Genomic DNA, 40,618 nt, shown 5'->3' with positions numbered 1-40,618 from the left:
AAATGGACGATGCCAATCAAAAACTGGGGGATAATACTCAATCAGTTTTTGACTATCTTTGAAGAAAGGGTCAGGCTAAACGCCTAACCCTCTAAATTTCATTTACACACTTTGTGAGATAGTGTCTCACAAGCCAATTCAATCTATTAAACTTGCACTCATAATGGCTTAGTCTCTGTAACTTTGGAATTTAGAATTTGGGCTTTGGAATTTGACTTTTGGACTTTTGGACTTTGGACTTTGGACTTTGGAATTTGGACCTTGGACTTTTCGACCTTGGACCTTAGACCTTGGACCTTGGACTTTTAGACTCTCTAATTTCTACTTTTCCCCCTTCTATTGTTCCAATACCTGATGTAATGATCCTGAGTGATTAACCCAATTGAACCCGTATAAATACCACCGCCATGCATCGTATCTAACACTTTCACAAGCAATACGTTCTTCTCATTTGCTTTTAGCAGATCTTGAGGTAAATAATATCCTCTTATTTGTTGGTAGGAATTTGATCGTATACTAACAGTTTTAGGTTTAAACTCACCCGATTGCCCAATCAGTACACCGTTTAAATATACCTGATCGATATCATCAATTTTACCCAATGCCAAAACCATTCTCTCATTCAAAAAGGCATCATCCAGTTCAAACTCTAAAGCATAACAAGCATATCCGTCGTAATTTTTATAACCCTGATCTTCCCAAAAGCCAGGTACCATAATATCGTCCCAACTGTCCATTTGAGCTATACTCTTGTGAGCATATTTACCAGTCTTAAACTTCCAGCTTCCACTCAAATCAACATCTAAAGGGATCGCATCCAAATCTATCATTAAGCCAATGTCACCATTAATAATTCCACCTTCTCCACCATCATCGTATACACGAACAGCAATGGTATTGATCTCTTCGATTAAATCGGAAGGCACTTTGTAAGTCTTAAAAACATTATAGGCTGTTGAATATTGCGGTGGAAATTTTCCCGTCATCCCTATTCTTGTTCCATTCACAAAAACCTCATGCACATCATCGATATATCCTACCTGCAAATACAAGGCATGCGTATCTGGCAATTGGTTTATACTAAAAGTCGTTCGATACCATGCGAAACCATCGTATCCATAAAACCCTTTATTTTCCCATGCCGATGGAACGTCAATCCATTCCCAATTGGAATCATCAAAATTCGGATCTGCCCACTCCTGCTTATCTCCAATAGAAAACTTCCATTTCTTTTTCAGATCGCCAACTTTCTTATAATTCTGAGCACTCAAATTCGCAGATATACCAATGAATACAAGAATCATTAAAATCCAACTTCCATAAAATCTCCCTATGCAACCATCTCTATTCATATGCTGATTAATCAAACCAATAATCTATAAACTTCTCAAACGGACTTTTGGTATCCTTGTATCCTTTTTTAATGATTGGCATTGCCACATCACCATCCACAATACCAATTGTTCCTTTGTAGATACCTCCCGGACCAGAATGATCTTCCACAATCACTTCAATTCGGTTAATTCCTCTTCTATCAATTAAATTTTCGGGTATTTCGTAGGCTCTTAAAAGCATATGGTTTCCGCCATATCTGTACCTACTACTCCATTTTCTCAATTCCCGAACCACATCTAATTTTTCTCCATTAAGATATACTTCATCCTCATCATCAATCACACCCAATAGTAACACCTGATTCTTGTCGCTTACATCAGACGGATATCTAAATTCTTTAGAGTAAATTGCTTTTCCATCCATATTGTTGTAACCTCTGGCTTCCCAAAATCCGGGTACAAAAATCTTCCCTGGCTTGTAAGTAATTACCGATTGATTTCTAACATCTACATTCTTGGAACACTCAAAATCCCAGTAACCACTTAAATCAACGCTCATCTTCAACTGATCAAGATCGTACACAATTTCGATATCTCCTCTCACGATTCCACCCTCATGGTAATCATCAAAAACACGAACCGCAATTACATTATCACCTTCGCGATTCAAAATATCGGTGGGAACCGGATACATTCTTGGAATGTTAAAAGCTGTTTCAACCAATGGAGGAAACTTACCCGATGCACCAACCAGCTTTCCATTCACATAAACTTCATCGACATCATCAATATAGCCCATGTTTAAATACACAAAATCGATCCGATTCGGCACGGATATCTTAAAATGCTTTCTATACCAGGCATATCCATTGTAATCCTGGAAACCATTACTTTCCCAGGTTTGTGGTACAAAAACTCTTTCCCACTCCGCATCATTATGAGAAGGGATGCTCCACGACAGATCATCCCCTATGGAAAATTTCCAGTATCCTTTCAGGTTTACAAGTCCTCTTAAATTCTCTGCAGATACCATACCTGTCTGAAAACTAAAGGCAATTGCCAGTATTGCAAGCTTTAAACCTGTTGATATATTGATATTCAATTTCATTAACTCTCTGCTCTTACAATGATTACTACTTCTCGTACTTGGTAAAATTCAAACGCAATGCCAATTCTTGTCCAGTTAATGCAGCACTTGTCTTAATGTGCTTTTTACTCATGGTTTTACGAACGGCTTTTTTCAATTCTTCATCAAATCCAATTACATTACTTACAACCACCTCATTGTTTTCATTTACAGTGCATCTAAGTACGATTAACTCCGATTCTCCAGCTTTTAAAAAATCTGTAAAATTCGTATGACTAGCTACTCTTCTAATTTTATTCAAAACAGCAGTCTTTTCTTTCTCAATCTTTTTCGATTCAGGCGTAATTGCCATTCCTAAATTAACAGTTAATAAACATGCTAAAACGATAATTGTGATTCTTATACTTTTCATGACCCTAATTTTTATAGTTTACATTTTGCTTAGAAACTTTTTTAGGAGAATGGAATCGCGCGCCTTCCCTTCCTTCTAATCTTAAATTTCTAATGTAAAATTAGGGCTACTAAACATCATTTATGTCACAGCCAAATCAGCAATTGTCATAAGTTGTCACAAGGTGAATTAATATAGCTTATTCCTTGATATTTGTTACTTGAAACTTGTCACCTGACCCTTGCCATTTGTAACTTTGTACTTTGTACTTTGTACTTTGTACTTGTTACTTTATACTTATTACTTTGTACTTGTTACTTTATACTTTGTACTTGTTACTTGTTACTTGATACTTGTAGCTTTAGTACACCAATCTATATCCCACACCATGCACCGTTAAAATAATTTTAGCGTGATTCGGATCATCTTCAATCTTCTGTCTTAGTTTCAATACAAAATTATCTATGGTTCTCGATGTTGGTTGATATTCTGTTCCCCATACCTTATCCAACAAATCGTCTCTACTAACGGTTTGGTTCTTCTTATCCCATAAAACATTCAGAATTTCCACTTCTTTACTCGACATCTTTACTTCTGCACCATCCACAAATCCTTCAAAGGATGAAAAGTCTATTTTCAACCTGCCTATTTGGGCATTGGTATTGGCTTCCTTACTATCTACCGACTGAGTTCTTCTCAGAACCGCTCTAATTCTAGCCAACAATTCTCTCAAGCCAAATGGTTTGGTGATGTAATCATCAGCACCCAGCTCCAATCCTAATACCTTATCAATCTCCTCTCCTCTTGCCGTTAGCAATATAATTGGGGTTTGTACTCCAACAGCTCTTGCCTTCTTACAAATGTCGAAACCTGAAATCTTTGGAAGCATTACATCCAATAAAACCAAACTATATTTATTCTCAGTTATTTTCTTCAAACCAAGCTCTCCTTCATCGGCAACATCCACCTGATAGCCTTCGAATTCAAGATTGTCTTTTAAACCCATCAGCATTCCGGGCTCATCTTCTACAATTAATATTGGGTACATAACTTATGTATTTAGCTTCTGTTTATAGGGAAATACAAGGTAAAACAACTCCCCTTTCCTATGGTACTCTCCAAATCTATTTTTCCTTGGTGGGCATCAACAATATGCTTCACGATACTCAAACCAATACCCGATCCTTTTGCTTTATGTGCCAGATCACCTGTGGTCACTCGAAAAAACTTATCAAATACCAGTTCCTGATCCTTCCGATCGATACCAACGCCAAAATCCTTCACTTTAACGCCAAGCATATTGCCCTCTATCACAGTCCCTATTTCTATCTTCTTCACATCAGCACTGTATTTTACTGCATTGTCGATCAAGTTGATTATGGCTTCCGAAACTGCTTCACGATCAACACTCACCTCAGGTAAGCTTTCTACTTTAGTAAAATTGATCTCAAAGCCATTTTTATCAAGATGTTGCTTGTAATTAAAAATCAAACTTTCAATTTCTTCATTTAAATCACATTTCACAAAGTGATAATTTCTCCTACCGCTTTCAATCTTATTAAAATTCAGGATATTATTCACCATTCTCGACAAACGGTTGGCTTCTGTATTGATTACCTTATAGTATTCCTTCTTTTTTTCTTCTGTAGGGATTCTGTCCATTTCCAGGGTTTCCGAATACATATTAATCAAAGCCAATGGTGTTCTAATTTCATGAGATACATTGGAAATAAATTCCGATTTCAATTGAGTCAACCTCATCTGATTGCGAATGTTTCTGTAAACAAACCATGCCCCAAACAACAAAACAAAATCGATAACAATCAGTAATATGATATTCGTTCTAGTACGTTTTTGCACCAAGTCTTCAATCGTATTTCCTTTCATTTGTATGCCCAAATCATACTCAGGCAACAGCCATATTTCCTTTTTCTGACGAATATTCTTATCATCGGCTGCCTGCAATACATTAGAATATACTTCAAACTCACTATTCTCTTTAAATACCGATATATAAAATCGATCCTGAGCAACATTCTGAATCTTTGGTCCCAAATTCTCCCTGATAAATCGTTCTGTATCTATCAAAAAGAAAACAGTACTTACCTTACTTGAATCGTTCAAATGAGCAAAGGCAAAAAGACTTTTATTGGTAAAGTTTGCAGGTAGATTTTCTATTTTTCGGTAACCACTTTTCACATATCGCTGCAAAGCTTCTATTTTGTTCCCATTTGTATCAAATGCACTTTGCAGCTTCATCTTCAACAGTGCAATACTGTCTTCAGGTATTTTCTCTTTGGTATGTATAAGGAAATCCGATGTATCGATAAGAGAGATCGCTTCGAAAGAATAGTTTTTACTCAATATCTGATCGATATCTCCATATTCTTTTTCAAGCTGATTCGCCCATCCACTCAATACATCATCGGAATATTGATTGATGGAAAACATTATGGATTCCAACTGACCGGAGTAAATGGAGTCGATTACCGCCTCATTCTGACTCAAATTCCCAATCTCGTAAGCCGAAAAAAACAGAGAAGGCAAGACCAATACGAAGGTAAGTACAATACCGATTTTTAATCCGGGTTTTATCATTGATTTTATTTTTGTTTATCCAAATATAAGGATTATCACCGATGATGAACTTGATTCAATTGATAAATTGTTGCACAAAAAAACCGTGATTCGAATGAACCACGGTTTAGGAATTTACAAACAAGTGTCAATAATACACTTGACAATATTTTATTTTACATCATTCGCACACTTTACAACATCTACCTTTCCCTTAAAATACTTGTCTTTAAATCGTAAGGCAACATTAACGAGTGCAATTAAAACCGGTACCTCAACCAATGGACCAATAACTGCTGCAAAAGCAACTCCCGAATTGATTCCAAATACCGCAATGGCAACTGCAATAGCCAACTCGAAATTGTTACTCGCTGCTGTAAACGACAAGCTTGTTGTTTTTGCATATCCTGCTTTAAATTTATTCCCCATAAAAAAGGAAATCAAAAACATGATTACAAAGTAAATGACCAATGGAATTGCTATGCGAACCACATCGAATGGCAATTGCACAATGTATTCTCCTTTTAAAGAGAACATCACAAAAATAGTAAACAACAAAGCAAACAAGGTAAGCGGACTAATTTTTGGAATGAATTTCTTTTGATACCACTTTTTGCCTTTGGCTTTAATACCAAAGTAACGAGTAATCATGCCTGCAAAAAATGGAATTCCCAAATAGATCAATACACTTTCGGCGATTTCGCCCATGGTAATATCAACTACCGATCCTTGCAAACCAAAATATTCTGGTAATACGGTTATAAATACATAAGCATAAACAGAAAAGAACAATACCTGAAAAATACTATTGAAAGCAACCAATCCAGCTGCGTACTCCGGATCTCCTTTCGCCAAATCGTTCCAAACAATTACCATAGCAATACATCTTGCCAAACCTATCAAAATCAATCCTGTCATGTATTCAGGATAGTCCTGTAAGAAGAGAATTGCCAATGCAAACATCAAAGTTGGACCCAATATCCAGTTCTGTACCAAAGAAAGAAGCAGAATTTTACGATTCTTAAATACATCTTTCAATTCTTCATACTTTACCTTAGCCAAAGGTGGATACATCATAATCACCAGACCAATTGCAATAGGTACATTGGTCGTTCCTACCGATAGTTTATTCCAAAAGCCTGCCATCGACGGAAAGAAATAACCTGCTCCTACACCAATAGCCATCGCAGCAAATATCCATAAAGTAAGATATCTGTCCAGAAATGATAATTTCTTGTTTAATGCGCCCATTTTCTTATTTGTTTAGGATATACTCCTCGTTAAATTTTGCGAAATCTCTTCGAATTTCTTCTCTCACTCTTCTAAACACCTCAAATATCTCTTCTTCTGTTCCTTCAGCATAAGCTGGATCGTCAAAACCAATGTGCAAACGCTTTCCAACAGGTCCTAAAAAGGCAGGACAAGCATCTTTTGCTCCACCACATACAGAGATCAAATAATCAACGCCATCTTCCAAAAACTCATCCACCATCTTTGGACGTTGAGAGCTGATATCAACACCAATTTCAGCCATAGCTTTCACAGCCAATGGATGTACTTGATCTGCAATTTTTGTTCCTGCCGAAACTACTTCCAATTCTGGATTAATCTCTCTTAAAATTGCTTCACCCATTTGACTTCTACATGAGTTTCCAGTACACAAAACCAATACTTTCATTCTTCTATTTTCTTTTAGATTTAAGAATGAACAAGACAATTCATCTATCAAGTCTTATTCTGTTCTCCTTTAAATTTCACTAACACACATTATTTTCTGTAGGAGTTATTTCTCTTAAAAAATCTCCAAATAAACTCTTCAATTTACTAATTCCCTCCTCATTCAAACAGTACTTAATCTTCAATCCTTCCACATCTCCCTTTATCAATCCTATTGATTTTAATTCCTTTAAATGCTGAGAAACGGTTGTTCTACTTAAAGGAAGAAAATCAGATATATCTCCAGAAATACAAGTAGATGTCGCCGCCAGGAATTGCAATATTGCAACTCGTGCCGGATGAGATAAAGCCTTTGCCATTGCAGCTATTTCCTGTTGTTCTGTTTCGAAAAGTTCTAGTTTCTTCATATGATATTATCTCTTATTACTAATGACGCAAACATACGACATAGTTTTGAGTTTGCAAACCAAATTTTCACATTTTACAATTTCTTAACACTAAAAAAGGTCATACCATTAAATGGCATGACCTCTTCTTGATTATTTATAAGTAATTAAAAACCAATCTTAATCCCAAAGCTTCCGGTAAGATAGGTATGCTTGTCAATATCTCCACTCTCGAAAATAGTATTATAGCTAAAATCGGTAAAGAACCATGCTTTTTTGTCCAATCGTACCATAAAACCGGCTTGAGGAGCAAAGCCAAAAGCCCAACCATCATCTTCAAATGCAATAGACCCAATCTCTAATCTCTCCTTTATATAGTAAGCTCCGGTACTTACTCCAACATAAGGAACTATTTTAGCATCTTGCTTATCTAGACCTAAATAATATTTCCCACTTACCAATATTGGTGTTGCATCTAAATATTTAAAACCCGATCCGGTATATGTTGTATTGCCTGTTTCGTAGCTAATTTTCCCTGATTCCTCATAAAAATGAGAATAACTTAAATCCATACCTAAACTCAAATTCTTGGCTACAAATCTTTCAAATCCAAATTGTCCTCCTTCTAAACTAAACTCATCTGCATAATTTTTAGAATCATTTAGTGTTAATCCTGTTTTCCATGCTATCGAAACAAAACCTCTTTTTTGTGCCAAAGTGTCTAATGATGTTCCAATGGTAATAAGTGCAATAATTAATATGCTAATCTTTTTCATACTCCGCTAATTTTATTGTTGTGATAAATAAGGTGATTGCTCAAACATTTGGTCGATACCTTCCAGCATTCTCTCATCAAGCCCGTAAGAAGCAATTCCATTGAATAAGCCATTCCAAATTACAGGAACATGATTCTCTTCATCAATCTGAACTGGCTGAATCATATCCACAACTAAGGTTCCCGTTGAGTAAGAATACACTCCCCAGTATGGAGGGTAATAAGGCGAATATCCAGGTCCAATCCATGGAAAACCCCAATATCCCCAATCATACCAATCCCAGTAATCATACCAATCTCCTGGGTACGGATAAACGGCATAAATATCTCTCTCCATTAAACTGATCGTTACAATTACATCAGGATCTTCAGATCCATCCGCATTTTCTTCCAATCGAATATATCCCATCTTCTCGAAATTTTCAGCAACCTGCTTTAATACCGCTTCATCAAATTCTTCTCTTGATTCTGATTTTATACTTACCTCAGGTACATAAACAACTGTATCTGGCATCACATAAGTTTGAACACCTTCAAAGTCAAAACTCTCGTCATATCTTGTTACGATTGTATCCAATTCATCAACATATTCAGCTCCCTCATCATCACATGACGCCAAAAGTGCCATACTCATCATAGTTATTCCTAACAAATAAATACTACGATATCTCTTCTTAATTGAATTTCTCATTTTCTAAATTTTAATCATTCTACAATTACTATTTCATCCGGATTCACCTGACAGAATGCAAATTACAGACCAAAAAAATCAGATATTTAAAGTTGTCGACCAACTCAAATGGAACGTCGTTCAACACAATAAGATCGAAGGCAAACAAAAAAAGTCCCTCTCGATATGAGAAGGACTTTTCATTCCATTTGTTATAATTTCTTATAAACGAGCTTCTAAAATTTCGGCAACATCCGTTACTGCAACATCTGGAAGCATACCAACATATCCTCTTTCTTTGAATCGATTCGAAATGATATCAATGCTATCCTGTCCAACATTGTGATCACTCAAACGAGTAGCGATACCAACACTTTGGAAGAATTCTTCTGTTTTCTGAATTGCCAATGTTTTTCTCTCCTCATCAGAACCTTCAGTAATATTCCAAACTCTTTCGGCATACTGCAATAGTTTCTCCCCTCTTTGTTCTTTCAGTTGAGTCAACAATCCAGGAAGAACAATTGCCAAAGTTACGGCATGATCAATACCATGGAAAGCGGTTAGTTCGTGACCAATCATATGAGTAGCCCAATCACTCTTAACACCCATTCCAATCAAACCATTTAATGCCATGGTAGCTGCCCACATCAAGTTGGCTCTGTTCTCATAATCTGGAGTCTCGGTAGCTACTGCCTTAGGACCTTCTTCAATTAGGGTCAATAACAAACCTTCGGCAAAACGATCCTGAACTGGTGAATTAACTGGGTAAGTCAAATACTGCTCCATTACATGAACGTAAGCATCTACAATACCATTTGTAATTTGTCTCATTGGCAAAGAGTAAGTTGTTTCCGGATCTAAGACTGAAAATTTAGGAAACAACAACGGATTACCAAAAGCCATCTTTTCTTTTGTAGCTGCTTTGGTAATTACCCCGCCACTATTCATTTCCGAACCAGTTGCTGCAAGAGTAAGTACTGCTCCTATTTCGACAGCAGAATCAATATTTGCTCTTTTAGCCAAAATATCCCACTCATCTTCACCTTTATAGTTAGCTGCTGCTGCAATAAACTTAGTTCCGTCCAATACGGAACCTCCACCAACTGCCAAAAGAAAGTCAATCTTTTCATCACGTACGATATCAACTGCCTTCATTAAGGTCTCAAAATGAGGATTAGGCTCAATACCACCAAATTCAGTTACATTAAAATCTTTTAATGCTTCCATAACCTGATCGTAAACACCATTTTTTTTAATGCTTCCGCCACCATAAGTCATTAATATTTTAGCATCCTTAGAAATGTGCTTATCTAATTCAGCAATTTTTCCTTTTCCAAATAATACCGTTACCGGATTGTAAAAATCAAAATTTTCCATCTTTATCTATTTATTTTATAATTATTATTTCTTCTTTAAAGCTTTTACCAATTCCTTAGCCATCAACAGATCTGATGCTGGATTTTGTCCTGTAATTAGTCGTTCATCAACTACAACATATTCCTGCCAATTGGCAGCACATGAGTAATTGGCACCTTTCTCTTTTAAGGCATCTTCTAACAAAAAAGGAACCTTTGTATCAGTTCCAATAGCAATTTCTTCGCAATTGCTAAAGCCAGTTACATTTTTCCCATCAACAAGAAATTTGCCCTTAGATGTTTTCACATTTAACAACCCAGCTCCTCCGTGACAAACTGCGCATACAAACCCTCCATTTTCGTATATATTCCCAGCAATTCCCGCTATTTCTCTATTATGTGGTAAATCAAAAACGACTCCATGACCTCCTGGAAAATAAATGGCATCATAATCCTTAGGATTTACCTCACTAGGTAATTTTGATGCAAAAAATTTCTCACCTGCCTCTTTATCCTTTAAGAAACTTTGAACTTTAGGATCATCCAAATCCAATTTTTTAACTGGAACTGTACCTCCTTTAGGAGATATAAAATCTATATCTATTCCATTTTTAATTAAATGAAAATAGGGTACTGCTACCTCTAACACATAGCATCCAGATTCCCATCCATTCTCATCTTTAAAATGACTTGTTAAAGCAAACAATACTTTTGGCATAACTTTCCTGAAATATTTTAACACAAATTTAAGACCTTCTCATGTATAAATAAAGTTATTCTTTTTATACTTTTATATAAATTTATTTATTCGACATGGTGAATCTTGAATGGTACAGAACATTTAAAGCAATATATGAACGAGGCACATTAACTGGTGCAGCTGAAACTTTACTACTTACACAACCTGGAGTTAGTCAACAGCTTACTGCACTCGAAACTTATATGGGTGTAAAATTGTTTGAGCGTAAACCTCGAAAAATGTTACCAACACCTCATGGAATTCAGTTGTACAATCAAATTGAAGATGCCATAATCAGATTGGAAAAAACCGAAGAGAATTTTAAGCGAAGAACCTTAAAAAATAGACCTACTGCCAGAGTTGGAATGCCCATGGAAATGTTTAGTTATGCATTTGCATCCATATTGGATCAACTAGACATGAATGTTGAGTTCACTTTTGGAGAAACCGAAAACCTGCAGGATAAATTATTCAAAAAGCAACTGGATTTAATTATTACCACACTACAACACAATTATCAAAACATTGAATACAGACATTTGTGCAGAGAAGCAGTGATTTTAATATGTAGTAAAGATTTGGATACAGTTCCTTTTAATCGCTTTATTTATGAGAAAAAAGTAGATGAAGCTGAAAAATGGCTTAGCGAACAAAATTGGTACTCCTATTCTCATAAAATGGAAACCATTAAATCATTTTGGATGGACAATTTCAAAAAACGTCCTTATTTTAAACCCAGGTATGTCATTCCAAATCTTACTGCAATTTTGAGTGCAATTCAACAAAACGAAGGTTTGTGTTTGTTACCTTTAAGTGTTTGCAATGAATTGTTAGAAACTGGAACAATTAAGGAATTGTGGCAAGGAGTGCAAACCACGTACTACGATAAATATTTCGCGATCCAGACTCAAAGTAAAAACCTAAAACAAGTAGAAGAAATTATAGATAAAATAATAAGTAATAGTAAATAAAAGAAAATGAAAAAAATATATCACCTTGGAAATTGCACAACTTGTCAACGCATTATTAAGGAATTGAATTTAGATTCTGAAATTGTACAACAAGACATTAAATTGGATAAAATAACATCTGAACAATTGGAAGAGATGGCTAAACTATCCGGTTCTTATGAGAGTTTATTTAGCCGCCGCGCTATGAAATACAAAGAACTTGGGCTTAAAGATCAAAATTTAACCGAAGATGATTATAAGAATTACATTCTATCTGAATACACATTTTTGAAACGACCAGTCCTTTTAATCAATGATAAAATATTTATTGGCAACTCGAAAAAGACCGTTGAAAATGCTAAAACGGAACTAGAATCCAATTAAAGAAGAACTTCCTTAATTTTGTAAATAGATGATTAAATAATAACTTATGCCTTGTTATTCAAAGAAATTACTTCGAATAACACCTATTTAAAGATCTTTTTACAATTGATTCTTAACCTTAAAACTTTTACATATGCCCTATTTAAAAGTTCAAACTAACAAAAGTTTTTCAAGCAGAAAACAACAAGATTTTCTGAAAGAATGCTCCACATTAATTTCTTTCGAACTGGGAAAACCAGAGAAATATGTAATGACAGCATTTGAGCCTAAAATTGAGATGACCTTAGGAGGAATGGATGATCCAGCCATTTTTCTTCAACTAAAAAGTATCGGATTACCAGATACTAAAACAAAAGATTTATCGAATAAGTTTGCGTGTTTGGCTGAAGAGAAGCTAAAAATTCCAAAAGACAGAGTGTATGTTGAATTTATGGATGTGCCAAGAGGCTTTTGGGGCTGGAATGGAATTCTATTTTAATTTAAAACGTTTGAAAAATAATTTTCAGTTAATTTTTTAACAATTTGAAAGTATTTTATTGTTTTTATTCGGATTTTATACATCTTTACATCAGAAATTAAAAAAAAGAGATGACGATATTAGTTTACAAACACAAGAAACAGATTAAACGCAATAAACAGTTGTGATAAAACTTGTATGTAGAATAATGTAACGCTCATAAAATATAGAAGCCTGCAGAAATTCTGCAGGCTTTTTTTGAACTTATAATTCTAAAAAACATAGTAAAGCAAATACAATAACAAACACTCCAATTGAATTGGATTACAAAAAACTATTAACCAATGAGAGTTTTAAAATTTGGCGGAACATCAGTAGGTTCGCCTGAAAGAATTAAAAATTTGGCTCAACTTGTCCAGACGGATGAGTCCAGAATTATCGTTTTATCAGCAATGGCAGGAACCACAAATGCCCTGGTTGAAATTACGGAACTATTGTATCAGGAACAGAATGATTTAGCTAACGAAAAGATCACTGAATTAGAACAGCAATATAGAGATAGAATAGATGATTTATATGCAAGCGAAGAATATAAATCAAAAGGAAATGAGCTAATTACATCTCATTTTAATTACATCCGAAATTTTGTTTTCCGAAGCTTTACCACACTTCAGGAAAAGGCGATATTGGCTCAGGGAGAATTGATTTCAACTGCAATGTTTCACTACTATTTGTCAGAATCTGGAGTTAATTCAGTATTCCTACCTGCCCTAAACTTTATGAGAATAGATAAGGATGGTGAACCAGATTATTTCTATATCAAAGAAAATTTAGACAGAATTCTTAGCGAAGAAACAGAACACAATCTATACATTACTCAGGGTTTTATTTGTAGAAATGTTTATGGCGAGATCGACAATTTAAAGAGAGGTGGAAGTGACTACACAGCCTCATTGATAGGATCTGTTTTGCAATCAGAAGAGGTTCAAATTTGGACTGATATAGATGGGTTTCACAACAACGATCCAAGATATGTTGAAAATACCAAAGCACTTGAACAATTATCCTTCGACGAAGCTGCTGAGTTAGCCTATTTTGGTGCTAAAATTATGCACCCTTCGAGTATCATGCCTTGTAAATCACAAAGTGTACCTGTACGCTTAAAAAACACTCTAAGTCCAACAGATGCAGGAACCTTAATCTCCAATGATCTGGTTGGAAAAGGGATTAAAGCTATTGCTGCTAAAGATGGAATTACAGCAATCAAAATTAAATCGGGTCGTATGCTTTTAGCTTACGGATTCTTGCGCAAAGTTTTTGAAGTATTCGAAATTTACAAGACTCCGATAGACATGATTACCACATCGGAAGTTGCCGTTTCTTTAACTATTGACGATAATTCGAATTTGAAGGAAATAGAAAGCGAATTGGCTAAATACGGAAGCGTTGAAATAGATCAAAATCAATCAATTATTTGTATTGTTGGTGATTTTATTTCGGAATCAGCAGGAAGTGCTAAGAAAGTTCTTGGTGCCCTAGAAAACATCCCTTTGCGTATGATTTCATATGGCGGAAGCAAACACAATATCTCGGTATTAGTAAATCAGGAAGACAAGATTGCTGCTCTTCAGGCATTAAGTAGTCAATTGTTCTAATGTTACACTTTCAACCAATTTTTGATCATGTTCAACAGTAAGAGAATAGAAAAATTCAATAATATAGATACTCCATTCTATTTCTATGATATGAATATTTTGGAGCAAACTCTTAATACAATTCAAAACGAATCCTCTAAGTATGGATATCATGTTCACTATGCCGTAAAGGCAAATGCAAATCACGATATCATGAAAAAAATTCAATCCTATGGATTTGGTGCCGATTGTGTGAGTGGTAATGAAATCAACCGATCTTTAGAATGTGGATTTACATCGGATAAGATCGTTTATGCAGGTGTAGGTAAATCAGATAAAGAAATACGAACTGCTCTTGATTCTGATATATTTTGCTTCAATTGTGAATCGATACCAGAAATGGAATTGATTAACGAATTAGCAGAAGAAGCGGGTAAGACAGCAAGAATTGCCATTCGTATCAACCCGAATGTAAATGCCAATACACACCATTACATTACAACTGGAATTGAAGAGAATAAATTTGGAATTAACCGATGGGAATTCGAAAGTGTTTTAGAAAATCTGCAAGTACTAAAAAACCTTAAACTAATTGGTTTACACTTTCATATTGGATCTCAAATAACCGACTTAAGTGTTTTTAAAGGTCTTTGTTTAAGAATTAATGAAATTCAGGAATGGTTTACCAATCGACAAGTATTCGTAGACCATATTAATGTAGGAGGAGGATTTGGAGTTGATTATGAAAATCCAGATGAAAATCCAATTCCTGATTTTCCAACATTCTTTGGAATCTTTGATGAATTTTTGAATTTAAAACAAAAACAAGAACTTCACTTTGAACTAGGACGTTCGGTTGTAGCCCAGTGTGGAAGTGTTATTTCTAAAGTTCTTTACGTTAAAAATGGTGTGAACACCAAGTTCGCCATTTTAGATGCTGGAATGACAGAATTATTACGACCTGCACTTTATCAAGCCTATCACAAAATTGAAAATATTAGTTCCAATGGTTCTATCGATAAATATGATGTGGTTGGACCTATTTGCGAATCATCCGATTGTTTTGGTAAATCTGTAGATTTGCCTGCAACTAAAAGGAATGATTTAATTGCCATAAGAACTACAGGAGCCTATGGTGAGGCAATGGCTTCAAGATATAATTTAAGAGATATTGCTAGCTCGATATTCTCAAATAAAATAGATTCAATTTAAGGAATAATTTAAGGCAATATTCGTTATGGATATTGCCTTTCTCACTTTAAACCAATCTTTTTGAGTAATGTTTTAGAAGGTACAATAAACAAGGAAAGATTATAAAACATACCTCCTTTTGCATAAGAATCAATGATATTATTCTCGTTGGTAAGCTTACTTCCCGATAAACTAAAAGTGTGATTTTTGTTAGTCACATCAAAATTAATATTTGTTCTGTAACCACTCTCCAATGATAACCACAACCAATCTGTAATTCCCTTATCAATCTCTATTGAGAAGTTCACATCGGACCTTCTCAATTCTAATGTTTTAAAATCATTTAATGCAGGATCATCTAAGTGTATACTGTAACTTCCTCCTTTCAAGTAGGTTTTTGCATTGATAAAACAAAGCTTAGAAGCCTGATAACGCAACTTTATTTTTGCTGGTAAAAATGCTTCCACACCCCACTTGTCAGCAAAGGTGTGATTGTAAGCAAATACTGGGAAAATTAAAGGATCTCCAAAAGTATATGAAAATGCAACTCCTACACCCCATGATTTATACTTGTTTACCTTCCAACCAATAAGTGGAGAAACCTCCATTTTTAAAAAGGTGTATTTACTTACGTTTCCAATATGTTCTTTCCAGTAATCGCCCTTTAATTTTGCATTGAAACGAACCATGAAATACTTGTTTCTTCTCAGTTGAGTCATCAAATATATACTCCCTCCAAGGCTTTTTAAATTTTTATCATCAAGACTTCGATACAATGGATAACTAGTACTTTCAATATTTTTAAAGTGTATTTCTTCGTCACTATATTCGAAACTACCTGCGATTTTTAGATTTTTTTTCAGCCAAATGGGAAAGCGCAGTTTGGTTTTAAAAACCCGATTGTAATCAATTTCTCCCTCCCCTTTACCATAAATATCCGAATTTGATCCAATATCAAAATTCGAATTCGCATGATATGACACTTCAAATCCTCTTACTGGTCCTACTCCATCTACACTTGGGTTCCAATCATAGTTGGTAGAATCTGATTCGATTTGAGCTATCACCGAATTCCCAAATAAAATCACTAAAGATAGTAATAGGAGAAGTTTATTGAAATTCATGCAAATTCTACTTTATTAAATTTAAATCTTACCAATCAAAACGAGAACAATTAATTTTTAGTATTTCTATTAAAACCAAAAACCTAAACTAACGTAATTCAAAACTTTCTCTTTTTTATTCGAATACATTAAAGAAAACTCCATAGGACCAATCAAGCTATTGTATGAATAAGTTAAACCTACACCTCTAATCCATTCTCCTTCATCTAAAGAATTATTAACGTCATCGGTAAGTTTTCCAAAATTGGCTTTTAGTACCAAGTAGTTATTTTTAAATAATTCGTATTGAAAATCACTTCTGAACACAAATGAATTTGTAGTAGCCATTTCCATTCTATCCAGTCCAACAAATGGAATCTGAATATCAAAATAATCCGTTTGATCAATACCTCCGGTATAAGTCATAAAAAAATCTGGAATATTTTTACCCCAAATAACTCTACCATAAAACTTTGGATAAATTGTTAATGCAGGACTTACACTAATCGCTTTTTGGAATTTTAAATAGGCTATAGATGCAGGTCTCTCCATTCCATCCAAACTTGCTCCATTATTTGTTACCAATTTGTATTCTCCATACAAACTAACTCCTTTTTTAGGATAGTAAGCCTTTTCATGTGAATCCACCCTTAAAAATGCATAATATGAAAAGAAAAAATCATCTTCATTAGTTTCATTTTCTGGAATATTAACCATAGTAAAATTAGAAGCAACCTTATAGTATTCTGCCTTTACACCAATTCCCACAGAATATGATTCTTTCAAAATAGAATGTGTATTTATATCCAACCTAACGTAATCTAAATCAAAATTCCCTACTTTTTCTCCGTCTTCATAAGCATTAACTTCCCAGTCATTATATTCTGCTTGTAGTGTGAGTCCCGGTTTTAATCCATTATCAATAGAATAGGTTGTAACAAATCGTGGACTCTCTGCCAGTTTTAAATCGAAGGATAATTGCGATCCACTTCTTAACTTATTACGAAATGTGGTATTCAGCAAAACACCAGCTTGATTATCAGAATCGTATCGCAATCCCACATTAAATCTTTTAGTTGTTCTTTCTTTAACTCGAACTTGAAGAGATTTGGTCTTATTCCCTACCATTTTAAAATCGACATGATCAAAATATCTACTTCCAAATCCACGATTTATTCCTTTCTGTAATTGGTACAAACTCACTTCGCCAGGAGTATCCAAATTTAATTTACCCGATAAGAGAGAAATACTTACTTCATTCAAACCTTCAAATTCAATATTTTTAACGTAGTAGCTTGTTGAATCAACCGGAGGTTTGTATTTTTTTATCTTATTCTTCTTTAATTTATATTTATCTTTTAAATCTTTAAAGGCAGGAATAAAGGTTCGTCCAATTTCTTCTCCTTTTCGGATCAAGGAATCTGCCTCATCAAAACTCCCAACTGAATAATTATTAATGTCAGGCTTAATGTAAACATCAACAAAGTCAATATTTTTCTTAAATTCTTTTAAAGACATTAGTGATACTGTTTGATTGATAACATCTAAAAAAGAATTTAATTCCTCCTTTGATTTTGGTCCTGCCTGAACATCAACACCAATAACAATATCGGCTCCCATTTCAACCACTTCCTTTACTGGGAAATTGTTCACCATTCCTCCATCAACTAACAATTTTCCATCTATTTCGATAGGTGAAAACACGGTTGGAATTGCCATACTTGCTCTCATGGCTTCAGGCAAATATCCTTTATCCAAAATTACGGCCTCTCCCGTTTCTAAATCTGTAGCAACACAAACAAAAGGAATGGGTAATTTTCTAAAATTATCAACATTATGATATTCTATAGATAATCGCTCAAATAAATTAATTACATTTTGACCTTTCACAATTCCACTTGGCAATTCAATACCTTTAGGCTTAATCGGAAATGACAACACATGTCTCTCGTAATTTTGCTTGGCAAGAAAAGGGACATGTTTACGGGATACCTCATCTGCTAAAAGTTTATCCCAGTCTTGACTTAGAATCATTTTTTCAATATCGACTGCAGAATAACCAATTGCATAAAAGCCACCAATAATACTCCCCATACTCGTCCCGGAAATGTAATCAATAGGAATTCCCAACTCATCAATCACCTTAAGCACACCAACATGGGCAAAACCTTTAGCACCACCACCACTTAATACCAAACCAATTTTTGGTCGTTCTTTCTTTTGTAAACTATCAACATTTGATTGCGCAACACCTTTTGTTAAGAAAGAGACAACAATCAGACAAAGTAAAATGTACCTCATTAAATTTAAAGTTCAGAAATAAATATAAAATGTGTGGGGATTCTATTTTTAATAGCTTGAATACAAAGCCATTTCTTCAAACAATAATACAAATTCCTTTTTAAACTTAAAAATGTATCAATTGTTAATATTCAATATCATAAAGAATAAAAAAACCTCTCTTTCGAAAGGCTTCCCTATTTTTATAGTAATAATAATTTTAATTATCCATTTTTAAATCTTCAGCAAGCTGTAGGGTATTAATTGCTTCCGGTCCATTTTTCACTTTCACACGAATAGCCTTCAATCCATATACTCCTTGCAAATCTTCTAAGTCAAGTTGTTCAATCTTATCTTCAAAATAATCTCCGGCAATTAGATATTCCAAATACCTTAAATACTCTGTCATTTCACTTTCCTGACTAAAAATTATGGCAAGCATATCTGGCTGTGTTAATCGCTCATTTGTTCCTTTTATTACAGCTTTATCAATGCGTTTTTTAACAATTTCATATCTTATATTGTAGGCTCCATCAACATCAAATTGCTTCTCATCCTGACGGAAACGTATAGCTAATGGCTGGGAGTGAACAAGGATCAAACCAGTCGTATCCAAAGGAATTGGCAAGAATTTTTTAAGAGCCTTCGTTTTTCGTGCCAACTCTGCACTAATGATCAATTGCCATAAACGTAGATTTTTCAAATAAATACGATCAAAACTTTGGTTATTTGCAATGCTATGACCGATATAAATATTGTGTTCTACTCCGTCAGTTCTATATTTTTCAAAATAATGAGGAAACATCAATTGAGCTTTTTCCTGCTCTTTCTCTATATAAGAGGTTACACAATCATTAATCAATCCTAAACTATCTTCAAAATCCTTACGTCGTTTATATACAATATTTAATTCAGGATCAACATTTTGCCTATAGATATTTACTGCATTTCTTACCTCATCCCCATCTTTTTCAAAATGAGAAAATAGTGGTTCAACATCATGGCGAACAAAATTTAAAACATTCATTTCATCTCCTGATGAAAGTCCATCCCGGATGCTCTTAATAAAGAAATCAATTTTGTAAATCAACTGATCGTAAATAGGCATTTCCCTAATTTCGTATACCGCTGTCAGAACCTTACGAATCAATTGTAATTGTTCCACCAAATCATCCTGAATGGTTTGATTTCTTATCACAGATGAATGACGCACATCAATTGCACCATACAAAGGATGAACATTAGGGAATACGATTTCTTCCATCCTTGCATTTTCACCTGCCACTCTCTTCCCTAATAAATTTGCAGCAGCTTGCTGAAATCTCCACTCAACACTTGGATGTATTGCCGTACACTCTTCCTTAATGGTCGCTTCAATCTTATTTTTCAATTCATCACTTGTACGTTGCAGAGCAATCGAGAAAACAGGAATAATATCTTTAATAATTCTCAGTTTTGTAAAATTGATATCAAAAGCTTTGGTAGATCCCAATTCCATCATACCAATTAGTTCTCCCTCAAATTCTAAAGGTATTACACTTATATTACGAATTCCTTTATCTAGTAAAGCCTTCTCAATTTTTCCCGGATTTTTTACCTGTGATAAATCATTTATTAACTCAGGAGCACTAGAGCGACCAGCTTCTTCATAAAATGTTCCTTGATAAGCATCGCATTTATACTTGTTGGGATCTAAAAATCCATGCCAAAAATTAGAGGGGTTTTCTACATTCCCCTGATTCATACCTATGGCAATTACACCTAAATTTAAATTCGGCAATGACAATAATGAGCGAATACTTTGTTCTAAATCAATAAAATTATCTTTATTAATGATTGCCGATTTTTCAAGTAATTGCGATTTTAAAGATGAGATCACCTCTATTTGAGTCACATCAACATACCAAAAAGATAAAAATCCACAGAAAGTAAATTTGTCAAGCGGAAGAGTTTTAAGCCAAAAATCCATATTCAATGGATCATTAATCATTTGATGGATTTGATCTTCGCTAAGCTTCGGAAGTTTTCCTTCATATTTAAGTTCTAAACATGAATTATCGAACTCCAGTTTATAATATTTAACTAATCCGTTAAGTTTATCAGTTACTTTATACATGAATAAATAATCCATTTCCAATCCGAAATTGTAATATTTCGGAAGGATCATCATGTATGCGTACATCAGCATCGTAAAAGTCTTAAAGCACTCATCCTGATGTTTTTGCTCCACCAATTCTATCTCATAATTTTCATTGTTATACAATTCCAAATACTTTGGTGTATGGTAAAAATTATCATCGTCGAAAGGTGTAGAAGCCACTCCAATCCCATTTTCGTACTGAATTGGAGTTATCAAATATGACATCAGGTGATGAATTTCATCTTTAAACCTCTCCGAATCTTCAATAGGAAAGTCAATCCTTGCTAACTCAGGTGTTTTCTCAACTAATTCCAAAATGGATTTACCATGAATACAAGATCTTGTACTACAACCTGTTTCTGCCTTAATTCTTTTAATCAAAGGAAGAAAACTTAATGATTTCTTGAAAGGAACTTCTTTATTGGTCAATATTAATTGATCTAACTTCATGAGTTGAAAATTTGTCCGACACTTAAACTACAAAAATAGTTGTTTTTACATATACTTAAAAGTCAAAAATGTCTTCACTCCGACATTTAAAGGATTTTTAACAATTACCATTATCTCCAAGATACTAAAAATGCGAATAGATTCAGAAAATGATTCTATTCGCATGATTATTAAAATTAATTCTTAAAATTCTGTTGCCATTACTCTTGCCTTTTCTGATGACGATTTCACTATTTCATTCACATCTAAATTTCCCATTGCCACACCCTCAACCGGAATAAGCTTCAAGTCTGAAATTCCTATAAAACCTAGTACAGTTTTCAAATATCGATGACCAAATTCCATTTCCACCGCATTCCCATTACTATAGATTCCTCCAGATGCTTGAATATGGATCGCTTTTTTACCTTTCAATAAGCCTTCTGGTCCATTTTCGGTATAATGAAAGGTTTTGCCTGCTTGCAGAATAACATCAATGTAAGCCTTTAATACAGGTGGAATAGAAAAATTCCATAATGGACTTACAAAAATATAAGCATCTGCAGCTATAAATTGTTCTAAAAGGAGATTTAAACTTCCCAAAAATGATTTCTGATCGGTGCTTAACTCTTCTAGACTTCCTCCATTTTGTAATACTCCAAATGCATCAAAGGCAGTAGCACTCAATAATGGTACATCCGTTTCAAAAAGATTCAATTCTGTAAGCTCATCCATAGGATTCTGCTGTTTGTACTCCTCAATAAACTCTCTTCCCACTTGCAAACCAAATGATTCCTCTTCGGTTTTTGGATTTGCTGTTATATACAATACTTTTTTACTCATAATTATCTATTTAAAAGAAGTTAATAGCTCCTTAAGATTATTTACAAGACAAAATTAAGGAGTGTTTAGAAGGTAATAAATGGATTAAATAAGGGTAATCTTGTACTTTTATTCACAAAGGATTCATCAATATCCAATCATAAACAAAAAAGCTCGTAACAGTTATTGTTACGAGCTTTTTAAAATTATTGGGAATTAATAATTACAAATATGTTTTTAAATCAGATATTACCATATCAAAACCACTAAGTTGCTTTTCTATTAATTCAATATCAAAAGATTGAATAGCCATATCCAATTCCTTGCAATATTCATCTAAAACTCCACATGATTTCTTAAATGCAAATGCAGATAAATTTTTACTGAAATTTTCGATTTCATAAATAATTAAATCGTCCTTAATTTTAATCCATTCAGGTAAAAAATCACCTTCCAAATTGGATATTACCTCTGGTAAAACAGCAATGCATTCTCCTGAGAGCTTTACCTCCTCTTTGATAACTTCTGTTTCTACTTCATCCAAATATCGATAAGGCAAAAAGCGCTTCAGTACACCAAATACATCTTTTCTGAAAACTGGTTTTTGAAGATATTCATCGAACAAAGCATGAATTCTATCTAGTTCATCATTCATAATTGATGCAGTAAAGGCAACTACTGGAATATCCTTCCAATCTTCATTATTTTTAATCACTTCTGTTGCATCATAACCATTCATGCCTGGCATACGGATATCCATAAAAACAATATCCGGTTGCTCAGTTTCCATCATTTCAATAGCCTGTTCACCATTTTCAGCTTCGAAGAAAGTAACATTTTTGAATTCTATAATTCTCTTCAAAACCAAAATATTGAATTTTAAATCATCTACTATTAGAATTTTACAAGGCTCCAATGTAAAATTATTCAATTCTTTTGTTTGCTGATCTTCCTCTGCTGAAACCTCTGCAATTTTCACATCCTTAAAATTGATTGTAAATTTAGAACCACGACCAACTTCACTTTGTAAACTAATTTCTCCATTTAACTTTTTAAGTAAGCCTCCAACGATAGTTAAGCCTAAGCCGGTTCCTTCGTAATATCTATTACTCTGTCCACTTTGCTGTGTAAAAGCTTTAAATACATTTTCTTGCTGATCTTCCTTTATTCCAATTCCTGTATCTTCTACATTAACAAATAAATTAATCGCATTAGGGTCGCTAGTCTTAACTGCCGAAACCGAAACATGAATGTATCCTTTAGAGGTGAATTTAATGGAGTTACCTACCAAGTTAAATAGTATTTGGTAAAAACGTACCTCATCCATATAGATGTATTGAGGTACCGAACTATCGACCGTTATATTAAAAGCTAAATTGTTTACCTCTAATTTCTGCTTAAAAACCTGTTTAATTTGATTGATTACAATTTTGCATTGCATTGGTTCCAACTCAATATTCATTTTACCTGACTCAATTTTAGACAGATCAAGAATATCATTAATCAAGGCTAATAAATTCCTTCCACTAGTTAAAATGGTATGTAGGTAATTCTTGTGCTGAGGATTTTCGACATTAGAATGCAACCATTCACTAAAGCCAAGAATCGCATTCATTGGGGTTCGAATTTCATGAGATACATTCGCTAGAAATTCCGATTTCGCTTTTGATGCCTGTTCAGCCTTATTTTTTTCTACCTGTAGTTGCTTTTCTTTTTCTTTTAAATCAGTAACATTTCTAACAATCACGAGTACTTCCTCTGAGTTCAATTTAACAAATCGTGCTTCAGAATACAACATCTTATCCCGATTAAAACTGCTAAAATTAAACATGAAATCTCCTTTTACAAGACACTCTTCAATTGCAGAAATAAAGGAATTACTCAATTCATCGTTTAAAACATGACATATTGAATTTATATCTTTACTTCGCAATTTCTCGAATAAACTTTCTTCACATTTCGATTGAAATGCAATGACTTCTCCATCGCGCTTTAATTTTAAAATTTCGTCCGGAATAGAGTTAATAATTCCACGATTTTCTCTTTCACTAAGAATAAGGTTGGTTTGAATTTGATTTCTTAGAAATGCAGTGGAAATAATACTGCTAATGGTTCTAAGTAATTCAATCTCTGATTTTGACCATGGGTGATTGGAGTTGCACTCATCGAATCCAATAAAACCAAACATTTTACCTGAAATTACTAATGGCAAAACAATTATTGATCTTATTCCTTGAGGTTCAAGAATTACTCTTAAATCATCAGGCAAATCAACAATAGTTTCCGAATAAATAAGACCTTCCTCTGCCAATAACTTTTTCCACGATGGAATGCTAGCATACGGAATATCTTGTAAATCCGCTTTTTTAGAATCTATTCCTTTATTACACCATTCATAAGTGTTACTTGTTAATTGTCCATTACTACTATTTTCGAAAATATAAACCCGACTAACTCCTGTATGCTCACCAATTATTCGAACAGTTTCCCGAGTACTACTTTCAAAATCATCAAGGGAATTGTAATTTACCGATATTTCAGTTAAAATTTCTTGTTGATTTAAGTTTCGTGCAATTTCAAATTCATTTTTCTTTCTCTCGGTAATATTGTGAGCAACAATAATAATTTCTTTGAAATTACAATTGTTTTGGGAGGTTACCTCATCCATTGCTCCAGCTAAAAAACACCTTTTTAACTCGCAATCTTTGCATTTATCCTCTGTGAACTGCACATTTACCCTAACCCATAATATTGTATCGTTTCTGGTAAGAATTGGCAATTCAAAATAGCTAATACATTTATTCTTTAAAAACTGGCGAGCGAAATATTTAAATATCTTTCTTCGATATTCGATTGGAACAAAACTCAATACATTTTTCCCAAGTAATTTCTGTTTCGATTGCCCCATTATTTCACTGGCAATCTGATTTACAAATATAATTTGCCCTCGTAAATTAACTTTACATATTATATCCGTAATACTTTCAACTAAAGTAAAATATTCCTGCTCAGTTTCTAAAAGCTTTTGAGTTCTCTCTTCAACAAGATCTTCCAAATTATTATTCAAACTTTTCAGTTGCTGATTTGATTCATAAAGCTCCAAAGATTTTTCTTCCAAAAGTTTTTCTGCTTGCTTGCGAGCCTCTTTTTCTCTTCCAAGCTTTCTTTGTATCAATTCAAATTCCTTGCTCATACGGTTCTTTCAATTGTAAACAATACTTGAGTTTGATCCTCTACAAGAATCTCTTTACTAATAATTGCCTTTTCCTTAAAATGATTTAAGCATCCTCGAATTAAACCTTCAGCAAAATCTGCCATTCTTCTTTGCGATGTATAAATCATCTCCATCTTACTATTAGAAAGTATCTTAGTGGCAATTTTTGGTAATTCTGCTTCTGGATATAGTTTTAAAACTTGTACATGAATTGTATCTTCCACTCTGCATAAAAACTGAAAAGCATCATCGTGCCCAGCTATTAATTCTTTATAGGCCTTACCAAATACACCAAAAACATACACTCCATACGTATAAAACAATTTTGATACAGATATATTGGTTTTATCACTTAGCTTCATAACCAGAGTAAACATTTCTTCATGGGAATATGTTCCAACTGATGTATAAATTCCTTTGCTAGGTAAATTTGATTTTTCTATAATTTCATCAACCATATCGTATCCGAATTCCTTTTCAACCATTTCGAGAAATTCACAAAAAACCAATCCTTTCATAAGCAGATGTCTATTTTAAGTAGTAAGCAATATTTTAAAATCACACGTTAAATACAAACACTTTAAGTATGAAATTATTAATACGAAAGATAGCAAACATAGTTCTACATTTGATTTAATTTATTTAAAATAAAGTCTTAAAAAATCTAACCCTCGAAAGAGTTTTTCCGTATCTAATTTCGTTAACAAGACTAGTAGTATCCAAAAACTCTATTTTAATTACGAGAAAAGAATATGGAAATAAATATTCCCGGAAATACACCAACTGTATTAGTTGTTGATGATAATCCTAATAACCTTAAAATTGTTGCACTTACTTTACGCGAATTAAATTTTAAAATCGTAATTGCGACCAATGGTAAAGATGCCATTGATTTGGTTGAACGAACTCAACCCGATTTAATTTTATTAGACGTAATGATGCCAGAAATGGATGGCTTCGAAGTATGTAAAATATTAAAATCAGATAAAAAGAACAAAAACCTACCTATCATATTCTTAACTGCTGTTGGTGAAAAATCAAAAATTGTAAAAGGTTTTGAATTGGGAGGAGTTGATTACATCACTAAACCATTCAATAAAGAAGAACTAATCATTAGAATAAAAACTCATTTAGAGTTAAAATTCACCCGTGATGAACTCCAAAAAACAACCAACCACTTAAGTGAACTTAACGAACTTAAAGATAAAATGTTTTCTGTAATTGGTCATGATCTTAGAGGTCCGTTAGGTAATATAAAAATGACACTTGAATTGCTCTCGAAAGGCTTATTTGAGTTTAACAGTGATGATTACAAGGATACAATGGGAACTCTAATACAATCGAGCGAAGAGGTTTATGAACTATTAGAAAACCTTTTGGGCTGGGCTAAATCTCAAAGTGGCATTTTAAAATATACGCCTGAAGATATACCTATTGAAAACTTAGTTGAAAGTACCTATTTCATGTTCAAGGGAAATCTTGCAATGAAAAATTTGAGCTTCACACCCATTATTCCTGAAAAGCTAAACCTTCAAACCGATGCTTATATGTTGAAAATGATAATGAAAAACATCATTTCCAATGCCATTAAATTTACACCCGATGGTGGTGAAATTAGTATAAAAGCAGAAACTCAGAATGGAGAAATTAAAATTACAATCACAGATTCGGGAATTGGAATACCTGAAGAAGACCTTCCAAAACTCTTCAATGAAAAAGAACATCTTTCAACCTATGGAACTAATGGGGAATCAGGAAGTGGTTTAGGACTTAAGGTTGCCAATAGTTTTGTTGTTCAGATGAATGGTCGATTACTGGTTGAAAGCACACTAGGAGAAGGAAGTAAATTTATCATACAATTACCTGTAAGTAAAAATTAACCTTTTACGTAATCTACATAAAGCACAAAAGGAACGAATATTCGTTCCTTTTTCTGTATCATTCAATTTATCTGATTGATAAATGAAAATAGAAATGTTTATATCATAACTAGAATAAACTAACCTCTTTTAGCTCTCTCCCACTTAACAGATTGATTGCCCTTAATATATCTTCGAAAGCCAAGATAAACTGACAAATTCATAATAAAGAAATAATAGGGAACAAACAGAGCCTTTACCTTAATTCTACGATTCTCCAAAAACCAACCAATTAATGCTGCTGCATAAAAAACCATTTGCCCGTAGAATAACAGAGTATAAATATTCGTTGGATTCATTCCTGAATTATACGACAAAACAAAATTCAAAGGAATAATAAATAGCAATAACAGAGGTGTTAAAGTCCATCGTAAAACACGATGCGAAATGTACTGAAAGGATAATCGTCCAAATTTAAAGAGATTCAATAAAGGACTTAATCTTACAACAGATTGTATTCCTCCAGCCGAAATTCTCACTTTACGTTTCAACTCTTCTTTTACATTTGCCGAAGCTGTTTCAATGGCATAGGCATTAGGATTGTATTGAATGGTATATCCAGACATGGCAACACGCAGTGAAATGATAAAGTCATCAAGTAAAGTGTCTTTCTCAACTTCCTGCCACAATTCGGTTCTTATGGCAAACAACTCCCCTGCTGCACCAACAACAGAATACCATTCAGCATCCCACTTTTTTAAAGTCGATTCATATTTCCAATACAAACCTTCACCAGCACCTGCTGCAGCGTCGGCATCTTTTTGGTAAATTCTTTTTTCTCCCGAAACACAGCCAACTTTTGGATTCTTAAATAAGTTGACAATTTCCTGAATGGAATCTTCACCCAATGTTGTATTTCCATCCGAAAAAATAACAATTGGAGATTTTACGAACTGCATTCCTCGATTCATAGCACCAATCTTTCCTCCTCGTGCATCTTCATGGTAAACTTCAACGCCATCATAATTTCTTAACATTTCAGGAGTTCCATCATCCGAACCATCGGTAACCCAAACCTGCTTTACTTTGTTTGACGGATAATTTAAACTGCGAGAATTTTTCACCTTTTCATCTACATAATCCTTTTCGTTAAAAGCAGCTACGAACAGTGTAACTTCAGGCTGATAATCATCATTTCCTTCATAAGCTTTCGACAAACCAAACAGTCGCCTTAATTTAATGATAAGGAAAAGTAAAATACCATATCCCAAATACGAATAAAAAATAATAAAAAGAGCAATCCAAAATGTTATTTCTATATATTTCATAAGTCAAGTAGTTTTATGATTTTGAGTACTATTTTTTCTTCTAAACAGTGGTTTCTTTGGTGTCTTTCTGAGATGCAATTTTCTCCCATTTATTTGTATCAGGATTAAATTGTTTGATCACTTTTGCAGGATTCCCAACAGCTACCGAAAAATCAGGAATATCCTTAGTAACCACACTTCCTGCACCAATCTGGCAGCGCTTACCAATCTTAACCCCCGCTAAAACAACCGAATTTGCACCAATATGCGAATCTTCACCAATTTTAGTTGGTCTGATATCCAATTCCTGAACACTGGAATTTTTGCTTCCATCTTCATATCCATGATTAAATCCTGAGATGAAAACATGTTGTCCTAATCCTGATCCACTTCCCATTTCTACCGGTCCAATTACAACGCTCCCAATTCCTATCCTAACTCTATTGCCAAGCAAAACGTGACCCGAGCCATTATTCACAGTACAGAAATCTTCTATGGTAGTTAGTTTACCTATTTCAAATCGATTCCAGGGAAATACATCAATTCTACTTCTTCGCCTAATTGTAGCACCTTTTCCTTTCTTATGAATAAACGGATTTAGAAACCATCGAACCCATAAACGAGGTTTTGGATTTCGCTTTGGTGCAATACTCCAAAGTACAAAAGCCTTTAATTTAGGGTTGCCTTTTATCTTATTTAATACGCTCATAAAGTCAATTGTTTTTCTTTTACAACTACTTCAAGAAACTTATAAATCTCTTTCACATTGTTCTCCCACGAATGTCCCGTTCCGTATTCTCTTCGTGCAAGTTCCAGTTCTTTGCTATTTTCCGACAAAGATTTTTCTGCCAACTCCACATAATCTTCAGGAGTTTTACCTAAATAAGTGTAATCCTTAAAATACTCCATAGCCTTAGTAGCCGAGGCAAGTACAGGCTTTCCCATTGCCAGGTATTCGTCTATTTTTCGTGGATAGTTTCCAATTGTGGCATCATTAATCAGCTGTGGGTTCATGCTTACATCAAAACCTTTGATGTAATTTGGTAATTCTGATGAATCTCTGCTACCTAAAAAATGTACATTAATTAACTGGTGTAATTCCGATCCTGCAAATTTCTCATCTTCGGGTCCTACCAATACAATACTCCAATTAGGACGTGATTTTGCCAGGTGAGATATGATTTCTATATCCAACCTGCGTGAGGTTAGAAAACCAACATATCCAATAATAGGTTTTGGAATAGCAGCTAAATCTTGAGCTACCTGAATATCTCGCTCCAAATCGTTAAAAAGAGTAGTATCGCAGCCCTGACCAACCATGTAGGAGTGTTTGTTGTATTTAGCTCCATATTCAGCATACAAAGTCGAATTGCACACCACTACATCAGCTTTTGCTATCAATTTTGGCTCCAATCTAACTCCATGTTTCTTCCAATATGGATTTTTTATCAGATAATCGCGCATGTAATAAATGTATGCCGATGGTTGCAAATATTCCTTTAAATGCTGCCCCAAAAACATCGAACTATCATTAAATAGAATGAAATTATCGAAGCCCAACTCCTTACAAGCTATTTGAATATCATTGGCAAATTTTCTTGCATTTCGCTTGTTCAAATAATCGAAAACAGTAGCTGATTTTATGGAATTGATAGATTCAACCATACTTTTAGGATAAAGGTTCCACATGTTCTCACTTATCTCAACTAAACTTGAATCTACTCCCTTTTTTACTCTTATTCGCTTCTGTATTTTATCCGTTTTTCGCTCCCTGAACCTTGAAACTCTATCAAGTGGAGAGTTAACATACAATACTCGGTTCTTTTTTGCGAATTCCGTAGCTATATTTTTACAATTACTTCCTATTTCTATATCCCATGGTTGAATTCCAACCACTACAATATTTTTACCTTCTATCATGATTGTGAATTTTTAGATATTTGAAGTTCTCCATATAATCTCAGATTTTCCTCTGCCATACGTTTCCATGAAAAATATTTCGATCTCTCCAATCCTTTCTCCACTAATAAATTTCGATAGTTCTCGTCTGCTAAAATCTTAACAATTCCCTCTGTAATTTGTTCTGGTTTTTGAGGATCAACAATATGAGCTGCATCTTCTGCAATCTCAGGCATCGATGATGTGTTTGATGTAATTACCGGCACACCACAAGCCATTCCTTCCAAAATTGGAATACCAAAACTCTCGCGCAACGATGGATACAAAAAGACTTCACATTGATTAATGATTGCTGGCATTTCTATATTTGGAACATATCCGGTTAATTGAATGTGTTCACGAATTTCAGGATGACCTATTTCAGCAAGTAAACTTTGTAAAGCTCCTTCGTCGTAATCCAACATTACCAACTTGTATTGTTTTTCTGAATTAGCATTAAAATCAGCGAAAGCTTTTAAAACACCAATTGTGTTTTTCTTAGGATCTGTATTACCTAAAAAGAACATAAAGTGATCCGGCAAATTGTATTTATTTTTGATTTCTTTTAAATAATTCTGATCGGATATTTTCTGAAAATGAGGTCCTACTCCATTGTAAATTGCAGATAAACGACTGCTATCCATATTAAAGAACTTAGCAATTCGTTCCTTTTCGTAATTGGAAACCGTAACTACCTTTTTACTTCTTTTTACAACCGGCGGAACAACCCAACGACGATACATATTACCCAGTTTTTGATACCAGGTTCCTGCTTTCTTAAAAATACTTATACTTTCAAGGTAGATGATATCGTGTAAAATAAGTACCAATGGTGTTTTTGAAAATACCGGAGCAGTATTGCTGGTACAGTGCAAAACATCGCATCCATATTTCTTAGCTGCTCTTGGTAACGCCCATTGCTCCCATAAAGGATAAGGACCACCGCCCAATTCTACGATTTTAAAATTCTCAGTATCGCTTAAACATTTGTCTTCGTCAGGCTTAACAAAGATTACATATTCGTTTTCCTTATCAATTTCCTGAAGGTTTTTAATCAACTCTAAAGCAACCATATCCATACCATGTTTCTTGGTTCTAAAAAGTCGTTGTCCTTCTATTCCGATCTTCATAAGTAATTTAAGTTAGTAGTTATTTATAGTCAATAAAGCCTATTGTCCGTGTTGAGTATGTATAAATTTCTTATTTGCTCCTTTTAATTTAAATAGCGAAGCAAACATGATGAAAAATGCTTTTGGTAAAGACATTATGGCTTGTAAAGTTGCTTTATTGTAAAATTTTCGTGGTATGCCAATGGCAAATGCCATTACAACTATTGCCATTACAATGCTCCAATGATTCTGGGTCAATGCCATTTCTAATGAATTGGGAAATAACAAATGAATCATCCAATAGGCAATTGTAAAAAATCCAACCATCCCCAATAGTAGAATTCGTGGTGGAGAGATCATTTGATATACCTTATCGAAAAAGTCCACATTCCCTTTAAAAATCAAATGTATTAAACCTAGCAATGCATAACGCTGGAAATAGACAAACTGCGCCGACAACCATCTTTTTCTTTGATTGGCAAATGCATCTGATTTTTGGATTTTTTCATCGTAAATAATAGCATCCGGTAAATATTCTATTTTTTGATTGTCTTTAAGCAATCGCAATTCCAATTCCTTATCGAATCCACCAACGGCGTTTACTTCTTTCATTATATTCTTAAAGAACAAGTAATCAAAAGCCATTCCCGAACCAATTAATGCTGATGACAAACCAAGTATTCGATGTCCTTTACGAAAGATATTATTATTTAGCTCCTCACTTACAGCATCCAAAACAGCAAAGGAAGTATTCACATTTTTAGCTGCCCTGTGACCTTGCACTACTTTATATCCATTCTCGAACGATTCGTTAATTCTCTCTAAAACATCCATTTCCATAATATTGTCTGCATCGAGAATGCAGGCAATTTCATAATCATCTCCAAGTACCTCCATAGCTTTATTCAAAGCTTTTGATTTTGTACTTTTTGGAAAACTTACTTCAATTAATTTAATCGGAAGTTCTCGAAGTTTATCAATAGTTTCAGATTGAAAAGAATCTGCAATTACAACAACATCGTAATTTTCTTGTTTATAAGATTGCAATAAAGCTTGCTTAGCAACATCAACAATTACGGCATCCTCCTTATATCCAGGAATAAGAACAGCAGTTTTCCTCTGCTTACAATTCTTCTTTCTTTTAGGATAATATTTGAAAACTGAGGCTAAAGCAAAAATCAGAATGTAAATTCCAGCTATACCCAAATAGATAAATAAAATATATTCTAATACGTGAAAAAAAGTCAAAATTGATTCCATAAGTAGTATTTAGTGATATAATCTCTAAAGTAGATTGATACGCATTAAGAGAGCTTTGGGTTGTGATGAATCCCTTTAAAATGAAATAAATTCCAAAACATTGCTCTATAAAATGCCTTTAGCAGATCAAATCTCAGCTTAACAAGAAAAACTAAAGTATTCTTTGGCAATGTTATACCCAAGAGGAATAATAAATTCAATATAAATAGTAAGCCTTTTGAATTTCTTCTGGTGTATACAACTCTATTACGAGATATGTAATAAGTTTTAAGTGGACTTTCCTTTCCTGTTGATATCGATTCTTTGTGAAAAACCAGTGATTTAGGCTGATAAAAAACCTTATAACCAGCTTTTTTAATTCTTGCACACCAATCATGTTCTTCGTAGTAAAGAAAATATACCTCGGTCATCATACCGACTTCTTTTATTACTTTTCTTGGCACCATCATAGCAGCTCCATGAATGCTATAGGTAAATTTTGGTTCATCAAACTGACCTGTATCTACTTTTCTATAGCCTATCAAATGCTGACGCATTGTATAGGGATTCATCGGAGTATAGCCTGCATATTGTATGGTATCCGGAGTGTGATGAAATCGAATTTTTGGACTCATCATCCCAATATTATCATCCTCCTGAAATTTTTCAATCATAGGTTGTAAAAAATCAGGCTCCACTTCCGTATCATTATTAATAAAAAGAAGATATTCACCTTTTGCTTCTTTAACGCCCAAATTATTTCCACCTGCAAAACCTAAATTCACTTCTGATTTAATGAATTTTATAAAAGAATAATTCTCTTTTATGGATGAGGGATCTTCAGTTGGTGATGCATTATCAATAACAATAACTTCATAATTAGAATATGTGATTTTTTGAATGCTTTCTAAAAACTCACAAGTAACCACAGCCTGATTATAATTAACTGTAATAATTGAAACCATTGGTTGTTTTCCATCATTATTTTGCATAATAGTTGATTTTAAGTCATTTCTTATTTCTCTTCCAATGCTATTTTATCGGCTATATCCTGATCGAGTTTAGGAGCCAAAAACAAAAAAGCCATACTTGAATACATTATTAAACCAGTTGGCATTTGACCCAGAACACCATTCCCGTATGAGGCAACCATAATTCCAAACATACCTCCTGCCAAAGCCATCATTTGTATTTTCAACCTCTCATCTCTTAATTTGAACATGATTAAATAACTTCCCTTTCCTAATACATAAAAGAGAATAAACAAATGCAGAGTTAAACCTACAACACCTTGTTCTGCCCAAATCATTACATACCAACTATCGGTTGGTGTATTCGCTAAAAAAGTATTTGGAGTAAATCGTTGCCCCCAATTCCCTGCCGATCCAATACCACCTCCGAATGGTCTGCTTGCCATATAGGTTTTTAATCTTCTTTGATTTTCTAACCTAACTTGCAAGGATGCATCATTGGGATCGAAAGCGGTACGCATTCTATTAATTGTATAATTACTAGAACCTATTGTAGTATATTTGAAAAATACCAGAACCATAAGTCCCATAAGTGCTCCAAGAATCATAACACGTATATTTTTTCTAAGAAAAGTATACAATGCAAATCCCATAATTGGTACTGCAATAGCCCCACGAGTTCCTGAAATCATCATTCCATAGAGACCTAAAAAAGCCACAATGCCATAAAATATTTTAACCTTATCCCATTTCTCTCGGTTCAAGGCTAGTATTCCAAAAACAACACCTGCCTGACCTTGCGAAGCTCCAAACTGTCCCGCATCTGAGAAAAAGGAAAAAACTCTTAATTTTCCGAAAAGTATATGTGTAAGTTCACCGCCGCCATCAAGCCATGCCTGTTCCCATGGATCCACACCAAAATGTTTTTGCATTATTCCCTTAAATGAACCCAAAAGTGCCAGGCAAGCCCACATTTTGAAAAAAAGATCCAGATCCTTTTGCTTATTAAAAACAATAAACAAAATTGGAATAATCAATAGCATGTAAAATGCCACTCCACGCATGGCATAGAACCAAGCAACACGACTTACTGCTTCGGGATTTACCAATTGAAAAATAGCATAAGCAAACCAAACACCAGCCAATACTACCAAATCATTTTTTGCATTTTTCCAAGGTACTTTTTCAAAAAACGATTTAAAGAATAAAGCCAGATATATCATTATCAGGATACCATCGATACTCAATCCTAAAGGAATTCCTTTTACATATCTAACTAAACCAAGTACTATATAATTTAGAAGGTAAATAAAAATCAATCCAACCCGGGGAATTTTGAAAATGAAAGAAACCGCAGTTATCATCCCTGGCACAAGTATAATTCCAACCCCTGCTACCAATCCTCCCTTCGCAATCATAAAAGCCAAAACAAGCATCATAGACAACAAACCGATAAACCAAACTGGTTTTCTTAGTATATCACTACCTCTTGTTATGGTAAAATCGTTGCTCATTTACATTGAATTATAAGTGCCTTCTTAAATTCTTAAAAAAGATCAATCCTCCGTTTGCTACTTGCATAATATTAACCCTAATCTCACGATTTAGATATGTGTATCCAATTACAATTCCTATTAAAGTAAATACAACTGTAACCAATGCTACCGCTTGCAAGGATTGGAAAACGAAAACAGCAATAAGATCACCAATAATGTTTGCTGATGTCATTACTATCACTTTATAAAAATTTAATTTAGGCCTATTTATACTATCCAGTGCAACGCCAGTAAACCTGTCGATTGGCAATAAAATTGAGTAAATCGAAAAGATTCTAAAGATATTGGCTAACAATGGTAATGAATCCTTGTATTGATCGCCTCCAAGCAACCAAACTAATGGTTCTGCAAAAATAAAACCTCCAATTGCTATCGGTACGAAAAGAAAAGTTACCGCACCACTATACGAATAAAACACCTTTTTGAATTCCTCTAATTTTCCATCTAAACTTAATTTTGACATTTTAGGAAATGCTGTCACGGTAAAACTACGTAACGGTATTCCAAGAAGATCGGTCAACTTTAAAGGAATAGCATATTGTGCAATTCCTACCGATCCTAAAATTGGACTTAAACCAATAATAAAAGTATCTGCACTTCGCAATAAACTCGATCCCACTAGAGTCCCCATAGAGAATTTACCAAAGTTTAGCATCTCAGCTACTGTTTCTTTCGTTGCTCTATTAATATACAATAGTCCGTCCCATTTTTTAATAAAAACAAGAATACTTGGCAATAAATTACAAGCCAGATGAGCATACAATATCTCAATTATCCCAAAACGGAAAAACAGATTATTTGCAACTAAAAACAAGACAAAACTTCCTACATTAAGTAATCGAATAAATAGTATTGATTTAAAATTCTGACTCGCTTGAAAATAAGAAACAGAATTGTTCCATGATAAATTTAAAATAGCTAGGATTGGATACCATTTCAGAAATAAATAGTAACCATTATTCATTTGTATCTGTAAACTACTAGTGATAAAAAACATAGACCACAAAACAATAACAATTGCGCCAATCACAAGAAGTCCAATTTTAAAACTTGCGCCCAAATACGCCTTCTTTTGATCATTATTTCCACCCGATGCAAATCGAACTAAGGCAGTACTTGTTAATCCAAACCGAAGTAAATCAACAAATGTTGCCAATGAAGTATACAACACCCAATCTCCAAACATACTCTTATCCAATCCTCTGGTAAGAAGTAAAAATCCAAGCAAACCTAATGCTGCAGTCAAAATACTTGTCGATAGGGACAGAACATTTTTTTCTCTCAGTATTTTTCGAATGGTATTTAACATCTACAGAATATTTGCATTGGTAAAAAAGCGTAATCTCAAAATATTCTTAATTCCTCTCCTAAACCATGAACGTTTTTTAGGCAGATCTCCTAACACACTTTCCATTTCGGTTAGTTCCACACCATTAAGTATTATTTGTGATCGTTTTCCTTCACTCACCAATTCTATATCTTTTAATGAATTGCTATCAGCTTCAGCCCAGGCACGATTTGCTCGAAGCACTAATAGTGAATTATCAGCTTCTTTAAACCATCTCAATGGGTATGCATTTGAAATAATTGCAGGTAATTCAACAAATACGTAATCAAAATCGTTCATATTTACTGCATCATTCAAAATATCCTGAATACTTGATAATCGATTAAAATTTGGTTTAACCTGATAATTAATACAAGTACAACCTATAGGAGCTTCAATATCATGAGGAGTTACGAACAATGTTTTTAACCCAAATTGTTCAAATTTCTCGAAAAGTAAACTTGATAAATAAGTCTTACCTTCCCCTTTCAGATTGCTATAAATAAGTATCTTATGAACTTTGCCTTTTTCTTCTGTATGATTAAGTAAAGTGAGTTTTCTGGCAATTACATCCAAACTTCTTCCATTTATAAACTCATGATCCAACTTATCATTTTTATTTAAGTTTTTAGGAAACATAGCAGCAACTTTCAAGCCTGTTTTATCTTCTGCGCGTCTAACGGTCTTTATACTACTATCCAAAAATTCTAAAGCTAAAATTATAAATGTTGGAATTATTCCTCCAACCATAAATGCTATAATTAACAGAAACTTCCTCTTGCTAGGTTCTGCTTCGATAGGAAAAAATGGTTCTGCAACAATTTTTAGATTCGAATTTAGCTCAATATTCTGTTGTTTTAATTTCGCTGTATTCAAACTGTTCAGCATCGATAAATATTTCCTCTCAGCGACATCAATTTTTCGTTCCAAACGCTTCATTTTCGCACCTAATGGAGCATAAGTTTCAAACAAATCTTCAAATTCTTTTGTAATTAGTTTTCCCACTTCCAATTGAGCTTGTGATGACTCAAATTCTATCATTTTTTGCAACCACTGTTCAAGAATTGAACTACCAGTTAACCCCTCAATGCTATTATCCAAATCAAATTGTTTTTCAACATTTTTCCTAAGATATTGAGTTAACTCACCAGCTTTAGTTTTTAACCTATTCAGTTTTTCAGTTTCGTCATCATTTAACTCTCCAAAAATTTCTGAACGACTAATCTTCATAGAAATTTGATAATTCACATTTGATAAGCTATCCCTCAAAGCAATCATCTCATCGCTATTAATCCGTCGTTTTTCGCTTTCAGACATCTTACTTTCTAAGACCTTCAATACCGATTCCGCTGCAACATGATCCATTAAAATTTGAGTGTACATCAAATCAAAATGCTCTTTTTCAGATGCGATATGCTTTGTTTGCTCGTAATAATTTATGATGTTATGATTACGATTAAACTCTACCAACTCTTCCTCTGCTCCATTTAAAGAAGCTCTTGCACCTTCAATTTCTTTTTGGAAATATCTAACGACAGCATCAGATTGATTTACTTTAATATCGGAATACACTTTTACAAAAACCTCGTTTAATAACTTTAAGGTTCCTGAACAAATTCCCGGATCATCAGATTCATACTTTATTTCAACCATATCACTCGATTGAACACGGCTTACTTTAACTTTTGATAATATCTTTTTAGAACTATAATGGCGATGATTTAAATTAATCAATTCATTCACAAAATTGGAATGATTCTCTTTCTTGTATTGCAAAAAATTATGATATGTTTTTTCAAAATTATTCTTAACAACTAAATCCTTTACCTCATCCGGAACAATTGCCATCAGCTCGTTATAATGTTTTCTTAAAATAACATCCTGTTTGGCTTCATCCAGCAACATATGCTGGGTAAACAGCTTCAAACCAACCTCTTCAATTGTCGTTTTCGATTTTATCAGATTAATTAAATTATCAAAAGCAGTTCTGGTTCCAAACAAATCAAATTTTGATTCCTCAAGTGAAACAATTGATGAACCTGTTGCAATTCCAGTATATATTTTTGTTTGCGAAACAAACTTGCTTGGTTGGTTTTGGGTAAGAAAAAATACCAAACCAGCCATCATTATTGGTGTAATAACCAATATTAGCATATGCTTCTGAAGTAGTCGTATAAAGAATATAATATTCAAAATAATTAGATTTAGAGTGTAACCTGAGCTCCTACAATTTCATTCAACACCTGAATGGCAGTACGTAATTCAATTTTTACATTGTTAAATTCCAGTTCTGCCCTTACTGTCATATCATGTACTTTTGAATATTCCGAGATATTAATTTTTCCATTCACAAAATCTTTCTCAGATCTGATTAACTGTAATTTGAACATTTCATAAGATTTATTCCTAATTTCCAAACTCATGTTTGATTTCAATACATTATTATATTGTACAATAATTAACTTACGAAGTTCTTGTTCACTATTTTCTTTTTGATACCGAATTTTCTCCAACTCAGCTTTTGCCTGTCTTACATTAGACCTATCCGCAATATTATTAAGAGGAATTTTTAAAAATACACCAACACTATATCGTGTTTGTTCTGTGGTTGAGGTATTAGACTCGCCGGTGCCTAAATCTTCTGTAATTACCAAATTATCATACAATCCATATTTTGCTCCAGCTTCAAAACCCAAATTTGACATCCAATCTCGTTTCTCAGCCTTTATTTTAAATTGACCAATTACAATCTCGGAATCATATAATTTCAACAATGGAGAATTTTGAATTGCCAAATCTTGTATTTGGCTAAGCGGTAAAAGTAAATCTGAAACTTGATTTCCCTGAACAGTTTTATTCACTATATCCTCTATATTTTGAGCTGTGGAATATCCAGTTCCAGCAAAAAACACAAACAAGGACAGCAATAATCTTAATTTCATAAGAGCTTATTTAAACGTTTTCTTTTTGAAAAACAGCGGGTATGGTTCGTAGAATAATCCAAATATCTTTCCAAAATGAATAACTACTATTCGCAATTTCAACATATTTATTATCCAAACCTTTTCGTTCCTCAGGCGACATTTTTGAAGATTTTCCTCTGGCTTCCACTTGCCACAAACCGGTAATGCCAGCCGGACCATTAAAACGATCAGTCCATTCGTCGGTAGTCAACATTTCCGCTTCATACAATGGCAATGGGCGATTCCCTACAATTGACATATCTCCACGAATTACATTTATCAACTGAGGCAATTCATCAATACTTAACTTTCGTATAATATGACCAACCCTAGTAATTCGAGGGTCATTCTCAAATTTTACAAATGCCTTATCTTGTTTGTTTTTTTGTCTCTTAATATGTGTTGTTTCAGCTACTTCTTCCTCATCACCAAACAATATTGTACCTTGATTTTCCTCAACATCCTCTTCCACAACGTTATTTTCTTCCACATTCTCCTCACTTTGATATTGATTCAGATGTTCCAATTCTTTTAATCTCTTGTCTGCATCAGGATACATAGATCTTAACTTTAAGAAATTAAATATTCGATAGCCTGTACCTACTCTTTTAGATATGTAATACACTTTTCCTTTGGATTCCAATCGAATAGCAATAACAAAAGCCAACAATAATGGAGATAATCCAAGAAGTGCCAAACTGGCAAAAACGATATCGAAAGTACGCTTAAAGAAAGGAGTTTTGTATACCTTAAC

General features: G+C 33.8%; 35 protein-coding genes (1 of these 35 only partly in view). 6 read left to right on the top strand and 29 right to left on the bottom strand.

What is annotated here, in order from left to right; genetic code table 11:
* Nucleotides 1-314: 314 nt before the first annotated feature.
* From GCQ56_RS13525 to GCQ56_RS13470, 12 genes are all read right to left on the bottom strand, one after another.
* On the bottom strand, nucleotides 315-1,352 hold the full coding sequence (locus GCQ56_RS13525; RefSeq protein WP_152735005.1) for a beta galactosidase jelly roll domain-containing protein: 1,038 nt from the start codon (nucleotides 1,350-1,352) through the stop codon (nucleotides 315-317).
* 7 nt (nucleotides 1,353-1,359) lie between these two features.
* Entirely contained in the window at nucleotides 1,360-2,442 is a 1,083-nt protein-coding gene (locus tag GCQ56_RS13520; protein WP_152735004.1) for a beta galactosidase jelly roll domain-containing protein, read from the bottom strand.
* Between the two features lie 25 nt (nucleotides 2,443-2,467).
* Entirely contained in the window at nucleotides 2,468-2,833 is a 366-nt protein-coding gene (locus GCQ56_RS13515; protein WP_152735003.1) for a hypothetical protein, read from the bottom strand.
* Between the two features lie 340 nt (nucleotides 2,834-3,173).
* Nucleotides 3,174-3,860 (bottom strand): response regulator transcription factor, encoded by a 687-nt coding sequence (locus GCQ56_RS13510; protein WP_152735002.1) that lies wholly within the window; start codon nucleotides 3,858-3,860, stop codon nucleotides 3,174-3,176.
* A gap of 11 nt (nucleotides 3,861-3,871) precedes the next feature.
* On the bottom strand, nucleotides 3,872-5,410 hold the full coding sequence (locus GCQ56_RS13505; RefSeq protein WP_152735001.1) for a cell wall metabolism sensor histidine kinase WalK: 1,539 nt from the start codon (nucleotides 5,408-5,410) through the stop codon (nucleotides 3,872-3,874).
* 150 nt (nucleotides 5,411-5,560) lie between these two features.
* The gene (gene arsB / locus GCQ56_RS13500; RefSeq protein WP_152735000.1) at nucleotides 5,561-6,640 is read right to left on the bottom strand and encodes an ACR3 family arsenite efflux transporter; all 1,080 of its coding nucleotides are present in this window, start codon (nucleotides 6,638-6,640) and stop codon (nucleotides 5,561-5,563) included.
* Nucleotides 6,641-6,644: 4 nt separating this feature from the next.
* Nucleotides 6,645-7,067: an arsenate reductase ArsC gene (locus GCQ56_RS13495; RefSeq protein ID WP_152734999.1), complete on the bottom strand. Its 423-nt coding sequence runs from the start codon at nucleotides 7,065-7,067 to the stop codon at nucleotides 6,645-6,647.
* Between the two features lie 79 nt (nucleotides 7,068-7,146).
* Nucleotides 7,147-7,473 carry a helix-turn-helix transcriptional regulator gene (locus GCQ56_RS13490; protein ID WP_152734998.1) on the bottom strand — a complete coding sequence of 109 codons (327 nt, stop codon included), beginning with the start codon at nucleotides 7,471-7,473 and terminating at the stop codon, nucleotides 7,147-7,149.
* Nucleotides 7,474-7,619: 146 nt separating this feature from the next.
* Nucleotides 7,620-8,228 carry an acyloxyacyl hydrolase gene (locus GCQ56_RS13485; RefSeq protein WP_152734997.1) on the bottom strand — a complete coding sequence of 203 codons (609 nt, stop codon included), beginning with the start codon at nucleotides 8,226-8,228 and terminating at the stop codon, nucleotides 7,620-7,622.
* A gap of 12 nt (nucleotides 8,229-8,240) precedes the next feature.
* A complete protein-coding gene (locus GCQ56_RS13480; protein ID WP_152734996.1) occupies nucleotides 8,241-8,918 on the bottom strand; it encodes a DUF4136 domain-containing protein in 678 nt (225 codons plus the stop codon).
* Between the two features lie 201 nt (nucleotides 8,919-9,119).
* Nucleotides 9,120-10,274 (bottom strand): iron-containing alcohol dehydrogenase, encoded by a 1,155-nt coding sequence (locus tag GCQ56_RS13475; protein ID WP_152734995.1) that lies wholly within the window; start codon nucleotides 10,272-10,274, stop codon nucleotides 9,120-9,122.
* Between the two features lie 24 nt (nucleotides 10,275-10,298).
* Entirely contained in the window at nucleotides 10,299-10,970 is a 672-nt protein-coding gene (locus tag GCQ56_RS13470; RefSeq protein ID WP_152734994.1) for a type 1 glutamine amidotransferase domain-containing protein, read from the bottom strand.
* A 95-nt stretch (nucleotides 10,971-11,065) separates the two neighbouring features.
* Here GCQ56_RS13470 and GCQ56_RS13465 point away from each other — a divergent pair, with 95 nt between their 5' ends.
* The 5 genes from GCQ56_RS13465 (at nucleotide 11,066) to lysA (ending at nucleotide 15,628) form a co-directional block, all read left to right on the top strand.
* Complete coding sequence (locus GCQ56_RS13465) at nucleotides 11,066-11,962, top strand: LysR family transcriptional regulator (protein WP_152734993.1); 897 nt, start codon at nucleotides 11,066-11,068, stop codon at nucleotides 11,960-11,962.
* Between the two features lie 6 nt (nucleotides 11,963-11,968).
* Nucleotides 11,969-12,325, top strand: a complete 357-nt coding sequence (locus GCQ56_RS13460) for an arsenate reductase family protein (protein ID WP_152734992.1) — start codon at nucleotides 11,969-11,971, stop codon at nucleotides 12,323-12,325.
* Nucleotides 12,326-12,458: 133 nt separating this feature from the next.
* Nucleotides 12,459-12,803 carry a phenylpyruvate tautomerase MIF-related protein gene (locus GCQ56_RS13455; RefSeq protein ID WP_152734991.1) on the top strand — a complete coding sequence of 115 codons (345 nt, stop codon included), beginning with the start codon at nucleotides 12,459-12,461 and terminating at the stop codon, nucleotides 12,801-12,803.
* A 323-nt stretch (nucleotides 12,804-13,126) separates the two neighbouring features.
* Nucleotides 13,127-14,437: an aspartate kinase gene (locus tag GCQ56_RS13450; protein ID WP_152734990.1), complete on the top strand. Its 1,311-nt coding sequence runs from the start codon at nucleotides 13,127-13,129 to the stop codon at nucleotides 14,435-14,437.
* Between the two features lie 27 nt (nucleotides 14,438-14,464).
* On the top strand, nucleotides 14,465-15,628 hold the full coding sequence (gene lysA, locus GCQ56_RS13445) for a diaminopimelate decarboxylase (RefSeq protein WP_152734989.1): 1,164 nt from the start codon (nucleotides 14,465-14,467) through the stop codon (nucleotides 15,626-15,628).
* 41 nt (nucleotides 15,629-15,669) lie between these two features.
* Here the strand turns inward: lysA and GCQ56_RS13440 are convergent, their stop codons facing one another.
* The 6 genes from GCQ56_RS13440 to GCQ56_RS13415 all read right to left on the bottom strand — a co-directional run bounded on the left by GCQ56_RS13440 (nucleotide 15,670) and on the right by GCQ56_RS13415 (nucleotide 26,113).
* The gene (locus GCQ56_RS13440; protein WP_152734988.1) at nucleotides 15,670-16,731 is read right to left on the bottom strand and encodes a DUF6268 family outer membrane beta-barrel protein; all 1,062 of its coding nucleotides are present in this window, start codon (nucleotides 16,729-16,731) and stop codon (nucleotides 15,670-15,672) included.
* Between the two features lie 69 nt (nucleotides 16,732-16,800).
* On the bottom strand, nucleotides 16,801-19,011 hold the full coding sequence (locus GCQ56_RS13435) for a patatin-like phospholipase family protein (RefSeq protein ID WP_152734987.1): 2,211 nt from the start codon (nucleotides 19,009-19,011) through the stop codon (nucleotides 16,801-16,803).
* 199 nt (nucleotides 19,012-19,210) lie between these two features.
* Nucleotides 19,211-21,580 carry a GAF domain-containing protein gene (locus tag GCQ56_RS13430; RefSeq protein ID WP_152734986.1) on the bottom strand — a complete coding sequence of 790 codons (2,370 nt, stop codon included), beginning with the start codon at nucleotides 21,578-21,580 and terminating at the stop codon, nucleotides 19,211-19,213.
* 183 nt (nucleotides 21,581-21,763) lie between these two features.
* Nucleotides 21,764-22,402 carry an FMN-dependent NADH-azoreductase gene (locus tag GCQ56_RS13425; RefSeq protein ID WP_152734985.1) on the bottom strand — a complete coding sequence of 213 codons (639 nt, stop codon included), beginning with the start codon at nucleotides 22,400-22,402 and terminating at the stop codon, nucleotides 21,764-21,766.
* 202 nt (nucleotides 22,403-22,604) lie between these two features.
* Entirely contained in the window at nucleotides 22,605-25,574 is a 2,970-nt protein-coding gene (locus GCQ56_RS13420) for an ATP-binding protein (RefSeq protein ID WP_152734984.1), read from the bottom strand.
* Nucleotides 25,571-26,113, bottom strand: coding sequence for a heme NO-binding domain-containing protein (locus GCQ56_RS13415; RefSeq protein ID WP_152734983.1), 543 nt, complete (start codon nucleotides 26,111-26,113; stop codon nucleotides 25,571-25,573). The genes GCQ56_RS13420 and GCQ56_RS13415 overlap by 4 nt, the downstream gene beginning before the upstream one ends.
* 234 nt (nucleotides 26,114-26,347) lie before the next feature.
* Here GCQ56_RS13415 and GCQ56_RS13410 point away from each other — a divergent pair, with 234 nt between their 5' ends.
* Complete coding sequence (locus GCQ56_RS13410) at nucleotides 26,348-27,475, top strand: hybrid sensor histidine kinase/response regulator (protein WP_152734982.1); 1,128 nt, start codon at nucleotides 26,348-26,350, stop codon at nucleotides 27,473-27,475.
* 119 nt (nucleotides 27,476-27,594) lie between these two features.
* Here the strand turns inward: GCQ56_RS13410 and GCQ56_RS13405 are convergent, their stop codons facing one another.
* The 11 genes in view from GCQ56_RS13405 to GCQ56_RS13355 are tightly spaced (at most 44 nt apart) and all read right to left on the bottom strand, a layout consistent with a single transcriptional unit that may run on beyond the window.
* Nucleotides 27,595-28,782, bottom strand: coding sequence for a glycosyltransferase family 2 protein (locus GCQ56_RS13405; protein WP_152734981.1), 1,188 nt, complete (start codon nucleotides 28,780-28,782; stop codon nucleotides 27,595-27,597).
* Nucleotides 28,783-28,822: 40 nt separating this feature from the next.
* Complete coding sequence (locus GCQ56_RS20695; RefSeq protein WP_152734980.1) at nucleotides 28,823-29,470, bottom strand: DapH/DapD/GlmU-related protein; 648 nt, start codon at nucleotides 29,468-29,470, stop codon at nucleotides 28,823-28,825.
* Nucleotides 29,467-30,681 (bottom strand): glycosyltransferase, encoded by a 1,215-nt coding sequence (locus GCQ56_RS13395; protein WP_152734979.1) that lies wholly within the window; start codon nucleotides 30,679-30,681, stop codon nucleotides 29,467-29,469. The genes GCQ56_RS20695 and GCQ56_RS13395 overlap by 4 nt, the downstream gene beginning before the upstream one ends.
* Nucleotides 30,678-31,829 carry a glycosyltransferase family 1 protein gene (locus GCQ56_RS13390; RefSeq protein ID WP_152734978.1) on the bottom strand — a complete coding sequence of 384 codons (1,152 nt, stop codon included), beginning with the start codon at nucleotides 31,827-31,829 and terminating at the stop codon, nucleotides 30,678-30,680. The genes GCQ56_RS13395 and GCQ56_RS13390 overlap by 4 nt, the downstream gene beginning before the upstream one ends.
* Nucleotides 31,830-31,868: 39 nt before the next feature.
* Nucleotides 31,869-33,068, bottom strand: coding sequence for a glycosyltransferase family 2 protein (locus GCQ56_RS13385; RefSeq protein ID WP_152734977.1), 1,200 nt, complete (start codon nucleotides 33,066-33,068; stop codon nucleotides 31,869-31,871).
* Nucleotides 33,069-33,112: 44 nt separating this feature from the next.
* A complete protein-coding gene (locus GCQ56_RS13380) occupies nucleotides 33,113-34,039 on the bottom strand; it encodes a glycosyltransferase family 2 protein (protein ID WP_152734976.1) in 927 nt (308 codons plus the stop codon).
* Nucleotides 34,040-34,062: 23 nt separating this feature from the next.
* Nucleotides 34,063-35,532, bottom strand: a complete 1,470-nt coding sequence (locus GCQ56_RS13375; protein WP_152734975.1) for an O-antigen ligase — start codon at nucleotides 35,530-35,532, stop codon at nucleotides 34,063-34,065.
* Between the two features lie 10 nt (nucleotides 35,533-35,542).
* Entirely contained in the window at nucleotides 35,543-36,883 is a 1,341-nt protein-coding gene (locus GCQ56_RS13370) for an oligosaccharide flippase family protein (protein WP_152734974.1), read from the bottom strand.
* On the bottom strand, nucleotides 36,884-39,094 hold the full coding sequence (locus GCQ56_RS13365) for a hypothetical protein (RefSeq protein ID WP_152734973.1): 2,211 nt from the start codon (nucleotides 39,092-39,094) through the stop codon (nucleotides 36,884-36,886).
* 11 nt (nucleotides 39,095-39,105) lie between these two features.
* Nucleotides 39,106-39,843 (bottom strand): TolC family protein, encoded by a 738-nt coding sequence (locus GCQ56_RS13360; protein WP_152734972.1) that lies wholly within the window; start codon nucleotides 39,841-39,843, stop codon nucleotides 39,106-39,108.
* 10 nt (nucleotides 39,844-39,853) lie between these two features.
* Nucleotides 39,854-40,618, bottom strand: partial view of a sugar transferase gene (locus tag GCQ56_RS13355; RefSeq protein WP_152734971.1) — the 3' portion only. Its footprint extends 423 nt past the window's final position; the window shows 765 of its 1,188 coding nt (coding positions 424-1,188); the start codon falls outside the window, past its right edge; the stop codon is at nucleotides 39,854-39,856.

Origin of the sequence: Marinifilum sp. N1E240 (genome assembly GCF_009295825.1) — a bacterium.
Classification (GTDB): domain Bacteria; phylum Bacteroidota; class Bacteroidia; order Bacteroidales; family Marinifilaceae; genus Marinifilum_A; species Marinifilum_A sediminis.
This window is presented reverse-complemented; position numbering and strand designations above follow the sequence as displayed.

Bases quoted from the DNA above. Each gene is read 5' to 3' on its own strand.
- GCQ56_RS13525 (WP_152735005.1), bottom strand. From the start codon at position 1,352: ATGAATAGAGATGGTTGCATAGGGAGATTTTATGGAAGTTGGATTTTA.
- GCQ56_RS13520 (WP_152735004.1), bottom strand. From the start codon at position 2,442: ATGAAATTGAATATCAATATATCAACAGGTTTAAAGCTTGCAATACTG.
- GCQ56_RS13515 (WP_152735003.1), bottom strand. From the start codon at position 2,833: ATGAAAAGTATAAGAATCACAATTATCGTTTTAGCATGTTTATTAACT.
- GCQ56_RS13510 (WP_152735002.1), bottom strand. From the start codon at position 3,860: ATGTACCCAATATTAATTGTAGAAGATGAGCCCGGAATGCTGATGGGT.
- GCQ56_RS13505 (WP_152735001.1), bottom strand. From the start codon at position 5,410: ATGATAAAACCCGGATTAAAAATCGGTATTGTACTTACCTTCGTATTG.
- arsB (WP_152735000.1), bottom strand. From the start codon at position 6,640: ATGGGCGCATTAAACAAGAAATTATCATTTCTGGACAGATATCTTACT.
- GCQ56_RS13495 (WP_152734999.1), bottom strand. From the start codon at position 7,067: ATGAAAGTATTGGTTTTGTGTACTGGAAACTCATGTAGAAGTCAAATG.
- GCQ56_RS13490 (WP_152734998.1), bottom strand. From the start codon at position 7,473: ATGAAGAAACTAGAACTTTTCGAAACAGAACAACAGGAAATAGCTGCA.
- GCQ56_RS13485 (WP_152734997.1), bottom strand. From the start codon at position 8,228: ATGAAAAAGATTAGCATATTAATTATTGCACTTATTACCATTGGAACA.
- GCQ56_RS13480 (WP_152734996.1), bottom strand. From the start codon at position 8,918: ATGAGAAATTCAATTAAGAAGAGATATCGTAGTATTTATTTGTTAGGA.
- GCQ56_RS13475 (WP_152734995.1), bottom strand. From the start codon at position 10,274: ATGGAAAATTTTGATTTTTACAATCCGGTAACGGTATTATTTGGAAAA.
- GCQ56_RS13470 (WP_152734994.1), bottom strand. From the start codon at position 10,970: ATGCCAAAAGTATTGTTTGCTTTAACAAGTCATTTTAAAGATGAGAAT.
- GCQ56_RS13465 (WP_152734993.1), top strand. From the start codon at position 11,066: ATGGTGAATCTTGAATGGTACAGAACATTTAAAGCAATATATGAACGA.
- GCQ56_RS13460 (WP_152734992.1), top strand. From the start codon at position 11,969: ATGAAAAAAATATATCACCTTGGAAATTGCACAACTTGTCAACGCATT.
- GCQ56_RS13455 (WP_152734991.1), top strand. From the start codon at position 12,459: ATGCCCTATTTAAAAGTTCAAACTAACAAAAGTTTTTCAAGCAGAAAA.
- GCQ56_RS13450 (WP_152734990.1), top strand. From the start codon at position 13,127: ATGAGAGTTTTAAAATTTGGCGGAACATCAGTAGGTTCGCCTGAAAGA.
- lysA (WP_152734989.1), top strand. From the start codon at position 14,465: ATGTTCAACAGTAAGAGAATAGAAAAATTCAATAATATAGATACTCCA.
- GCQ56_RS13440 (WP_152734988.1), bottom strand. From the start codon at position 16,731: ATGAATTTCAATAAACTTCTCCTATTACTATCTTTAGTGATTTTATTT.
- GCQ56_RS13435 (WP_152734987.1), bottom strand. From the start codon at position 19,011: ATGAGGTACATTTTACTTTGTCTGATTGTTGTCTCTTTCTTAACAAAA.
- GCQ56_RS13430 (WP_152734986.1), bottom strand. From the start codon at position 21,580: ATGAAGTTAGATCAATTAATATTGACCAATAAAGAAGTTCCTTTCAAG.
- GCQ56_RS13425 (WP_152734985.1), bottom strand. From the start codon at position 22,402: ATGAGTAAAAAAGTATTGTATATAACAGCAAATCCAAAAACCGAAGAG.
- GCQ56_RS13420 (WP_152734984.1), bottom strand. From the start codon at position 25,574: ATGAGCAAGGAATTTGAATTGATACAAAGAAAGCTTGGAAGAGAAAAA.
- GCQ56_RS13415 (WP_152734983.1), bottom strand. From the start codon at position 26,113: ATGAAAGGATTGGTTTTTTGTGAATTTCTCGAAATGGTTGAAAAGGAA.
- GCQ56_RS13410 (WP_152734982.1), top strand. From the start codon at position 26,348: ATGGAAATAAATATTCCCGGAAATACACCAACTGTATTAGTTGTTGAT.
- GCQ56_RS13405 (WP_152734981.1), bottom strand. From the start codon at position 28,782: ATGAAATATATAGAAATAACATTTTGGATTGCTCTTTTTATTATTTTT.
- GCQ56_RS20695 (WP_152734980.1), bottom strand. From the start codon at position 29,470: ATGAGCGTATTAAATAAGATAAAAGGCAACCCTAAATTAAAGGCTTTT.
- GCQ56_RS13395 (WP_152734979.1), bottom strand. From the start codon at position 30,681: ATGATAGAAGGTAAAAATATTGTAGTGGTTGGAATTCAACCATGGGAT.
- GCQ56_RS13390 (WP_152734978.1), bottom strand. From the start codon at position 31,829: ATGAAGATCGGAATAGAAGGACAACGACTTTTTAGAACCAAGAAACAT.
- GCQ56_RS13385 (WP_152734977.1), bottom strand. From the start codon at position 33,068: ATGGAATCAATTTTGACTTTTTTTCACGTATTAGAATATATTTTATTT.
- GCQ56_RS13380 (WP_152734976.1), bottom strand. From the start codon at position 34,039: ATGCAAAATAATGATGGAAAACAACCAATGGTTTCAATTATTACAGTT.
- GCQ56_RS13375 (WP_152734975.1), bottom strand. From the start codon at position 35,532: ATGAGCAACGATTTTACCATAACAAGAGGTAGTGATATACTAAGAAAA.
- GCQ56_RS13370 (WP_152734974.1), bottom strand. From the start codon at position 36,883: ATGTTAAATACCATTCGAAAAATACTGAGAGAAAAAAATGTTCTGTCC.
- GCQ56_RS13360 (WP_152734972.1), bottom strand. From the start codon at position 39,843: ATGAAATTAAGATTATTGCTGTCCTTGTTTGTGTTTTTTGCTGGAACT.